Raw genomic sequence first — 55563 nt, 5'->3', positions numbered from 1 at the left:
ATGGAACGTCCAGTGTAAAGCAGTTCTGCGGCTCGGCCCTGACCGATAATACGAGGCAGCATGGCACATGCCCCCATATCACAACCTGCAAGACCGACACGGGTGAACAGGAATGCCGTTTTGGCCTCGGATGTTGCAAGGCGTAAATCAGAAGCCATGGCGATGATTGCTCCAGCACCCACGCAAACGCCGTCGATGGCAGAGATGATAGGTTTGCCGCAATGGATCATCGATTTAACCAGATCCCCAGTCATGCGGGTAAAGGCTAAAAGTTCTTTCATGTCCATATTGACCAAGGGGCCAATAATGTCGTGAACGTCGCCGCCCGAACAAAAGTTTCCACCATTTGAAGCGAAAACTACAGCGTCTACATCTTCGGCATAAACCATTTGCCGGAAAGTATCGCGCAGCTCCGCGTAGCTCTCAAAGGTGAGGGGGTTTTTGCGTTTTGGGCGATGGAGATTGATAATGGCGACACGGCCATCCATGCGCCATGCGAAATGTTCAGGCTTAAGATCGCTCATTGTGACGGGTTTCAATGTTCGTCCTCCCGCACTTTGGATAGAATTTCGATGAAGTGAGCGATTTCGCTTTCATCGATTTCTTTTAGATGTTCATTGAGCCAACGCTCATGCTCGGCGGCCATTTCAGCAAATTTTTGAATGCCTGATGGTGTAAGGCGCACGAGCGTTGCGCGTTTGTCGCCCTTGACCTGGACACGCATCACAAAATTCTCTTGCACCAGCCGATCTATGATGCCGGTTACATTGCCGTTGGAAACCATCAATTGCTTGGAGAGTTGGCTCATGCGCAATCCGTCGCGTGTGCGGTCAAGCATTGCCATCACATCAAAGCGGGGCAATGTTGAATGAAATCCAAGCCGCAGTTCCTCGCGCAATTCATTTTCAATGAACCGCGTGGTTTTAAGCATTTGCAACCAAAGGCGTAAACGCTGCTTGCTCACGAGCTGGTCTTCAAGTTTTTCATTTGCCACGCTCATATTTCGCCCCCTGAAATTGAAATGGCTTGTCCATTGATACCTTCGGAGCCGTTGCCGCAAAGCCAAAGGGCTGCGGCGCTGACTTCTGCAGGTTCGATTAAACGTCCCTGTGGATTGTTCTTCGCGATCGTAGCACGCGCTTCATCTTCGCTCATGCCTGTTTTTTCGACGATGGTGGCAACCGAGCGGTCAGTCATTTCGGTGTTAAGAAATCCGGGGCAAAGTGCGTTGACCGTTATGCCTTTTTTCGCAACTTCAAGGGCCAAGCTCTTGGTGAGGCCGATGACACCATGTTTTGCTGCTGAATAGGGCGCGACATAGGAATAGCCGCACAAGCCTGCGGTTGAAGCCACTGAAATGAGGCGGCCCCATTCCTTGCCATTCATGTTGATCAGTCCCTCTTTGAGGGTGAGAAATACACCTGTCAAATTGACAGCGATCATTCTATTCCAACTGTCTAAATCGGTTTTAACGAGCGGTGCGCTTTCGGCGGCTCCCGCATTTGCAATCACGATGTCCATCGCACCGATTTGGTCGAACATGGACTTTACCGATGTTTCGTCTGTTACGTCTGCGGTAACCGCTGAAATTTGATGATGGTTGGAGGCTACTTTTTCGAGCGAATTTGTCGTGCGGCCTGAGATGAAAACGCGCGCGCCCTGTTTGGCAAAAGCCAGCGCCATATCTGCGCCAACGCCTGTGCCACCACCGGTAATCAGAACTGATTTATCGCTCAAACTCATACTTTGATCCCAATGCCCTCTGCTCGCTCAGCCAATCGCATCATTTGGTCACGGCCCGGGTGGTATGGGGCTGGCCAATTGCTGGCATTGTCGCCCAGCGCCGCCGCCGCATGTAATGTCCAGTATGGATTGGCAAGGTGGGGTCGTGCAAGGCAAACTAGATCTGCGCGTCCAGCCATTAGGATAGAGTTGACATGATCAGGCTCATAAACGTTGCCCACCGCCATGGTTTTTAAGCCGGTATCGTTGCGGATACGGTCCGAAAACGGGGTTTGGAACATGCGCCCATAAACGGGTTGCGCGTCGATTGAAGTTTGCCCGGCTGAAACGTCAATAATGTCGATGCCGGTTTTAGCGAATAGTTTGGCGATTTCGACCGCTTCTTCTGGAGTAACGCCGTCCTCGCCAACCCAATCGTTGGCGGAAATACGCACTGACATTGGCTTGTCTTTTGGCCAAGCCGCGCGCATGGCGTTCGCAACTTCGAGCGGGTAGCGCATGCGGTTTTCTAGGCTGCTGCCATATTCGTCCGTGCGGTTATTCGATGTTGGGGAGATGAAAGAAGAAATCAGATAGCCGTGGGCCGCGTGCAGTTCGATCATGTCAAAACCTGCCCGGTCTGCCATTTCAACAGAGGCAACAAACTGGTCTTTGACCATATCCATGTCTGCGCGGTCCATGGCTTTGGGCATGGCATTGTTTTCAGACCAAGGAATGGCGGATGCTGACATAAGCGGCCAATTATTGTCTTTAAGCGGCGCGTCCATTTCCTCCCAGCCAACTTGGGTCGACCCTTTGCGGCCCGAATGGCCGATTTGGCAGCAGATCTTCGCGTCAGTTTCTTGATGCACAAAGTCAGTTATCCGTTGCCACGCGGCCTCATGTTCGGGTGCATAAAGGCCGGGGCAACCCGGCGTGATGCGACCTTCGGGCGACACGCAGGTCATTTCCACATAAATAAGTCCCGCGCCGCCTTTGGCTCTTTCTGCATAGTGCGCAAAGTGCCAATCTGTGGGGCAGCCTCCTTCGGCCTTATATTGGGCCATTGGAGAAACGACGACGCGGTTTTTTAGGTCCATTTCACGCAGTTTGAACGGAGCAAACATTGGCGCGCGATGGGAATGCGGAGCGCCAGCTTGGGCCTGAAACCAAGTTTCAGCCGACTTTACCCACTCTGGATCACGCAAGCGCAGATTTTCGTGGCTGATGCGCTGTGACCTTGTGAGTAGTGAGTAGTTGAATTGCACGGGGTCTAAATCCAGATAGCGCTCGACTTGTTCGAACCATTCCAAAGAATTGCGCGCAGCAGATTGAAGGCGCAAGACATCCAAGCGGCGTTCGTCTTGATAGCGATCAAATGCGGCTTCCATGTTTGGTTCTGTGTGCAACAGGTTGGCCAAAGCGATGGCGCTATCAAAGGCGAGGCGTGAGCCGGAGCCGATGGAGAAGTGGGCGGTTGCGGATGCGTCGCCCAACAGGACCACATTTTCATGGTGCCATTTTTCGCACAGGACCCGTGGGAAGTTCATAAACACAGCGGAGCCACGCAAATGATCTGCGTTGGACATTAATTTGTGTCCATCAAGATGGTCAGCAAATAGCTCTTCACATTTCTCGATTATTTGTTGCTTTGACATATGTTCAAAGCCGATTTTGTCCCAGGTGTCTTGCTGGCATTCAACAATTACCGTGGCGGTCTCATCGTCAAATTGATAAGCATGAACCCAGACCCAGCCATGTTCAGTTTTCTCAAAAATGAAGGTGAACGCGTCATCAAATTTTTGGTGTGTGCCAAGCCAAATGAATTTGCATTCTCTCACGTCGATATTGGGTTTGAAATGCTCAGCATAATGCTGGCGCACGGGCGAGTTTATGCCATCGCATGCAACGACTAAATCGTAATCTTTTTGGTATTTCTCAACATTTTCGACATTGGTCTCGAATTGCAAATTAACGCCGAGTTCTCGCGCACGTTCCTGCAAGATGAGCAGCATTTTCATGCGACCGATACCTGCGAACCCGTGGCCAGAAGACACAGTTCTGTGTCCATCATGCACGACGGCAATATCGTCCCAATAGGCAAAACTTTCGCCGATTTTTTCTGCAGATTTGGGGTCGTTTGTGCGCAAATTGTCTAAGGCATCGTCGGAAAGTACAACGCCCCAACCAAACGTATCGTCCGCTTTGTTGCGTTCAAATACTGTTATGTCCGCTTCGGGCTGGCGAAGTTTCATTGAAATGGCAAAATAAAGGCCAGCTGGACCGCCGCCAAGACACGCAATCTTCATTAATTCCTCCCGAAAAATTTCAACCATGATTGCATTCAGATAAATATATTTCAAGCTCAAAATTTTATGCTTGAAGTATTTTTCTAATCATGCCTGAATGTGGGTGAAGATGGGGCTGTAAATTTCTCTACCTTGCTTGCAAATAGGTTGGGATTGGGCAACCAATAAGGAATGATGGACTTGATGGAATTGCCGCAAATCAACGACTGGGACGATGCTTATGCCAACGGCGCTTATATCGAAGGTGCCGAGGCGTATCCCGCGCGGTGGGCGGTGTCGGCTCAGGCATTTCGTGACCAGCTTTTGGGTGAAGGTCGAGCCCAGTTGGATGTTGAATATGGTTCTGCCGAGCGGGAAAAGTTTGACTTATTTTTGCCAACACAAAAGCCCAAAGGTCTAGCGGTTTTTGTGCATGGTGGCTATTGGATGGCATTTGATAAATCCTCTTGGTCGCACTTGGCACAAGGCGGTTTAGATAATGGGTGGGCCGTTGCCATGCCCAGTTATACTCTTGCGCCAGAAGCGCATTTGACGCGTATGTCGATGCAGATCGCAAGCGCTACTACAAATGCGGCGGCTAAAGTTGATGGGCCGATCAGGTTATCGGGACATTCAGCAGGTGGGCATCTGGTTACCCGCCAGATTTGTGCGCAATCGCCATTGGCCGCCAACATTCAGGAGCGGATTGAAAAGGTGGTTTCAATTTCGGGGTTACATGATTTGCGACCGCTCATGAAAACACAAATGAATGAAAAGCTGGTGCTTGATGAAGATGAGGCCATTGCAGAAAGTGCCGCTTTGCAACGCCCAATGGCAGGTGCAGACTTGATATGCTGGGTGGGTGCGAATGAGCGTCCTGAGTTTTTGCGGCAAAACAAATTACTCGCAAGCATTTGGGCTGGATTTGACGTCAGTACGGCGTGGCACGAAGCGGGGCAAAAACATCATTTCAATGTCATCGAAGATTTGACTGATGCGCGGTCTGATTTGACGCGCCATTTTGCGCCTTAACGGCTTATTGCTGGATATTTTAATATTGAAATATATTGGAATTCATGCAGACTAAAAGGGGATGAGATAGGGAAATAGGGGCTTTGATAAGGTCGGCGACGCAATGTTTACAGGTTTGCGACGGACTGATTTTGATAACCATCAAACAGCGATCCCTCATTCTAATCTCGTTCTTTGAACAATTGCTCTTCTTGAGCAATTCTAATGGGAGGAAACAATGAAACAATTGAAAAGCTTGACTGCAAGTGCGCTGGCTTTGTCGCTGGCAGCGACAAGTATGGCTTATGCAGGCGGTGCCAAAATCGGGATGATCACGACATTGTCCGGCGGCGGTTCTGGCCTTGGTATTGATGTACGCGACGGCTTTATGTTGGCGATCAACCAGTCTGACAACAAGGAAGTTGAAATCGTTATTGAAGATGATGCGCGCAAGCCAGAACTGGCGGTGCAAATTTCAGACAAAATGATCCAAAGCGAAAAAGTGGATATTTTAACTGGCATTATCTGGTCAAATTTGGCCATGGCAGTTGTGCCGTCAGCAACGGCGCAGGGCAAGTTCTATCTTTCGCCAAATGCGGGTCCATCTCCGCTGGCGGGTAAAGGTTGTCACCCAAACTATTTCAACGTTGCGTGGCAAAACGATAATTTGCATGAAGCCATGGGTGCTTATGCAAATGAAGAAGGGTTTAAAAACTCTTATATCTTGGCACCGAATTACCCAGCAGGCAAAGACGCTCTAACCGGCTATAAACGTTTTTATAAGGGCGAGTTGTCTGGCGAAGTTTATTCCAAGCTTGGTGCAACGGACTATGCTGCTGAAATCGCACAAATCCGCGCTTCTGGCGCCGATAGCGTGTACTTCTTCTTGCCCGGCGGCATGGGTATTGCGTTCATGAAGCAATATGCAGCGTCTGGTGTTGATATTCCAGTAATGGGCCCAGCATTCTCGTTTGATCAAGGTATTTTGGGCGCGGTTGGCGATGCAGCACTTGGTGTACGCAACTCTTCGCAGTGGTCAAAAGACATAGACAATGAGGCGAATGTTGAGTTTGTGGCTAGCTTCCAAGAAGCGTATGGCCGTTTGCCATCACTTTATGCAAGCCAAGGGTTCGATACTGCAAACCTTATTCTTTCAGCGCTAAAAAGTGCTGATGTAAGTGATCAGGATGCATTCCGTGCGGCGCTTAAAGCTGCGGAATTTAGCTCTGTGCGTGGTGATTTCAAGTTCGGCAATAATCATCACCCCATTCAGGACATTTATGTTCGTGAAGTGGTCAGGGAAGGCGACATTTTGACAAATAAAATTCTGGGTGTTGGTCTTGAAGATCACCAGGACGCCTATGCGGCTGAGTGCAGCATGTAACTTTCGTTGTGCGGGGCTTTTTGCCCCGCACACACTTATTTCAAAGGCCGAAAAGAAATCTTCATGACAAGTGTGCTGTTTTTTGAGCAACTGTTGAACGGGCTGCAATTTGGTGTAACGCTGTTTTTAATGGCGGCCGGATTAACACTTGTGTTCGGCGTGATGGGGCTGATCAACCTTGCCCATGGCTCACTATATATGGTTGGTGCTTTTGCGTGCGCTTCGGTTGCCGCTGCGACAGGTTCGTTTTGGCTTGGCCTTATCGCCTCGATTGTTGCAGCCGCGTTTGCCGGCGCGATTATTGAGATGACCATTATTCGCCGACTTTACGACAGGGACCATCTTGATCAAGTGCTTGCGACATTTGCGCTGATCCTGATTTTTTCTGAAGGATGCCGATTTATATTTGGCTCGTTTCCATTGTTCTTGGATGTACCAGCTATATTGGCAGGTCCCATTATGCTGCCGGGCGGTTTGCCTTACCCGATTTATCGCCTTTCAATCATCGTCGTTGGCGGTTTGGTGGCGCTCGGGCTTTATCTGCTGATTGCAAAAACACGTCTTGGTATTCGCATTCGCGCTGGGGAATCTGATCGCGAAATGATCGCAGCGCTGGGGGTGGATATACGCACTCTTTATACAATTGTATTTGCATTGGGCGCCGGGCTTGCTGGCTTTGCCGGAGCGTTGGTTGGGGCATTGCAATCAGTGCAAGTGGGTATGGGCGAACCCGTTCTCATCTTGGCGTTTGTTGTGATCGTTATTGGCGGTATCGGGTCGATTAAGGGCGCACTGATCGCTTCAATTTTGGTCGGAATTGTTGATACAGTTGGCCGTATATCATTGCCTTCTTTGTTCAGCATTTTTATGGACCCGAGCGCTGCAAGTTCGGTTGGCTCGTCACTTTCGTCCATGCTGATTTATGTGCTTATGGCCGTCGTTTTGATTTTCAAGCCTGAGGGGTTGGTATCAAACAATGGCTAATCTCACACGCGAAATGCTGGTCAATATTGCGCTTACAATTGGGATGCTGGCATTCCCTTTTATTGCGATTGCTATAGATGAGCCATTTTACATAACTCTGGCGACCCGGGTTGCTATTTTAGGGCTAGCTGGTGTCGGCTTGAACTTTGCATTAGGCACTGGTGGGTTGGTTTCGTTTGGTCATGCTGCGTTTTTCGGTATTGGAGGATATGCGGCTGGCATTTTAGCCAGTCATGCCCTTAATTATACGCCGCTGATGGAAAGTCCCTTTTTGATTGAGGGGACAAATCAAATGTTGATCATTTGGGTTGTCGCGATCATCTTTTCTGGGATGGCGGCCTATTTGATTGGGCTTTTAAGCCTGCGCACGTCTGGTGTTTATTTCATCATGATCACCTTGGCGTTCGCGCAAATGTTTTACTATTTTGCGATTTCTTGGCCTGCTTATGGGGGAGAGGATGGACTTTCCATCTATGTGCGAAACGCATTTCCTGGTGTGAATACTCTTGATCCACAAAGCTTTTATTTCATCTGCTTGGGTTTACTTTTGGGCGGAATTTGGCTTTCGGCGGTACTTAAGAACTCAAGGTTTGGCGCAGCTTTACAGTCTGCTCGCCAGAATGAAGAACGGCTGGCTGCCGTTGGTGTCCGGCCCTTCAATATTAAACTCACAGCCTTTGTTATTTCAGGCATGATGACCGGGTTGGCTGGTGCATTGTTTGCCGATCTTAATCGGTTTGTTTCACCCTCGATGATGTCGTGGCACATGTCCGGTGAGATCATGATTTTGGTCATTCTTGGTGGCGTTGGCCGCCTTTATGGGCCGTTGGCTGGCGCCATTATTTACATCTTGTTTGAATTTATCTTTGGCGGGATGACGGAGCATTGGCAGTTCTTCTTAGGGTTGGTGTTGTTGGGCGTTGTACTGTTCGCACGCGGCGGCATCATCGGCCTCATCGCGGGAAGGGCACGTCATGACTAAAATTGAGACTGGCCTGGTGCTTGAGATCAAAGACCTTAACAAGAGTTTTGGTGCGCTAAAGGCCACGGACGGCGTATCCTTGACCTTGAATTCGGGAGAAATCCACGCGCTGATTGGCCCGAACGGCGCTGGCAAATCAACGTTGATAAAGCAAATTTGCGGGGGCCTTGCTTCGGATAGCGGGAGCGTTGTTTTTTGCGGTCAGGATATGGCGGGTTTGGACGTTGCCGAGCGCGCCCAGTTGGGGCTTGGTCGTACGTTCCAAATTTCATCCGTGATTTTGGAATTTTCAGCGCTGCGCAATGTCATGTTGGCCGTGCAGGCCAACGAAGGCACGAGCTATCGGTTTTTCAAGAGTGTTCGAAAAGACCAGATTTTGGTTGGCCGGGCGATGTCGATCCTTCGCCAAGTTGAGTTGGATGGACGAGAAAATGTAAGCGCTGCGGAATTGTCGCATGGTGAGCGTCGCCAGTTGGAAATCGCGCTTGCGCTGGCATTAGAACCCAAAGCGTTTTTGTTGGATGAACCAATGGCGGGTTTGGGACCCGACGGGAGCAAAAGGCTCATTGCGTTCTTGGACGAGTTGCGCCATGAAGCCCCGATCCTATTGATTGAACACGATATGGATGCGGTGTTTGCGTTGGCAGACCGGATTTCTGTTTTGGTTTACGGGCGCATTGTTGCCAGTGGTTCGGTGGAAGAAGTTCGCAATGATCCTCATGTGCGGGAAGCCTATTTGGGGGAAACCGCATGAGTGAGCTTTTGAGGATCGAAAATATTGAGGTTTTTTACGGCCCGTCTCAAGCATTGTTTGGGGTTGATCTGAAAATGGGTGAAGGCGAAGTTGTGGCTCTTATGGGCCGCAATGGAATGGGTAAAACCACCACCATTCGAACCCTTTGTCGAATGTCACAGCAAAAGCGCGGTGACATATTTTTTGCCGGGCACAACATTGCCAAATTGCCATCCCACAAAGTCGCGCAACTAGGTGTTGGATTGGTGCCTGAAGGGCGGCGCTGTTTCCCCAATTTGACGGTTGAAGAGAACCTAGTCGCCGCAGCACGGGGCGATGTTTGGACGTTGGAAAAAGTCTATGCGCTATTTCCGCGATTGGAGGAGCGGCATGTTCAGCTGGCAAACACGCTTTCGGGTGGTGAACAGCAGATGTTGGCAGTCGGACGTGCATTGATGACCAACCCCAAATTGTTGGTGTTGGACGAAGCGACAGAAGGGTTGGCACCTGTTATCCGAACAGAAATTTGGAGCGCGGTCAAAGAGCTGAAGGCTGCGGGTCAATCGATCTTGATCGTTGATAAAACCTTATCCGAACTGCTGCCTTTGGTGGATAAATGTGTGATCCTGGAGCGAGGCCGAACGGCCTGGACGGGAACGCCTGATGCGCTGACTGACGAGTTGGCTGATCGGTATTTGGGGATTTAATATATGGCAACGTACATCTATGAGCAGCGCGTAATGTTTCAGCATTGCGACCCGGCGCAGATCGTTTTTTACCCGCGCTATTTCGAGATGGTGAACGCGACCATTGAAACGTGGTTCGAAAAGGTTGCGCTATATTCATATGTTGAAATGTTCAACAATGCGGATAGTGGTGTGCCGACAGCTGCGATTGAAGCACGTTTTCATGCGCCAAGTCGTTTGGGTGATTTGCTTCATTGGCATTTGAGTGTGACCAAGCTTGGCAATTCAAGCATTTCATTTGAAATTGAAGCCAAAGCGGCTGATGAACGGCGCGTGAGCGTTTCAACGACCCTTGTGCATATCGATGCACAAACAGGAAAATCGTCCCCGTGGCCGACCAAGGCGCGGGCAAACATTACAAAATTCATGGAAGATCAATGATGGCGAACATAATTCTACACCCTAAGGGCTGGAAACCAGCCAAAGGCTATGCGAACGGCGTGATTGGTGAAGGACGCACGGTTTATGTGGGCGGACAAATTGGTTGGAATGGCGATCAAGTTTTTGAAACAGACGAGTTTATCGAACAGATGCAGCAAGCCCTGCGCAATATCGTAGATGTTGTGGCGGAGGCAGGTGGAGAGCCTAAAGACATCGTTCGGCTGACTTGGTTTGTTACCGACAAAAGGGAATATGTGGCCAAGCAATCCGAGATTGGCGCTGCATACCGTGAAGTCATGGGTTACAACTTCCCAGCGATGACCATGGTGGTGGTTGCGGATTTGATTGAAGACAAAGCAAAAATCGAGATTGAAGCGACTGCGGTTTTGCCAAACTGATATTTTAAAGTTGGCGCTTGCTTTTGAATAAGGTTTGGTTGGGCGTTTCGCCAAATGCTTCGCGATAATCTTGCGAGAACCGGCCTAGATGTTGAAAACCTAATTCGCCAGCCAAGCGGGTAATGGTTTGGTTAGGTGTGGCTGCCATCAATATATGGCGCGCCCAGCGCAAACGCTCCAAGCGTAACATCTGCATGGGTGTGACTGAAAATTGGCTTTTGAAGCCATATTGCAAGGCACGGGGGGAGGCACCCGCGGCTTTTGATATGTCTTCAAGGGTCAGCTCTTCCTTGAAATTGGCTTTGATAAAATCCATTGCCCTGGAGATTTGTGCAGAAGCGACATTGTGCGGCGCGGCATCGAAAAAGCACTGAATGTTGCTTGGCAATGCCTCAAGCAATTCATGGATCATTTCACTTTTGCCGATTGGGTTTTCACCCTGTTCTGCTGCGCGAAACATGTCGCGGATTTTTTGGCGCCAGATTTTGAGTTGGCTAGATTTCATGCGGATGGCGGGTTCGAACCGGATTGGAGCCGTAAGGTGACGGCCTAGATATGTCTGTGCTTCATGTTTCATGCGGCGGGCATCAATTTGCAAAAGCAGCATTTCGCAGTCTGCATGCCAGACCATTTTGGTTTTTAGGTCGGGGTTAAGAATGGTTGCAAACTCCGTTGTGCTTTCAACCATTTGATTGCCGTTGGTGATTTCGGCTGTGCCGGACAATGGGATTTGGATGAGATAGAATTTTTCAAGTTCACCGGGCTCAATTTCCACCTTGCCGCCATAGCGCATGTAATTAAAGCTCATGTCGTCTGCCGCGAAATGATTGTGCACCACATCAAGCGGTGTTCCCAACCCCTCAAGGTCCAGCCGGTGGGCGCAATATTTCTGCGCAACCTGTTCGCGCGCGCAATCCAAATCGTCAGATCGGAACAATCTGTGATTGGCGAGTGGCTCGCGAATAGAGTTTTTGAGCAGCGCGGTGTGATCGCGTGCATTTTGCGTTTTCTGGATAGACACCTCCCCGTATCTGACCTTTAGTTTAGACATAAAATAAAAAATGATGCAATCGGCACATAGGAGGGGACAATGGCAAACCGGAAAAAGGTTGCGGTAATTGGGGCAGGGGTGAGTGGTCTTGTCACCGCAAAAACGTTTAAAGAAAAAGGGCACGACGTAACGTTGATCGAGCGCAGTCACGATTTGGGCGGGGTGTGGGAATTATCGCGTTCATATCCTGATGTGCAGACCCAAAGCCCAAAAGACTTATATCGCTATACGGACAAGGCGATGCCAAAGGACTATCCTGAATGGCCAAAAGGGCCGCAGGTGCATGCCTATTTGAACGACTATGCTGCTGACCACAATCTACGGGACTTAATCCGTTTCAACACAGGTGTAAGCGGCATGGCGCGTCGTGCTGATGGGGCCGCTGGGTGGACACTTTCAATTGTTGATGGTGATGGCAGACAAACATATGAAGATTTTGATTTTGTCTCTGTTTGTACTGGGCAGTTCAGCGAAAAGAACATTTTGACCCATCCGGGCCAAGAGGCGTTCGAGGCGCAAGGCGGACAGGTGATGCATTCGTCTGAATATACGGACCCGGATATTGTGAAAGGCAAAGACGTTACGGTTTTGGGATTCTCAAAATCAGCAACTGATATTGCCGTAAATGCTGTGAAATTCGGTGCGAAGTCCGTCAATATTGTTTATTTGAAGTCCGTTTGGCGCATACCCTATTTTATTGGTGGGCTGATCAACTTTAAAAACATTCTATACATCCGCAAGCAGGAACAAATGTTTCCTAGCTGGGGGCTAAATCCGATGCAAAAGTTTGCGCATGTAATTGCCAAACCTTTTGTATGGGCCAACTGGCGTGGGCTAGAAGCGTTGCTGACGATGCAGCTAAAGCTGAACAAAACCGGACTTAGACCCAAGATCAAAATTGAAGACGAGATCAATTGTTCAGTGCCAATCGTAACCCCGGGTCTGTTCGACATGATCGCCGACGGGCGAATAAAGGCCATCAAAGGCACTTTCAAAGAATATGAGGGTGATCAGGTTGCGTTGTCTGGCGGCGAACGTGTGAAAACCGATTTGGCCATTTTGGCTGTCGGATGGAAGCTCGGCGTGCCTATTTTGCCGCAAAAATTTAAGGAAAAACTGGTCGAAGAGGACGGGCAATATAGGCTTTACCGGATTATTGCCAACCCTGACCTGCCAGATATGGGCTTTGTCGGGTTCAACTCCTCTTTTTGTACGGTGTTATGTGCCGAATTGGCGGCGAATTGGTTGGTGCGCTATGCGGATGGCAAATTGGCCAAGCAGCCGACAGCGTCACAGATGAACCAAAACATTGAGATGATGCTCAATTGGAAACGGCACATAAAACCATCAGCCAAAGTGTATGGTGGCTTGTGTGTCGCCCCTTATCACTTCAAGCATTTTGATGAATTGCTGGATGATATGGGCGCGAAGATAAAGCATCGCAATCCAATTGCAGAAAACTTAGCGCCGCCCAACGCTGATGCTTATCGGGAGTTTTTGAATTCGACCCCGGACTATCAAGTCAGTTGATCGACGTAACACTTAGCCGTCGCGCATGTGTTGCGACGGCAGCCCTAACAAAATGGAGGAAACTATGACAATGACACCCGGCATTACCGCGCACGGTGAAGGAATGTCAGATCTAAAGTGGAATATTCTAGGTCAGACTTACACCCCAAAATTACACAGTGAAAACACATTTATTTGGCACGCTTTACTGCCAGCAGATAGTTTTGTTCCGCCTCATATCCACCCCACACAGGATGAGTGGATTACATTGTTGGACGGTGAGTTGGAACTGGCATTTGGTGATCAAGTCCTGACGGCGCGGGCTGGGGACACAGTACGTATGCCTATGGGGATTGCCCACGGGATTACGAATAAGTCCGGCAAGGATGCGAACTGCTTTTTTGGTGTCGCCCCCAGCCGAAAACTTTTCGATCTGTTCAATGCGTTGCATGATTTAGGTGATCCAGATGAAGTGGTGCGCTTGTCAGCTTTGCACGAAGTGAATTTTCTGCCGCCTCCGGCAGGTTAGGCCTGAAGAATAAACGATCAGTTGGGCGGGGGATTTGTATCCTCCGCCCAAATTTTTTAGCCAAGCAACAGGCTTGGCAACCACAATACAATGCCTGGGAAGGCGATGAGCACGGCGATGGTGATGGCATCGGCCACAAAGAACGGTGACGCGCCACGGAATACATCTTGCACCGAAATATCTGAGCGAACCCCAGCCACAACAAAGCAGTTGAGCCCAATGGGCGGGGTGATCAAACAGAGTTCCGCCATTTTCACGACGATAATGCCGAACCAAATGGCACAACCCCATCCACTCATGCCGAACGCGCTTTCCGCTGCTGTAACGTCTATACCGCCGTTAAGGGCCATGACCGCTGGAAACACCACGGGCAAGGTGAGGAGCAACATGCCGATAGCATCCATGAACATGCCCAGCACGGCATAAGCCATCAGGATGCAGATGAGCGTGATCATTGGGTTTTGCTCGAGCGTAGTGATCCAATCGGAAAATGCACCGGGCAGATCAGCAAAGCCCAAGAACCGAACAAAGATCAAAACACCCCAAATGATGGTGAAAATCATCACCGCCAATTTGCCGGTTTCCATCAACGCATCTTTGAATTGTGGCCAACGCATACCGTGGATCAAAGCCATGACGAAAATCACAAAAGCCCCGATTGCACCGCCTTCAGTTGGTGTGCCCCATGCGTCACCGCCGAACGGATTGTAGATGAAGCAAATGATGATGATCACAACAAAGAAAATCGGGAAGGCAGGCGGCAAAGACTTAAAGCGTTCGCCCCAAGTATACCCCCGCACCGGTGGACCCAAATTCTTATTGAAGGTCGCCATCAAAACAACCAGTCCGCCATATATGAGAGCAGACACAGCGCCGGGTAAGAAACCAGCCAGCAACAATGCACCCACATCTTGTTCCACAATAATGGCGTAAATCACCAAAATCGCAGACGGAGGAATAAGAGACGCCAACGTGCCGCCAGCGGCCACAACGCCTGCTGCAAAGCGTTTGTCATAACCGATCTTGAGCATTTCAGGGATGGCGATCCGCGCGAAAACAGCTGAAGTCGCAACGGATGCACCAGACACGGCCGCAAAGCCAGCAGTAGCGAAAACTGTCGCGACGCCCATGCCGCCGGGTAACCACCCCACCCATCGTTTGGCAGCCTCAAAAAGAGCCTTGGTCAAACCTGCATAATAGGCGAGATAGCCGATCAGGATGAAGGTTGGTATGAGTGACAGGGCTTGGGAAGACACTTTTGAATGAGGGACTTGGCCTGCGGTTTTAGTGGCAACTTCGATGGCCCAAAAGAACTGGTTCGGATCGTAACCCTTTTTGGACCAAAATATCCAAATCAAACCGGTTAGGCCTGCTAAAGCGGCAGCAAATGCAACGCGCACGCCGATCAAGACCATGATGAGCAATAGGCCGGTGACGACAAGGCCAATATCAATTGAACTCATTTGATATCCTCCTCTTCATCAAAGCCTGTTACGTGCATGGCTTCGTTTGCTGCCTGTGTGGCGGCGTCTTCAATCAAAGGTACTGCAACGGGTTCCAATGTGCCGGTGCGCAGGGCGCGGCCAAATCCCCAAAGTTGCAATGAAAGCCGGATCGAGAGCACGAAAAACGCGACGGGTGCGAGCAATTTTGCGGGCCAAAGCGGAATGCCGATATCCATTGAACTATCGCGGCTCCACATGGGCGCGGCGAAATCAAATGAACGCGCGAAGTGGGCCCATGCTCCCCACATCAGTAGCAACATCAATGTCAGCATTACAAATGTGGACACGAACTCGGCGGTCCACAATGGGCGGCCCTTAAGTCTGCCGACAAAAATATCCATGCGAATATGCCCGCCAATACGTTGGGTATATGCGACGCCGATAAAGGCGATGAGCGGCATCGCCTGCTCAATCCAATCAACATATCCGGGCAATGGGCGATTGAAGAAATTGCGACCGCCTACCGACACCACCGCCATCAACATCAATGAAAAGACTGCTAGGCCGCCGATGAAGGCGAGCACACCTTCGATTTTGAAAAGCTCACGATCAAAGCGTGAAAGCCAGCTATCGTCAGTTAAAACAGATGAAGCACCTGCCATTTTGTTTCCCCCCAAATTGAAACAAATGTTTCAAATTAGCTTAGATAAAAGTCACCCGGCGTCACGCTTTTCAATTGGCGTGGCCGGGTGAATTCATTTCAAATGTCTATTTAGCGAGTGTTGAAAGCACCAAGTCGAGCAATTCTTGCGCAGGCAAACCTTTTGCAGAATTGTCTTCTACCCAAGACTTCGCGATGCCACCAGCAGCAGAACGGAAAGCTGCAAGCTCTTCGTCTGAATAGGTCACGCGTTCAATACCGCGCTCGTCAAGTGCTGGGCCCCAAGCGTCCATTGTTGCGCCATTATAGTTGGCAACATAATGGGCCAAGGCTTCCGGGATTGAGCTCATCAATGCATCTTTATGCGCATCTGAAAGGCTGTTTAGCGCGTCAGTGTTTGCAACAACTGGGCAGTTTACGGTGCCTGGATTTAGGTTTGTTGTCCACCATTTGCCACTCTCGATTGTGCCAAATGACATATGGGCATGTGGGGCGAACGAAACCGCCTTCACCACACCTGAATCAAGCGCTTGGCGAACTTCTGTTGCCGACATGGAGTTTGGTACTGCGTTGACAGATTCCATAGCGCGGCCAATACCGCCGGTTGCGCGCACGGTCATGCCAGAGAAATCAGCAACCGTGCGTGGTGCTTCGCCCACGCCGATGAAGTTATATTGTGGCAACGGAGAAGGCATCAACAATGTTGCGTTCCAACGGCCAAGATCTTTTTGCGCTGCTGGGTGATTGTAAACCGCCATGGAAACAGCAATTTCTTGCTCTAGTGAAGATACACCAAGGAATGGCAATTCAAGAACGGTGATTGAAGGGTTTTTGTCTGCGTGATAGCCAGCGCAGAATTGTGCCATTTCAAACGCACCGATTGAAATCCCGTCAAGGTTTTCGCGGTTTTTGGATAGGCCGCCATAGGATAGATTTAGCGTAAAATCGCCGCCGGTTTTTGCAGAAACCAATTCGGCCAATTTTTCAACATGCTCGGTAAATGCGCGACGCTTACCCCAAACCGAAACGTTCCATTCAACAGCCATTGCTTCTGCGGCAAAGCCAAAAGTGAGTGTGGTCGCAATTGCGACCTTCACGATGTTATTCATAATTTCCTCCCAAAAGAATCCTCAACCCAGTCAATTTGACCGTGTTGAAAGCATCCTAGTGGGTTGCCATATTTTGCCTATGAGGAAAATTGCGCATGAGATTGCTTAGTGCCTTGCGGAAATCCGCAGGGTAAAATCAGTCCAACAGATCAGATTTGTTGAGGTTGAGTTTGACAATTTTTTCGTTGAGTGTCCGGCGGCCAATGCCCAGCGCTTCGGCAACCGCGTCCATTTTGCCTTTATGGTTGCGAATGGCTTTGGCGATTAGGGTGCGTTCAAATGCTGCAACGGCCTCGCGCAATGTTTCGGGGACGTCCCCCATATCGTTTTGAACACGCAGGGCTTCCGAAACGGAGCCCGCGCCACGGCGTGAAGCCAGCACCAACCGTTCGGCGACATTTCGGAGTTCACGCACATTGCCGGGCCATTCGTGGGTGATGAGGATTGCCATATCTTCTGTCGTTACTTCTGGGATTTGTGTTTCATACAGCTCTGCGTAATTTTGGAGGAAGTGTTCAAAAAGCAGCGGAATATCATCTTTGCGCGAGCGTAATGTTGGCAGATCGATCACCACATTGTTCAGTCGAAAATAGAGGTCGGAGCGGAAACGGCCATCGTTGATGGCTTGATCTAACGGCTCGTTGGATGCGGAGACAATCCGGACATTCACCGTGATTGGCTTGTCGGCACCGACCGGCAAAATCTCGCGCAATTCAATGGCACGCAACAGCTTTGCTTGTACGTCCAATGTGCAAGTGCCTATTTCGTCCAGGAACAATGTACCTCCCTCAGCTTGGCGAAATAGACCTTGTGATTGTCCCGCTTCACCAAAAACGCGTTTTTCAAAACCTTCGGCTTCAATTGTCGCGCAATTGATGGCAAGGAAGGGGCCGTTTGCGCGGTCTGACAAGTTATGTAGTGCGCGGGCCACCAGTTCTTTGCCGGTTCCTGTTTCCCCAAGGATGAGGGCTGCAGCATCCGCTGAACTGAAATCCAGAACGCTTTCGCGCACGGATTGCAGCATTTCAGATTTACCCAACAGCACACGATCTAAGCCGGATAAGGTGGCCAATTGTTTGCGCAAACGTTCTGCGTCTTTGGACAATCGGTTCTTTTCTGCGGCATTGCGTAAAACGGTCAATAGTCGTTGCGGGTCAAACGGCTTTTCCAAAAAACTATAAGCGCCGTCACGCATGGCTTGTACGGCAGTTGGAATATCGCCATGGGCGGAAATCAAAACAATGGGCAATTGCGCAACGTTTGATTTTTCGCTCAATAGATCCAGACCAGAGCTATTGGGCATGCGCACGTCTGAAAGGATGACATCTGGCAAAAAGGCCGCGACCTTGTTTTCAATCATGCTCGTTTCAGCCAATGCTTCAACTTCCCATCCAGCGGCGCTTAAGAGATAAATAAGAGACTGCCGCATTTCCTTATCGTCATCGATCACGATTACCCGGTGGTTCAGATTTTTGGTTGAGTTTGGCAATTTCTAGTCCTTGACTAAAGGGAGCTCAATGGTGAATTCAGCGCCTGTTTCATGGTCCATAGTGCTTAAATGGCCGCGATGCTCGCGCACGATAGCGGCAGAAATCGCAAGCCCCAATCCCATGCCTTCGCCGGATGGCTTGTTGGTGTGGAAAGGCTCTTGCAATTGCTCGATGGTTTGGCCGTTCAAACCGTGTCCAGTATCGCGCACATTGATGTTTAAACGATCTTGGTCGGCGCTTACTGAAATTTGCAGTTTTCTAGTGGTACTGTCTTTCATGGCGGCGAGTGCATTGCGAATGAGGTTTACCAGCACTTGTTCAAGCCGCTGCCGGTTGCCTTCAATAAGCGGCAGGCTTTGGGGAATGGATAAGTTCACATTGATTTTTTGAGACAAGAGATCATGCTGGGTCAATTCCAATGCGCCATCAACCAGATCGTTGATCGCGATTTGCTCAGTTCTGGCATCTCCGGGGAGTGAAAAGAATTTTAGTTCTTTGGTGATGTTTTCCATTCGCTTGACCACTCCGGTCAAGTGGTCGATCAACCCGCCCGGTTTATAGCCATTTCCAATTTGCTCGGCGGCCAGATAATTGCGCATGGCGGAAATCGGCTGGCCAAGTTCGTGGGTGACAGAGGCGGCAAGCTGTCCGAGTGCGGCAAGTTTGCTGGTGCGTGCAAGTTCACTTTGGGTTTGCTCCAAACGCATCTCGGTGGCTTTGCGTTCTTCAATTTCGACGCGCAGCTTTTGGCGGTCATCATGGGAGGCGCTGAGTGCCCGTCGCAGTTGATTGGATCGAATGGTGACAAAGGCAATGCCCATCATCGCGATAACAATGGTGGCCAAGATAATGACGAACCAAGTACGTTCAAAAATGCCGGACGTTGACTTGATATACCACAGGGTCCAACCACGCCTTTGCACGCTGATATTGGCATAAAGGTAATTTGTGCCGTTGAGTTGAACTTCGTTGTTGGCGCCAAGTTTCCAATCGAGCGGTTTGAGCTCCTGCTTGCCGAATTGTTGCATCTTATTGATCTCAAGCATTTGCACTTCGCTTAAGCGTGTTGTCGCCCGGTAGCGCCATTCGTTGGATGTCGCAAAGACTGTAATGCCTGAATTATTGGTTACCAAAATGTCGTCGCCTGATGCGGCCCATGCGCCGGTAAGTTCACTCAAAGCGACCTTTAGGGCAACGACCCCGATGGCGTTTCCTTGGTCATCACGAACAGTGTTACTGACAAAAAAGCCGGGTGTAAACGTGGTGGCACCGATGGCGAAAAATTCACCTCTCACGCCAGACATTGCGTCCTTAAAATAGGGACGGAAGCCATAATTTTTGCCTAGAAAATTGACGTCCTCAGCATAGTTGGACGCGGCGATTGTCCAGCCATTTTGATCCATGACATAAATGGCTTCGGCTTTGGAGCGTTTTGCAAAATCCTCTAGCCGCGAGTTCACCCCTTTTAGGCCACCGCCCGATAAAGCGCGCACAATTGCGGGATCTTGCGCGACGATAAAAGGCAAATGCTCCAGCCGCTCCAAGGCGCTGACCAATGTAGAATGATAGAGCTTCGCTCGACCTTCTGCGCGTTCTAACTCGACGGTTTTAAAAACAGACAGTGAGGCAAAAAACAGTGAGAAGAACCCAACTATAACAAGCGCTGCCAATCCAATGGCATAGGCAATCGACTTTTTTGATTTTCTAGAGAAAAGTGCATTTTGTGACATGCTGCAACCATGCGCCTCTAATCCGGTTTGTCAATTTTGGGCGATTATATTATTAAACTGGATAGAAGATCATTATCCGTAATGTCTTGAAATCCGAAGTCGCCTTCGATCAGCTTTTCCTTCAAAGACTCAAAGTTTTTGGCATCTTTTGTCTCAATGCCCATCAAGACCGTGCCGAAGTTGCGCGCTGATTTTTTGAGATACTCAAAGCGAGCGATGTCATCATCTGGTCCGAGCATATTCAAAAAGTCTTTAAGAGCACCGGGGCGCTGCGGCATACGCAGAATGAAGTATTTCTTCAAGCCGGAGTATTTCAGGGCCTTTTCTTTAACCTCTGGCAGTCTTTCAAAATCGAAATTGCCCCCCGATGTCACGCAGACGACATTTTTACCCGCCAACGTTTCTTTGGGTAGGGAAGAAAGAATATCAATGGACAATGCGCCTGCAGGCTCAAGCACCATGCCTTCGATGTTCAGCATTTCGATCATGGTTGCACATAAACGATTTTCTGGCACCAAATGCACGATATCTTGTGGCAGGTGCTTCAGCATTTCAAAGTTCAAAGCGCCGATTTGAGCCACTGCCGCGCCATCTACAAAATTGTCGATATGTTCTAGTTTTACGCGTTTATTTTCTTTCAAGCTGGATTTAAGGCTGGGTGCCCCTTCGGGCTCGACCAGCAAAATTTGTGTGTTTGGAGATGCTTGTGCAAGATATTTGGATACACCAGCGGCCAATCCGCCACCGCCTACCGGCATGATGATGAGATCAATTTTTTTACCCTGCAATTGGGTCATCAATTCGTGGGCAATGGTCGCCTGGCCCTCAACAATATCAGCATGATCAAATGGGGGCACCATAAGGGCTCTCTTTTGCTCAGCAAATTCCAATGCTGCTGCATAACACTGATCGAAAATGTCGCCGATCAACACGATTTCAATGTTCGCGCCACCAAAGGCTCGGGTCTTATCGATCTTTTGCTGTGGGGTCGTGACAGGCATGAAAATGGTGCCACGCACGCCAAAATGAGCACAACAATAAGCAAATCCTTGTGCGTGATTTCCGGCGGATGCGCATACAAAACCTTCACTAGGTTCTCCGGCTTCCTCTATCGCTTTAGAGATAAAGTTGTATGCACCACGTAGTTTGTAGGACCGAACGGGCGTTAAATCTTCTCGTTTGAGATAAATCTTCGCACCAAATTTTTGCGACAAATAGGTGTTTTTTTGGCACGGGGTTGTGTGGATTATTTGCGCCATATTTTTATGTGCTGCAGCAACCTGCGCGGTGAATTTGGTCACTTTAGCCTCTTTATGCCGGGTGATGTTGGTGAACGAGATTTATCACTACACCCGATTGAATAATATGACAAATCTTGCGGATGTCCGTTGGTCGCAGCAACCCAGTATGCAGATTAGGAAGGTGCGGTATGACTAAAGGCGTACTTGTCGGCACACCAACTCCGCGCAATGCTTGCAAGAGATAGGCAAGAGGGCGGACCCGCAGTGGAAAATGGACAAGGTGCTGATAACACCGACCAAACAGAGTTTGCAGCTATTCAGTTTTTTGATCATGAACAGCGTGGACAAATTCAAGAAGAAATCCATGCTCGCCTAATCCCGCCATTGCAGGCGCCGTTGCGTGCTCGGCGGATCGTTTTTTTGATCGGACGGCAATCGGATCAAATGGACTATGCAGGTAAGCAACTGCGCAATTGGTGTAATCAGGAATACGGATTTGGGCCAGACCGGAATTGGCGTCAATACTCATTCTCATCCGGTGAATATGAAGTGACGTGGGAAGCACATACTGAATTTGTTACGCTAACATGGTATGGGCCAGTGAACGATCAGCGTGCCAGGCCCATGGGAATTGGCCTTGAGGTTTTGAAGCAATTTGCCATCATTGCGGCTTCTCGAATTGATGTTGTTGAGCAGCTAGAAATATCGCCTGCAGCGTTGCTCGGGTTTGAACCGAAAAGTTTATGTCTAACCCGTGTGGGGTCGGGCAACGCTCAGATCGGGACCGATTTTCAAACTGAAATTCACGGGTTCACCCGGTTTGAAATCGCTGTAGATGGATTGAGCTCTATAAAAACGGGGATTTTGGTTCGGCGTCTATTGGAAATTGACACCTACCGCACGATGGCGCTGCTCGGCTTGCCAGACGCCCGTATTCAATCAAGGATTATTGAAACGCTTGAAACTGAACTGAGCGCACTAAATGAGAAGATTGGCAGCGTTTCGTCTATTGAGGACAGCAAGCATATTCTCAGTAATCTGCATTCATTATCAGTTCGGGCCGGACAAAGTTTGGATGCGACCGCCTATCGGTTTGCCGCGAGCAGTGCTTATGGGGACGTGTTGCAAATTCGTCTTGACCGGATTGAGGAAGAACAGAGCGAAAAACACACAACCATCTCCCGTTATCTTTCAAATAGGGTTGACCCTGCATTGGCCACATGTCGATCGATTGAAAAACGTCAAAGATCACTGAACAACAAGATTGCACGGTCAATTCAGTTGCTTGATGCGCGGATCAATGTGGATATTCAATCGCAAAGCCGGGAAGTTTTGACGTCAATATCGCGAACAGCCAAAAGCCAATATCGCTTGCAATCAACCGTTGAAGGTCTGTCGACAATCGCCATTTCTTATTATGCACTTGGCATATTAGGATATGTCTTGGTTGGGTTTTCTGAGTATTTACCTCTTTCCAAATCGATGGCATTGGCGTTGCTGGCGCCATTTGTTTTGTTGGCGAGTTGGTCAGGGATTAGAGCAATCAAGAATAGGCACAATTCAGATTAGCAGATATCTGTTGCATCAGTAGCGGCTAAAAAGGGAGCCCTTAAACAGTTTGCTCAAGTCGATTGTGATGGTCGTTTTTATGCCCGAAGCCATTTGTGCATACCGTTGATGAGTTGGTGATGGCCCTTGATGCTTTTGGGCACATCTTCTTCTGCTTCCAGGACGTGACCCAGCCCGTCCATGATACAAAGTGTTGCGCCATTATCTGCATAGTTTTTCAAAAGCTTGGCGTCATAATATTTGTCCTTGGTGCCGATGGCGACAAATGAGTTTTTCGCCTGTTGATTGATGCTCTGATCAACAATGGGCGTTGCAAGGGAAGGGGTCAGCCATGCCAAATGCTCTGGCATAATGTCGGTTTGTTGCAAGAGATTGGCCATGATGATCGTTCCAAGGGATTTGCCGACAAACATCAGTTCATCATGGTTTGCAATGCTTGCGACCGCATGGCCGATGGAGGCGGCATCGTCTGCTAAGATCGACATGATTTCACTGATATCGAGGTCTCTGAAACCGTCTAATTTGTCGTACGCATAGTTGACCCGTGCAGATTGATAACCAAGGTCAAATAGCAGTTTTTCTGTGAAGTAAAATATCGGGTTTTCAATGCGATATCCCAAGCCGGGCAGGAGTAGGGCGACTTTGCCGCTGTCCTTGTTTTCTTCGCTCAGCGTGATGTTGAATTCGTGGTTCTGACGTCCGTTGATTGGAATTTGCATGGTCTAATCTCATCTTGGGTATCCGAAATTCTATGCTAGCGGCCAGTTTATGCAAAGTGCTTTGCCAAAGAGGGATGAACTTTACTTCAATTCGGGTGAAGTTGGGCGAGCAGTGTTGTTTGAGGTTTGCTTTTGATTTTGCATTTTTTTGGCATCAAAACGGGGGAGCTGTGTGCGGGCATGGGCTGTTTTTTCCCATGAAAACGGTTTTGTGGCGAGTTGTATTGCTGCGCGCAGGGTCGCAAAACTCGTTAAAAGCCAATAGAATGGTAAAAATATCTGCCAGCCAAACAGGTGCAATTGGCGGGTGTGCCAGAGACCTAAAAATGCGGTACACATTGCGCTTAGATAGCCTGAAATCAGCACCAACATATGCATGTTGAGTTGGAAATATTGATTGGCAATGACACCTTTTTGGGTGAACAGATCATAGAGGAATTGGGCGACAAATAGGCCGTGCAGGGGTGCAGAAAAAATCAATCCGCCAACATAAATGTAAAAGATGAGCGCGTTACGCCAACCCATTTGGGCGACCATGGCTTTGTAATCTTGGCTGTGAACCAACAGGGTTTGCATCCAACCTTTCATCCATCGGGTGCGTTGTTTGACCCAAGGCCAAAGGCTGATGGGTGCTTCTTCTCTTGTATAGCTGGGTAAGACCGCTGACTTGAGTTTCCATCGTGAAAGGCGAATGCCCAAATCGGCATCCTCAGTTACATTAAAACTATCCCAAGCCCCAATTCTTTTGAGGGTTTCAGTGCGAAAATGGTTGGATGTACCGCCCAATGGCATGGGCATATTGAAATAGGCGAGTGCTGGCATAATCAGCCCAAATTGGGCTGCATATTCGGTTGCAAACAAAGCGGTTAGTGCGTTTTCGTTGGCGTTGTCGATGACCAGTTCCGCTTGTAAGCATTCGAGTTGAGCGTTTTTTGCAAAAACGGTTGCCGCAATTCTGAGTTGATTGGGTTCAGGGATATCTTCGGCATCAAATATGACAACATGTTCTCCACGCACGAACGGCAATGCGAAATTGACGGCTTTTGGTTTCGTTCTGGGTTCGCTATCGGGCACTGGAATGAGTTCGAATTGAATATCATCGGTGAATGCCTGAACAGCGGCAATTGTTTCTTTTGAGGTTGCTTCAACCACAAATTTGACGTCGAGCTTTTCGGGTGGGTAATTTAGCTTTTTAATTGCTTTTACGAGCTGTTCGACAAGTATGGCCTCATCCCTTAGGGGAATGAGGATGCTATAAATGGGCAATTGATCATCAGCGACTAAGTTTTGCACGGGTATGCGAGGAACGGTTCTTCCATTGAGTGCGCAACTTAGACGGAACGCCGCTGGAACCAAAAACAAAACCGTAAGCGCAAATGTGGCGATGGGCTGAAACCAACCCCACGGGAAGAATACGCTCAGGGCAACCCCGAAAACAATTGCAAGAAAACTATATCGAACCCATTTGGACAAGCCCAAATGCGCGCTGGCAAACGGCCAAACCTTGGCTAATCTAGTTATTGCACTATCGTAAATGGGTGTGCTTTGCAGATGCGTTAGCGTGTTTAGCAGCGTTTTGGGGGCGACCACACATAGCTTCTCGCGCAGTTCAGGTTTGTAACTTATTCTTTTCGCCAGCTCGACAAAGCGCCAAAAATCGGGTGCTACAAAAAGCACCTCACGGTCTAATAGATGTCCGCGCAAACTGCGGGCATTTTTTAATTGTTCAACATGATCCACAAAAATATTGGTGCAGCGATCAGCTTGAATTTCTTGGGTATAGGCGAGGCCCAGTACCTTGGCGGCGCGGCGGTAAATCTCACTTTCAGTAAGACTAAATTCAACGGCGCAATATCGAAAAGGCTCGACGCCTGCCTTGGCGGCTTGTCTTAGGACAAAAAGTGCAGCCCAATCACTTTGGAAATATTCCTTGAATACGCGGCGTAAAATCGCTGCGCCTAAAGGCTCATTGAGAGGTTCGTTCAACTCTTGCACAAAACTAGATCACTAAAAAATTGCATTAATAAATTTATGAAAGATAATGTGGCCAAGTTTAATCGACGAGTCAAAGACCGAAAATTGAATATGATGCTGAAATTGAAATATCCGCTTGGTCTGTGCGCATTGAGTGTATTGCTGTTTGCCGCTCTCGCCTCACTTGCAAACGCGCAAAGCTTGCCTAAACATGTTGACCCTTCAGCATTTGAAGATGTGTTGGACCTTTCGTTGGTGCCTTCGATCCGGTTTTTGACAACATCTGATTTCCCACCGTTCAATTATCGTGGGGCCGACGGTGAAGTTGTTGGGTTCAATGTCGAATTGGCTGAGGCGTTGTGCAAGGAAATTGGCGCTGAATGTACATTGCAGAGTTGGCCGTGGGATCAAGTGGGCAACGCCCTGGTCGATGGGCAGGGCGACGCGATTATTGCAGGACTTGGAGTGAGTGAAGTAAACGCTGCGAAGTTCGAATTTTCAAAAACATATTTGGCACTGCCTGGCAGGTTTGTCGTTAAAGCTGGGACCCAGGACGAAGTTGGTTTCGACCCGCATCAACTTAAGGGCGCTATAGGGGTGCAGCGCGGTTCAGCACATCATGCGTTTTTGAAAAAGCACTTTAGCAGCCAGACCATTTTGCCGTTGGCGGGCGAATTTGAGGTGCTCGACGGATTGCGTATTGGCACGATTGACATCGCTTTTGTTGATGGCATGCGTGCATCATTTTGGCTCAACCAAAATCAATGCTGTGTGTTCATCGGCGGCCCCTATTTCAGCGTTGAAGATTTTGGGGCGGGGCTTGCCATCGCGGTAAATCCGAATGCGGTAAATGTTAGGCGCGCGATTGATATTGGGCTGACGCGTTTATCCAAGTCAGGAAAACTGGACGAGCTTTATCTCAAATGGTTTCCGGTTGGGTTTTACTGATCACTTTGTGATTTTGCTTCGATAGGTTTTTTGTCGGATGTTTTGATGTTCCTAAAGGGAAATATCATAGACCAGACAAATTGTTGTGGGCCGTCATTTTGGTGCTCTTTAAGGCCGATAATCATTTTATCGTGGCCAAGAGCTGGTTGATCAATATAGGTGCCAAATATACGGTCCCAAATACTCAGGGCAAACCCATAATTTGAGTTGGTTTCACCCTCTTCTATTGAATGATGCACGCGGTGCATGTCGGGTGTGACTAGGAATGGGCGAACAACCCGGTCCAACCAAAGGGGAAGTTTGAGATTTGCGTGGTTGAACAGGGCCGTGCCGTTCACTACGCCTTCAAAAATCACAACCAAAACGGCAGGTGCGCCGATGATGATGACGGCAGCGGCTTTGATAAATATGGATAGGACGATTTCCAGCGGATGAAACCGAATGGCGCTGGATGCGTCCAGGTCATGATCCGAATGATGTACGCGATGTAAACGCCACAGAACTGGTATTTTGTGCGTTGCCCAATGTTGGCCCCAGATGACAAAGTCTAAAATGATGAAGGCCAAAACCCACTCGAGCCAGATCGGCCAGCCGAGCCAGTTGAAAACGCCAACACCCCATTGTTTTGCATAAATCGCCGCAAGAAGTGCCGTAATTGGTGCGGCCAGTGTGGTTAGGACCAGCATGACAATTGCAATGGTGGCATAACTTGAAAGAAGAATGCCAAAATTGGTCACCCAGCGTCGAATGCGCGAATGGCGCCGTGCGCGGCGGGGCATTAAAGCTTCCAAAATCACCATTGTTGCTAAGATGAGGACGAAGCTGCCGAAACGCCATGCCCCTTCATTAAAGCCTAATTCTTCCATCAGTGAACTTTCCATCTTGAAGTTCACCTATAGCATTGAAACTGGCGTGCGCCACTCACCTGATGTGCAACAATTTGTGAGTTGGCGGGTGAGGGCGCACTTTTCAATTATTTAGAGCGTTCGGATGTTAAGAGGCTTCTGCCTTATACGCATCAAAATCAACAGTCTCGGTCGAGAATGCGCGCATCATCTGGCCAATGCCGAATACAATTATGAGTTGAAAGTATGCGCTCAGGAATAGTGGCTCGAACATATCCAAACGAAACTGGTTGACTAGCTCCATTGTGATTAAAAACAGGCTCATGCCGATACTCGAAAAGAGATGAATTTGCACGATTGTGCGAATGCGTCTCATTTGATCTGCATGCGATTGATGTGGGTCTAGCTTTTTTCCATTGATGGATAAAAACACCACAACGGCGAACACAACATTCATAGCGCTTATCCCAAATACAGTAACATATTGGTTCCATTTCCAGGGATTTATATTGCTATGGATGATAATGTAAATTGCGAGCGCACTGACAAAAAGTGCGATGGTTAGTGCAACTAGGACGGGTGAAGCGAAGTTAAAAAATCTACGCGGGACTAGCTCAGCAGTGCGCTTTTTGTTGCTGAATGCTGCGCGGACATGTTTGTACCAATTGTAGGTCGATAATTCGATATAAATGTATGGAACCATTTGGAGGACTGTGAAAAATAGTACGAAAATAAGATGTTGGTTCTCCTTTATCTGATGTGGCGCATAACCGGTTATCGGCATGGCCGTCAAAAGAGAAACACCCAAAAGGCCAATCCCGAAGGCTACAAATCGGTATCGATTTAGAACCTTCCTGAGCATTGTTTCGGGGTTTGCGTAAAAGTCATTTTCATACAGCTTTGGGTACTGCGCAGGGGGACACGTATCAAGAATATGGATGCTTCGGTTCAGCAGTTTTTGAGGGTAGTAGAACGAGATCAAAACAACCTGACCTAAAAGGACGATGTAAAATACAATATCTAACCACATATCAGTCTCCGTTACGTTTGGTTGTGTTGTTTTGATTGTCCATGCTTGCTTTGAAAGCGATGCGGATCTCTGAATCGGTCACGCCCGCGCTTCTTAGTGTTTTAACAGCTTCTTCAAGAACGTGGTTGGCCCATGGGCTTAAATCCGCAGAGCTGTTCGCCTTTGCATCGGGGTGTACAAACGTTCCTCGATAACCTTTGGTGACGATGACATTGTCGCGCTCAAGCAGTTTGTAAGCTTTGGCTACCGTTTTGTTGTTCACGTCCAAATCATTGGCTAATTGGCGAATGGATGGCAAAGCATCGCCAGCAATTATGGCTTCATCCATCACCGCCTGTTTGATCTGCGAGATCAATTGAGCGAACAATGGTTCTGTCTTTTCAATATCAATAACAACTTTCATAAAGCGTATATGTGGTATATGTACCCTTATGTCAAGTGGTACATTGAATTTGTGGGGATAGCGGTCTTCTGTTGAACCTGTTTTGTCCTAAGCTTTGCCATTCTAGGTTTCGCGGTTAAATGTGTAACTGAAACCAACAACGCAGCGTAAGAAGCACAACTGGCATGTACGATCCAAAAGGAAACAGCAAAGAGAAAACAGCCCAGTCGGTGCAGTTTGTGGAAGCTGAGCCACCAAGTCATTTGCGGGGAATAGTACATCGGTTTTTGGAGTTAAAAACTGATGGGGAACTTTTAGATGACTATCGATTTCATGCATTGCCAGATGCTTGTACTTACATCGTCTTCGACCAATTGAATGTGAATGTCGCGGGACTAACAAAACTGCGTGCTTCGTCCGAAGAGCTTAATTTAGGCAAGGTGTTTCACTATGCCAATATTCGATTTTTGCCCGGCGTTTGGCAGAGTGCCCGTGAACAGGCTTCTTACGGCATGGTGGGGAAACCATATGACGGCGACCTTCCACTGCTTGAGATAAACCAAGAGCTTGCTGACGCTGACTTTGCCGCGAAGCAATTGGTTTTGGTCGGGTTGGTGGAAAAGTTAATTGAGCAAAAGCTAGTTGTCGCGAACCCGGTCACGGAAAAGATTTTTCAGCATCTTGATGATATTTATTCGGTCGCAGACATGGCAGAGGTTTCAGGCATGTCCGCTCGTCAGCTGCAGCGTACCCTAAAACGAACAACAGGGTTCACGCCGCATGATTTTTTAAAGGTGCTGCGCTTGCAGCAAGCTTTGATCGGCGATCCGTCATTGTCATATGCTGACCAGTCGCACTTCATACATTCATTTCGCAAAGCAACGGGTTACACGCCAGGAAAATATTCTCATAAGTTTGATGTCTGATATCTACAATACACACCAAATGCGACTTGCTAGGTATTTGTCATAATCAAAACCAATAGGAGTTGGATATGACACAAATGAACGCAGTTGGATGGTTCGACATCTATGTAAACGATCTGGATCGCGCAGTGGCATTTTATGAAACTGTTTTGGGCCGCACGCTTGAGCCGATGGGCGACCCGACGGGTGAAACACAAATGATGAGTTTTCCTGCTGACATGAGCTCATACGGTGCCGCCGGCGCTTTGACAAAGTCAGAACATGCCAGCCCGGGCATGGGCGGCACAGTTGTCTATTTTTCTGCTCAAGATTGTGCGGTAGAAGAAGCGCGGGTTGCCGGCGCGGGTGGTAAGGTCATTAGACCAAAATTCTCAATCGGTGAATTTGGCTGGGTTGTATTGTGCCAAGACACTGAAGGCAACTTGTTTGGGCTTAATTCTTTGAAGTGACTTCTTGTTTGTTTGGGCTAGCTAAGTGGTCCAAATTTTAGCAGAAAGTGTAAAAACATGGGCATGCCCAACGGCTGCCCATGTTGCGTTTTAAACCGTGCGGTGACGTGCTTGAGCGCCAAGTTCAATGGCAGCTGATGTCAGTTTGTTGATTTTCAGACGCGCGCGCAGCAATTCCAAAATGCGGATTTCTTCGGGGCGAATGTCAAGATCTGCCGCTGCGATTTCGACGGCAACTGCATACGCCGTGTCGCGCAGTTTTGCGGGCACTGTTTCTGCGATGATGTCCAACACATTGTTCATGCCATTATCATCGTCCAAAATATCTGCGCATTGGCCGCAAACAAATGTCAGTGCGTCTTGGGAAAATTCTTTAAAGATTGGCAAGTTGCGAACAACAGATCCAATGCGCCCCAATTCTTCGTCTGACATGCGACGGTCGGCTGCTGATACAACAACCATAATGTAAACTAGTGCTTCTTGAGGCGAAAGTGACATGAGAGCCCTCATTTGGTTCGAATTTTCTGGCCAAAAACTAGGGGTGTTCATGACCAATTACAAGGCATCGAGTGAACTATTTGAACTGGCGGCGTCCCATTGTGCTTTGACAAGGTTGCCCATAGAGCATTGACGATGTTGCTAAGGTGTGCGAAATCGCCACAAGCGCTGGTCTAAAGTCGTTTTAGTGCTGGTGCGGTCATATCACACACTTCATTTTCCAACCAAAGGGCAGCCAAATGGCAAACACCCCAACGATCTTTGACGCTGAGTTTTTCGCAAACGCCGCAAATGCGCGTGCATGGCCATTTGAAGAAGCGAAGAAGATTGTCAAACGGTTGGAAAAATCGCCCAAGGACGAGGTGCTGTTTCAAACAGGGTACGGGCCGTCTGGCTTGCCGCATATCGGCACGTTTGGTGAGGTTGCGCGTACATCCATGGTGCGTATGGCATTTCGATTGCTAACCGAAGACAAAATTCCGACGAAGATCATTTGCTTTTCGGATGATATGGACGGGTTTCGTAAAGTACCTGCCAACGTGCCAAATCGCGAGCATTTGGAACAATATATTGGTATGCCTTTGACCAAGGTGCCGGATCCGTTTTCGGATGAATATCCAAGTTTCGCACATCACAATAATGCGCGCTTGCAGAAGTTCTTGGATGACTTTGGCTTTGAATATGAATTCGTGAGTTCAACAGATTATTATACGTCTGGTGTTTTAGACAAAGCGCTGCTGCGCATGCTCGAAGTTTATGACGATGTCATGAAAGTCATTTTGCCAACATTGGGCGAAGAGCGACAAAAAACATACTCGCCATTTCTGCCAATTTGCCCACGTACTGGCAAAGTTCTGCAAGTGCCGATGATTGCACGGGATGTGGATGCTGGCACCGTGACTTATCTGGACCCGGAAACCGACGAAGAAGTAACTGTATCCGTGACGGGCGGTGCTGTGAAATGTCAGTGGAAAGCCGACTGGGCACTGCGTTGGTATGCGCTTGGCATTGATTACGAGATGTCGGGTAAAGACCTTATCGACAGCGTTCGCCTGTCGTCGCGTATTGTGCGCGTTCTGGGTGGAACACCACCAGAGAGTTTGAGCTATGAATTGTTCTTGGATGAAACGGGTCAAAAGATTTCAAAATCTAAAGGCAATGGTTTGTCGATGGAAGATTGGCTGACTTACGCTTCGCCGGAGAGTTTGGCGCTGTTCATGTTCCAAAAACCAAAGACTGCCAAAAAGCTTTATTTTGACGTCATCCCGAAAGCCGTTGATGAGTTCTATGCGTTTTCTCGCGCGGCGGAAAAGCAAACGTCAGCCGAATTGTTAGAAAACCCAGCAACCCATATCCGTGGGGAGCTTCCACTTGCCTATGATTTGCCGATCAGTTTTGCGTTGTTGCTTAATTTGGTATCTGCTGCAAACGCAGAAGACAGTGGCGTGCTTTGGGGCTTTATTTCTCGTTATGCGCCGGACGCAACGCCGGAAACGCATCCTGAACTAGATCGATTGGTTGGTTACGCCATTCGCTATTTTGCGGATTTTGTGAAGCCAACAAAGAAGTTCCGCGCGGCAACCGAGCAGGAAGCGGCTGCCATGAGCGAACTCGCATCACGCTTGGATGAAATCAGCGATGGCACCGACGCGGATGCGATCCAGACTTTTGTGTTTGAGATCGGTAAAAAGCACGAATTTGACCCGTTGCGAAACTGGTTCAAGGCGCTTTATCAGGTGTTGCTGGGTCAGGACCAAGGGCCAAGATTTGGGTCTTTCATCGCCCTTTATGGGGTGGAAGAAACCAAAAAGCTGATCAAAGAGGCGCTGAATGGCAAGTTTGTCTAAGACCACAGCGATGAATTATAAAAGACCCTGCGTCTGAGAAGACGTGGGGTTTTTGCTACCAGATTTTATTGGCTGGCCCACAAGATACGGGCGATCCAGTCGATTTCTTTAGCCGAAAGGCTGCGGGGCGGATGCTCAGGGTTCAGCGAATGTAGCTCAACAGTGTTTGCGGTCTGGCGATGTAGAATTTTGGCCATCACTTCGCCATCTAATGTGCGCACAACAACTCGATCACCTCGACGAATTTGCTCGTCCGGTGAAACGATAATCACATCGCCATCCCGATAAAGCGGCAACATGCTTTCGCCGCTTACTTCCAATGCATATGTGCTGGAGTTTGGGCCAACAGGAATACTTACCTCGTCCCAGCCTTGCCCGGCAGGAAATCCACCACTGTCAAAAAAACCACCAGCACCAGCTTGGGCAAACCCTAGAAGTGGTACGGCTGCTTTGTGGGCATCAGCTTGTTCATAAACGCCACCTCCGGCTAAAAATTGATCCATGCTTTCATTGACGGAACCCAGTGTTTTGGCAATGCTTTCAGTTGAAGGCCAACGTTCTCGCCCATCTTTTGAAACACGTTTGGATGGATTAAACGCTGTTGGATCAAGCCCCGCAAGTCGGGCAAGGCCAGACACAGAGAGGCCCCGACGCTGTGCCAGCGTATCAATGGCAGACCAAATTGCGCGATGGGTAATCATATGTGTTCCATATCATACACAGGAATAGTTTCTGGCCAAAAGGACAAAAATCCTACTAATCGTTGTTAACTTTCCTTAACACGAATGTAAAGCAACAAAGCCAAAATTGGCCGCTTTTCCTTGCACATTTATGCAAATAGCCCTAAGCCCCAAGCAATTATTGGGTAAAATTGTGGTTGATCATGAAGATTTACAAAGTTTGTTCTTTAACGCATTGGCAAGCCGCCAAAGCGAATGGCGTTTTCACCGGCGAATCAATTGATATCACGGATGGGTATATCCATTTTTCGACTTCTGATCAACTTGCCAAGACTTTGAGTTTGCACTTTGCTGGTCAAACCGATCTGGTGTTGCTTAGCGTTGAAACAGATAAGATCGGAACGGATGTAAAGTGGGAAAAGTCACGAGGTGGCTCCCTGTTCCCGCATCTTTACGCTGATTTGTCACTTGATGCGATTGTTGCAGAGCATGAATTGAAAACTGACGCAGATGGCGTGTTTGTGTTGCCGGAGGGGCTATAATGGTATTTTCCCATATTTCGCGGCTACTAAGCCAACCCATGGTGCAAAACCTTAGCCGGGAGGCGTTGCTTAAGCTTGACCCAGAAATAGCCCACCGATTGACGATCAACGCGATAAAGCTTGGTGCTGTAGCACCAGAAGAGTTGGCGGATCCAAGTTTCTTTGAAACAGAAATTGCTGGCCTAACGCTTAAAAACCCAATTGGCATGGCGGCTGGTTTTGATAAAAACGCAGAAGTGCCAAACCAACTTTGCGATATCGGTTTTGGCTTTGCTGAAGTGGGAACGCTTACCCCACGGGCACAAGAGGGTAATGCCAAGCCCCGGCTGTTTCGTGTGCCAGAGAAGCAAGGCGTGATCAACCGCATGGGGTTCAATAATGAGGGCCATGCAGCGGCCTATGACCGGCTAACAAATAAGAAGCAAGTAGGTTCAACAATTGGTGTAAATGTTGGTGCTAACAAAGACAGTTCAGACTTTGTTGCTGACTATGTTGAAGGTGTGCGCCTTTTTGCGCCTGTCGCTGATTATCTTACAGTGAATATTTCTTCACCGAACACGCCTGGTTTACGTGACTTGCAGTCCGGTGAGGCGCTTAAACGGTTGTTGGGCGAAGCGCTACACGCCCGCGCGCAAGCATCGGTTCGGGTACCGGTCTTTTTAAAGCTTGCGCCTGATCTTGATGAAAAACAGATGGATGAGATTGTTGGGGTTATCAAAAGCGTTGACCTTGATGGGTTGATCATTTCCAACACCACATTAGGCCGCGAACAAATCGCGGGTTCTGAGCATGTGGATGAGGCAGGGGGTTTGAGTGGTAAGCCACTGTTTAATTTCTCAACCCAAAGGTTGGCCCAAATGCGAATGCGTGTTGGCAATGATATGCCCATCATCGGCGTTGGGGGTGTCCACAATGCCAAATCAGCGATTGCCAAATTTGCAGCCGGGGCAAACGCAATACAGCTCTATAGCGCGCTGGTTTTTGGCGGCATGGAAATGTTGCGTGATATCAAAGATGGGATGGCGCAAAAAGTGAGGCAGGACCGTTTGAAGAACGTGTCTGAATTAACATCAACGGATGTTGAAGGCTGGGCGACCGGCAAAGCGCATATTTAGCGTCAAGTGAGTGTCGAATAAAAAAGGCCGCCTTGTTCAATGACAAGGCGGCCTTTTTGTTGAGCCATAGCTATCAATATCGCGGATTAAGTTAGTGGCGCGATTTGTATTTCAACACGACGGTTCGCCGCTTTGCCAGCTTCTGTTGAGTTGGATGCGATTGGGCGAGTTTCGCCATATCCGGTAACATAGACCCGTCTTGGGTCAACGCCGACACCTGAAACATAGTTGGCGACTGACAGTGCCCGACGGTTCGACAAGTCCATATTGTACTGACTAGAACCGGAAGAATCTGTGTGACCATAAATGTCCACGAGCGTTTTCGGATAGCGCTGCAAAACAGTCGCAACCGATGTTAGCACTCTGTGGAACTGAGGTTGTACTTGGTCTTGATTTACGCCAAACGTGATGTTGGATGGCATGTTAAGCACAATATTGTCGCCCTGACGAGTAACTGTAACCCCAGAATCTGCAAGCCCTGCGCGCAGTTCTTCTTCCTGCTTGTCCATGTAAATGCCAACGCCAGCACCGGTGAGGGCACCAAGACCCGCGCCGATAAGAGCCGAGCTACGTGCGTCTTTGTTTGCTACGCCCGCATAAACTAGACCGGCAAGTGCGCCAGCTGCAGCGCCTGCAGCGCCACCTTTAACGGAGTTACGTAGATTTCCGCTGTCATTGTTAAGCCAAGTGGGGCTACACCCACTAAGAACCATTGCGGTCATTGCCGCGATCAAGATTGGTTTTTTCATTGTTCGTCCCTTTGCCGCCGAAATTTGGTGCAATAATACATGACTTTGCGGCCAGAAAAAGATCAATAATTTGTTGGGAAGCTTAATATTTTCATGTCCTTGGGGAGAAGGGACGTTCTGTTTGGTAGTTTTGCTTGACAAGATTTGCTCCCCCGCATTATATCGCGCACGAACAATCCAATCGTTATAGCGATTTGGTTGACCAAGCTTTGGTTCAAATGGATCATTGCACCCCGTGGCGGGGTAGCTCAGCTGGTTAGAGCAGCGGAATCATAATCCGCGTGTCGGGGGTTCAAGTCCCTCTCCCGCTACCAATAATCTCATATACATTGCAGGTTGTTAGGTGCGAGCGCGCCTTTGCGTGTTTGCGCGTGGATTGCCTTGGGTGGCGTTTGGGTTTTTTGTAGGTGAGGTTGGATGCAAATAGGTGGCACTAATTGAGAGTTGGCTCTCATCTTCAAGCATTTGGATAATTAATTTGCTTTTTTGCTGATAGGCGCATTCTGGACTTCGAGTAGCGTTACAACTATGTTCTTAATAGTTATAATTTTTGAGTTGTTTATGAGAAATTTTATTCTACAGGCGGTAAGTGAAGAAGACCACCTTACACCAGCACAAGATGTCCTAAGATTGCCAGACTTGGAAGTCGCGATTATCAGCACGGCATTTATGACAGCTGCCGGCTTATCGCTACTTGAAGATTCACTGAGCCGCATTGCTCCTCGCACACGTATTTTTGTTGGTATTCGGAATGGTGTAACCACAGTTCAATCTATCCAGAAGGCGTTGGATATAGGTTGTGAAACTTACATGATCGATACTGGTACTAGGCAGCGCATTTTTCACCCAAAACTCTATTACGCCCGCTCGTCCGTTCAAGCAAATTTGCTACTTGGAAGTGCAAACCTGACCATGGGAGGCTTGCGAACGAATATCGAAGCTAGCGTGTTACAAGAGATGGACCCGAAAGTAGATGGAGCGTTTATCGATGAGTTAGAAAATAAGTTGGCGGCAATGATTGTGGATTACCCTGAGAATGTTATCCGCGCCTTGGACGCTGCCCAGCTTGCTGACTTGCAACGAGCAGGTCGCTTGATCGACGAGCAAAAAAAACGTCTACCTGAGTTTGTCGGAAGCTCCTCTGACCGCGCGCTAGATAATGTGCCTACAATGGACTTACATACGGCGCCTGTGCGCGTGTCGCGTCCAGCAGCACCTCCGGTGATCCAAACTGTCGAAGTGATACGCGAGAGAGCAGAACAAGTTTGGGAAAGCAACGGTTTGACACGCCGTCATTTGAATATTCCTACTGGTGCTAACACCAACCCCACCGGCTCGATGTTGTTGGGAGTAGGGGGCTGGCAAGGCATCGACCAGCGACATTACTTTCGCGATAATGTGTTCGAGGCGTTGGTCTGGACCGCAGACCCATTGCCTGCAAGATCTCATCTTGAAAGGGCCGAGGCAAAAATATGTTTGATCATAAAAGGTGTGAATTACGGCGAACACTGGCTGCAACTGTCTCATAATACAAGAACGGACACAGTCGCTTACGTACAGCGCAATAGCATGACGAGCCTTCACTGGGGTGATTCTCGAGGGCTAGTCGCGCATGAGGATTTACTTGGTAGGGTAATGAAGCTATATCGCGAGACAGAAGTCCCATCCCGTTTTACGCTAGAAATAGATTAGGCGGGCAGTCGGTGCCGTCTGTCGCGTAAACTGCTCCACGACGCAAGTAAGTCCATCTGTTCTGCCTTTGAAAGAGCGTTCAATACATGCTCAGACTGAACTTCAAGTGTGTCTGCTACTGTGCCCCCGCGAACCATCCTATCAAGTCGTTCAATGTCTGGCACTATACCTTCCGGCTTTGGAAGCAACAGTTTTTCAATTTCTGATGGCACTAGTTCCAGCACGCCGCCGCCGTAGTGCCGTCCTTCCAATTCCGCACTGAGGGCTGTAAGGCTGTTGAAGAAACCGTAAACTAAACTCTGTGCTGTGCCACGTAGCGCTCGGATGCGATAGGCGGTATCGGTTGTATAGGCCCCTATGCGGTTATGGATCAGTCGTGGTGTATCGTGACTTCGCTTTAACATCCCAACTTCCGTGGCATGAACAGAAGGTACTGTGTACCAAGGTTTGCGTATGCGACACTTGTATCGTTTATGAAAGTTTTCGTTTTCGCCAGACTGTATGTATTCGCGTCCTTCCACACTGTCCTCAACTGAGCTGTCCAGCCATAGGAAGTTGGTCGGTTTGCCAGAGGCAGCGTTGCGCGTGTGCTGCTCGCCATCGTATATTACGCCCGGGCAATGGTCGCTTCTACCGAACATCGGATGCGCCCACTTTTGCAGCCCATATCGTTGAACAACATCGTCGGTGACAAGGAAAAACTTGTTTGCACCAGTGACAATGCCGACATCTACCTTTGCAGCCTCATTGAAGCGACAGAAGTCGTTGCTTGCCTCAACTTTATCCAAGATTTCCAGTGTTGCTGGTGGAACGAGCGCACGCGTCCACTTGCCTTGTACGGTCCTGCCATTAATTGCTTGAGGCGTGTTGAACATCACTTCTGGGTCTTTATTCAAGAATGCTCGGCCGGCAACACGCTGAATACCAAGTCCTTCGCCGTGTGATGTTGGGGTTTTCTTTTTTTCTGCCATGAGCAACACTGCTCCTTGCAGTGTGCCTTCAAACCAAATTTCTTGCGGGTCGACAATCACTATACGTCGGCATTGCTCGCCAAGATAGGTGCGCAATGACTGTGCGTGCATGACGTGGACTATTTCTGACGGTACGACCATGGCGAGCCGCCCACCGGGACGTAATAGATCAAGAGACGCCAGTACGAATGGCACCCACGCATTTGTGTGCTTAGTAAACTTGCAATCTAGTCTATTGAAGATTTGTTCTGCGTTTTGTTGAAACTTGGCAGGTAAATACTGGTAACGAATGAATGGAGGATTGCCAAGAATTGCATCAAACTGAGCTCCTTTTGCTTCTAAAGCCCAGCCAAGAAAGTCCTCTTGATGCACCGTGCAATCTGTTAGGCCTGATTGAAGAGCACGAGAATTGGCTTTTTGGGCTTCCTCTGGAGACAATTCAAATGCGGTTACTGTTGCCGACCGGTGTTGCGTTGCAATTGCAGAAAGGAATGCACCATCGCCGCAACTTGGCTCAAGTATACGTGAGCCTGCATTTGGCGATACCCAACGTGCCAAAAACCGGGCTAAATCGTCAGGAGTATAATAGCCACCGCGCAGCTTCTGCTCGGTTTCAAACTCCATAAAATTCATGACTTGACCTCGTTAAAAGCTGAGCAGCGCAAGAATTGCACCTATATGCATGGTGTATAAATTTACCAGTGTTATTGGTTTAGCGTGGCGGATGAATCTGTGGCAAGCAATTTCTCGAACACTCATTTTCAGCTTGAGGTGATTTGCATCTTTATCACCCCTAACACAGCTTCCTCACCATCACTTCCCTTTACCCATTGCCACGGTGTGCGTGGCTTGTGTGCAGCCAGTGCTGGAAACTTCTTTTTGTCGCGTGCTGCTGTACGTAGCTTTTCACGTGCTTCGCGGGGGTCGATTTTCAGTTCTTCGCAGATTTGCTTGAGTGTGATGATTTCAGTCATGATCGTCTCCATGTTTTGACAACCAATCGATAAAACAGTCCATCTCGCCTTGTCAGGGACAAACTCTATTTGGAAGTGGAGATAGCTGAAAGCGCGTTGGCGAACATTGTGTTGGGTTCAATGCCAAGTGCTTCGGCTAGCGCTACAAACTCGACTAAATCAATTCTGCGCTCGTTGCCCTCGATCTTTGCTACATAAGACTGTGGTTTACCTAATCTGTCGGCAACATCTTGCTGTGTCAGCCCAGCACTCTTACGCGTGGCGAGCAGCATGGAGGTCAGCCGTTTGTATTGGTCTGAATGAATTGATCTGGGCACACACATTCCTGTCGTTGTGTGCGACAAATAATCCGATTTTGGAATTATCCCATTTTAGGTTATTGTAAAGTTGTTTTTTGAGTTATTGCCATGGACAACACCATCAACTTGCTTTTCACCTTTCTGATATTGATCGCAGCCATTGGGCTGTTCGAGTTGTACGCATATTTCGTAGCGCCGTATCTATTGCCACAGGAAACGATTGATCTGATCATCGAAGACCTAATCGAACAACATGGTGATAAAGCGCTGGATGCTGCGATAGCGCGTGAAGATTGGGCACAGCAAGACACTGATACATTCGAGCAGGGTAAGTGGCGCAGGATCAGACGTGAGCTAATGAAGCGTCTGTAATCAAGCCAAGCCCTACACGGCCATTCGCCTGCGCGGCAGCGTTACAATGAGCCAGTGGTGCCATTTAGTCCAAAATGTGAGTGGTCATTGCACCAAAATTCGCGTTGGTGCTCGTGGTTCAGTTTTCTGCGTGTAGTCAGCATGAATTAGGTGTTCGATAGGTAACCAACACGAATGTCACCAAAAAGAGCGCCTAATCACCCGCGAACTATCCCACATGCCACCCAATAAGAGTAACCACAGGTGATGGTGAAGATGGAGACATTGATTGGATTGGCTAAATTCAAACGATGGCGAGTCTGAAAGTGTGATGATTAGTCAGCGTGTCAATCCAACGTGCAAGTCAATGCCAAGATTTTGAGCATGTGGTCACACGGGCATTCTCAAATAAATATGCAAACAATTCGACTTGGTGTGCGATAGTTGAACGAATAAACACTCTGCTACAGTGACTTTTTGAACTTTTCCTTGAATGCTGCAACTTCGTGGATGAATACGCTCAAGTCATCAATCCAGTTATTGCTGCAGAAGGGGCCGAAGATGAACATGTCTTGACCGCGCTCATTTATAAACTGTTTTTTGGAAACTGAGCAGAATTCTATAAAGGCCGCACGTGTCATGCCCTTTTTGCTCCCACCAACTTTGCCAGAATGAGCAATATACAACTGTCCTCGATCGTCCTTAAGAAATGCGCCTGATGGACCTTTCCCTTGGCCGCTGTGCGGAGGGTTGATTTCTAACGTAATCGAATGTTGGGACACTTCAGCAGGGTTGGAGATTCCAAAACAAATCCAGTGGCGACACTCGTTTGGTTTCTTGGGAGGTGAACGTAAGGGAAGGCACCACACGTTGGCGTTTTGGAACCAGTATACGTTTTTGATGACGTGACCACCAGGCCAACCAACATGGGTGTCTGGGTGAAGTCTCCCCTGACGAACGACAGCCTGCCTGAATTCTTCAAAGGCCTGTTCAGTCTCTTGATAATCTGAAATCAAATACATTTTTCAACAGAAACTGGAAATTCTAAAGTCTCTCACTATTAGTTAATTGCGGCGTAAACGCAAGTTGGTGGTCTAGTGGAAGAAAATGCCATGTGGCAATTGGCACAGGGGGAGGGACGTTTTTTTAAGACGGACACCGTTATTCGCGTTCAAGCGCTCAAATGCATTTCTGAGGTTTTGAGCGCTCAGCTTCCAGTGGCCACAGGTGGGGTATATGAGTAAATGCTACTCACGTGCGCACACACGCGTATACATACCTTAAAATAGTATACTATGACATTATATAATAGTATCAATGAGTTAACCCCTCTAGTAGATTTTACCCATATGATCAGCGAAATTGAAAATTTATTCGATAAACCAATGAGTTAAATGCCCTAGTAGGCTCGCAGTTTGCGTGACACTCACTAGACGGGTTAAGTGTTTGAATATTCAACACAAATTCTTCATATCCTGATCATGGTACAAATTGCAACAACGCCAAGAACGTCAAGGACGCCATGTATTGTTGTGGCGATGTTGAATAATAAGTGCGCCAACGCTAACAATGACGATGTTGACGATCTTGGCGCACTTAATCCCCATCTGTGGTTATTTTTCCTCAGGCAAGCTTTGATACCAACCGTCCTTAGTCTTTTTCGCTTTAATGCCAAGACTTCGTCGCGCTCGTTCCAGCGTTTTTGGTGAAATATCGCGCGCTGCAGCTTCCTTCTCGACGGCTGATGACCGTTCAGGGCCATTTTTGAGGAAAACACGAAGGAATTGTACAGCTTCGTCCAGCGCTGACATTTGAGTGCCACTGTTTGGATCGATCAAGTCATCAATTGTGATGTCTGAAGGACCAAGCCAATTAAGCTGCGCCATTTCGCCTTCTTCTTCAGCGTACAGCTCGTATGTTTGCGTTTTACCCCTAGGTGCAATGTTATGCTTGATGTGGACAACCAACTTCGTGTCGCAATCGTTGGGATGTTCACACACAAGAAAAGCTGAACGTGCGGCTCCAATTACATCCATTGATCCACCACCACGGTAAATTGCCTTGTCATGCTTTGCCTTCGTTAAATGACGAACAATCAACACTGCTGTTTCACCAGCCTCAGCTATATCCTTCAAAAACGATAGTAGCTGGCGAATGACGTTAGGCTTGTACATGTCTTGACCACTTGGGACGTAAGCAAACAGTGGGTCCAGGATGAGCAATTCTGGTGGTTTACGTCTAACTTCGCGCATAAGGGCTTTGAGGCCCTTTTCATCAAGCGACAGAAAGTCGCCCTGCACGCGGATTTGCTCTGCGTCACCGCCCATTGCATCAATGCGAGGGCGTATCGTGTATGCTGCGTCATCTTCAGCACTCAAGTAAAGCACTCGCCCCTTGTCGACCTTTTGACCATCTGGGAGTTCGCCACCAATCGAGATTTGTGCTGCCAAATGCATTGCTAAGAACGATTTGCCAATGCCGGGGTCACCTTCCATGATTGTGATCATGCTGAACGGTATGAATGGCTCCCACAACCATTCAACTTCTTTGGCTTCAATGCTATCAAGATCAACAAATAGTTCTTTTTTCTTGCTACTCATGATTTTGACTCCAGCTTCGAGATCACACGGCCAATTTCATCGTTGAGCTTGCTCAGATTTTTGCCATGTTTGTCGATGAAATACGGGCTATCCCAAATCACGCATGCGATTTCATCATTTGACGCGCCAGCTTCATAAAGCCCAGCGATCATGTGAAACACTTGAGCTGAACGATTGCGCTCTTTGACGGTGCGATTGCCAATCAAGTAGCGAACCTTTGCGTGCAAATTGGCACGGTAGCGCTTTAGGACGTTTCTTGGGTTGTGTTTTTCAGGATCAACGTCAACAATTATTGCTCCGTTGGGTAAATCATATATTGGCGACTGGAGAGGCAAAGGTCGCGACTCAATTTCGGTCCAATCGCACGATATTGTTCGAACAAACGGCTCATCATATTGGGGCTTATGGTTGATAGAACCTATCAAACGCAACATTTTGGTTGCTGACCAACCATTTTTGTCGCCACCATGATGGTATGCCAAAGCTTTTGAATATTGCTCGGCCTCGCCAACTGCCAACGTTTGATCCAATGACCACAAACCTTGAGTGCGATCTGGGGACGTTTCCCAAACAAGTGACGGCAATGGATCGAATTCTTCAGGATCACCGTCATCAATATCGCACCAACTAAATCGTGTGGGTAATGCGAATTGTCTTTTGCGCCATGGCTTAGAAAATGGATTGGGACAGAAATACTGATCATAATCGTAACGCGAATGTTTGGTGAGGAGTTTTGTGACCTCATTGAGCGCACCACCTGCTTCGACAGCGTGTTCGACCCATTTTCCGGTTGTTACTTCTTTAAACGCAAGGAAGGTGTAAACGGGATCGCTAATGTCTTCGCAAAAGTCCCAGACATCTTGCAAGAAGCCATATTGGCTACGAAGAACATGTTCGTCATCTTCATAATCCTGAAAAATGCGGGCCGTGTTTTGGGGATGCTTTGTGGATTTGTGTTGCTTATTATTTGTCATATCGATTTCTTTCGTTATGGCCAACCACGGAGCAGAGCTTCGCCATGCACGCAAATGCGTGTGTTTGTGATTGGCCTAATTGTTAGAAGGTTGAGGCTAATGCGGCCCCGTGCTAAAAATCAGCGTAGTGAGTGCGTGAGCGCTCTTCGGCACGATCTGCTAGCCAAGCATCAAGCTCAGATTTGAGCCATGCTACGCTCGTGCCAGCCATGCGAATGCGTCTTGGAAAACGTCCATTCTGCTCCCAACGGAGCAAAGTGCTGTTGCTGACTTTGATGCCAAACCCTTTCAGGTCTGATCTGTTTGCAAGGGCCTGTTGGCCGCTTTGTAATTTCATTTGTCTTTCCTTTATTCAGTTAGATTTGAATGAAGGAGCGCTCCTGTATTCTAAGTGTTAACAGCCATAGGATGTCGTAAGTTGATGGAGATTACGAGCAAAGCCTGAAGCTAACTCAGCTTGAATTTAGCTAGCCCTTAGACACCTGTAATCTAACAGCTTTCACGATTAAGTTGATTTGTTCTTTGTGCTTCAAGACTTCGCCACATGCTATGTGAAGTGCCAAATCAACTGTCGCTGTACCGCGTTTTGTAAAATCGTCGCCAAGATTGTAATCAAACATTTTGTAGAGTGCCAAAACGACTTCGTACTGGATTTGCTGCTTGTTCGTTATGCGGTGATATAGCTGCTGATCCAATTCAACATATACATCGTCAGCTTGATCAAGAAGCTTTTCCAAGGCAGGAACTAGGTGCTCACTATCGATCAATTTGTCTAATTCAGGTGTCATGGCCGTACGCATCTCATGTGCGTCCACTGTAAGTGCTTTAAGCAAGGTCTGAGCAGGATTGATGGTATTGTTTTTGAACCACTGGATTTGCTTTGACAGATCCTTAGTAGAAGGGGCGCCATTTAGTTTGGATGGGACTGATCTGGCGATAGGTCTGTATGTCGAGCATAACTCATCCAGATCGGACTGGAGTTGGTTGTCCACTTCAATGTGCAGCGCACCTTCTAGCTCGCCAATTGCTTTTTTGCGGAAGGTATTGCACTGGTCATCGTCTCGATTTTGTTCGCCCATAATTCTAATGCTTCAAGTTTTTCATCTAAGTATAGGTGACGGTTATACACCGCTGCGACGCCAGAGACGATACCCGATTTGTGATTTAGAATGGCTTCAATGATATGAGGCGCAACACGCAACTCTGCCATGCCTGTGGCCATTGTGCGTCGTAGATCGTGAAAGCGCCAATCAGGTGCATCTAGGCCAACATGTTCGTCAAGGCGGCGTTTTAGACGACCAAAGCCAGAAATGGGTGAGGTGCCAGTTGTGGTGAATACAAAATCACTGTTCATAAAACGTGGGATCGAGTTCAGAATGTCTAACGCAAGTTTAGGTAAAGGCACGAAATGGGCAGTGCCGTTTTTTGCACGGGACGAGGGTAGGGTCCACAATCCCTTGTCGAGGTCTAACTCAGACCAACGCATGCCAGCCACTTCGCCTCGACGTTGACCTAATAGCGTTAGGATGTGGACAAATTGGGTGAAAGGATAACCTTCTTCAATTGCACCATTCCAGCAACCACATACCTCATCATCATTCAGTACACGTTCGCGCGGCACTTCCTTCGTGGGTGGTTTCATACTGGCGATAGGTGAAACATCGATATAGCCACGATCAACAGCCCAGTTCATCAGCTTCTTGATAGCAGCCAATGCGCGATTGGCACGGGTAGGTGTGCCACTAGCAACAATACGATCCAACACCTCGTGCACATCACGACGATTGATCTGATCGATTGGGTGTGAATTCAAAACACTGAACTTGCACAGAACTGACTGGGTGCCTTTCCAATCCTTATTGCGTGGCTTGGCATACAGTTCAATGAACTGCTCAATCACTTCCTGAAGCGTTGGCACAGAGCGCTCAAGCGAGCCAGTACCGTCCTTATCGAACTCACTGAGGGATATGTCGCGCAATACGCCTTGGGCCTTCTGACGTGCTTCTGCGAGCGACATCATAGGATATTCACCCAGCTTAATGCGACGTGATCGACCATCAATGCGCTTATTGAGGTAAAACACCTTCTTACCAACGCAAGACACTCTGACCATGAACCCGGATATGTGACTATCGCGTACTTCATACCGTTTGCTTTCAGCAGTCGGTAGCGCATCAATTGATTTTGTGGTTAGCTTCATTCTCATGCCAACCAAATTAAGACCAAAACATCCGCGTGTCAGGGTATGGTTTGGGGCGAGTTGGTTGGTTTGACGTTAGCTACTTGCCGGTTGAATATGAGTTAGTTGCGGCTATGCGAGGCACCACGCTTGCCCCTCGTGCGCAGATTAAGTCCATGAAAGTGATTGCAAATATGTTGCTGTTCAATTGTCAGTCATCTGCGGTACCTCAACAGGGAGTTTTTGTTTGTCGGCATTTCTGCCAAATACGAAAACCGCCACCAGACCTATTACTCCGCCAGAGCCTATTAGTCCGCCACTAATTTCAGCTCCGGAGATCGCGGTATATGAACCAGCAGCAAGAGCAAACAGGCCAATTAGCAGTCCGAACATTTGCCCACGCTTCAAAACATTTTCGAAAATCCTTAGACGCGCTATATCATATTCACGAGCGGCAATGCCCGCTTTTCTAGCATGATCAGCTTCGTGTTCAATTATGTCCATTTGCCACTTAAGAAATCCAGGGTAAATGGACTCATATTCCCTAGCAATGTCAGGGGGCGGGAGAAAATTTATGTTTCTTACTTCGCTAGACATTTTTGCTGCCCTCCAGCGTATTCAAAAAACTAATGCTTGCATTCCGTATTTCCGGTGATGAAGAGAAGACAAGCAGTTCTACAAGTCTGATAAAATTTTCAAGTTGATTTGTTTGAAAGCATGAAAGTGCTTCTAGGGACGCTAGTACAACCATCGAACTGTCATCGGTAAGGAGGTCTTCAACTACTCCGCGAGATTTTTCGAGATCTAGATATCCGTACATCGCGATAAAGTCGGCGACCCTTTTTCGAACATATTCACTTTCGTCCGTTTTCATTTCGAGTGCGCGATCGAACATCTGCAAATTTTCGATTTCAGCCTCAATCATAGCGTAAAGCGCATATGATCTAAATCGATGGTCAAGGTCATAGGTCATTTTTAGAAGTGGATCTTTAGCTGCCTCGCCCATTTGACCTAGCATTCGTAAGAGTTGTGATCTCACTTTTTCGTCTGGATGATCAAGCAATACTAAAATTTGCTTTATTTTCTCATCGTCAGGGTTCGTGAAACATCTAAGAATACTGTCTCTTACCGATATATCGTGGTCTTTCAGCATTATTGATATAGTGCCAGCACCTACAGCGCCAAGTTTTGAAAACTCACGAGCAGAGCTAAGACGTTTCGACACGTCAAATGATAACGTGTCGCTGTAGAGTGTTTCTGATTTCTTATTCCCAACATCGTAGATTAGACCTGAGTGTGCCAAACGTTGCTCCAAGGTTAAAATTCTCTCTTGGAGGTCGGACTTGTAGCTAGATTTTCTATCCAGAAAATATACATCATAAGGAAAAACAGACAGAGTAGAGCCAATACCACTAACAAATGCTCGGCAATTTGCAATTGACAAATTTCTAATAACTTTTTCTATCAATTCTATCAATTCTATCAAAATGTGTGCTGTCCGAGATTTGATTGCCAGATTTGTGGTTAGTTTAGGCCAATCGGGTTCAATAATGCAACTGCGATAGATCGCGGTAGTTTCTCCTTCCTTGGCGCGCTCTTGGTTGGGTTGCGCTGGGCGTCAGATGAAAAAGGAATTGGTGTATATTTTGAAGAAAATCAGAAACGATTATTTTAGCATCGACCTCATGGAAACCAATGGCGAGGCATGGACAGATTATAGGAAGCACTAAGTGGAGTAGATCCATAAATGTCTTTTACGGATGAATAATCTTGTGTATTCGCCTTCGTTAGTCATTTTTCAGGTTTATTCGTAGAATGTTGTCCTCGTAGTTGAATGGAGACCAACTCGTTACGAGCAACTTTCGTGTGAACCAAGGCGAAATGGTAAAATCTGTAGGCGACGAGACAAGCTCAGTGTTGCTAGTTGTTACCCTCATAAGGAACACTGTATGCGAACAGTGCGTAGATTCATTTACTTTACAATCTGCGGGTACCCACCACCTTGTAAATGTCTCAGCGCTCGATGTGATTGGCCCCCATTCAAGAATGCCATTATCGACAATCTCACCATGGAAACGGCTACGAAAACCTAACGATTTCACCACCGAGTTTTCATAGTAGTGATGCAATGTTTCAAAAGGAAAACCCTGTGCGGAAAGCAAGGAAACCCAATCAGACGATTGATTTGGCCCAAAATTCACAACTTTTCTTATCGTAGGAATGCCTTTTGGACTTCTCCAATCACCTCTAAGAATAACCTGTGCGACTTCCCTTTCAGAATCTGTGCCACAGTCTAACTCTGTGGCTGTACAATCTAGATAGTTGAATGCTTGTGCGAAGATAAACCCTAAACGTTGATCGGGACGTTTGCGACTGTCGGCTAATGACTGTTTGCAAGCTACGTCATCTTCGACAGTATTGACGTAGAAGCGCAGTCTTGGTGTAAATGAGTTTACATTGAGATTGCCGCCCGAGGCATAGTAGACTTTTTTATCGTCTGTTGAATGAACTCCAATAGCCCCAAATGGGGTGCTGCAGAAAAACTCATTTTTGTCGTTAAAAGTTGATATGCCCTCACCAGAATTGACTTGGTTTGCAGCTGCAGGAAGGGAAAATGCAAAACCTGCGAGCAACACCGAAATTGCAAGTGTTTTAATCACGGCCATCACTCCAAGTTGTGGCAAACAGTAACAATACGGTCCAGAGGATCAAAATGGTTGGAAGCACTTTGTCCGGTGACCACGCCGGATTAAAGCGATAAATCGCTATGTTTCCAGCCCATATCAAAAAAGTAATTGGTGACGAAACTAATTGAATTTTGGATCTCACGCCTGCAAACCTCTGCAACAACAATGGCGACAAGCAGGCGAGAACAAATGCTGATAACAACGAGAGATAAATATTCACTGAATTATTGTCGGTCCCCAATAGTGTATTGATAGCCAAAAAAGCCGCTGTAACTTCAGTAGGGATTAGCCGAAACAGCTTGTCGAGATAGCTTTCGATCGAGTTGTCACTGTTGGCTTCTGAAATATCTCTTGACATTTAGTTTTCCTCAATAGGACTATTTTCTGAAATAGCTCGTTGTTTGCCGCCGATAGACCGACACAATTCACTAGAAGTTTTTTCGTCATTTGCGACAAGTTAAAACTGAACGTCAGCAATCCTTGTCATGCGGGTTTGTTTATTGATTTATTTACTTATTGCCCCAATGCCCAATCCTTCAAAAAGTATCGTGCTCCGTGAACACGGCCCTTTCCAGCGGCTATGCATCCCTTTCTGCTCAATACATCTTCATAGAATTTGGAATTGCTACCTGAAGCGATTGCTTCTGCGATAACATGCAACCTAAGCTTTTCGTTGTTTTTTGCATTTGGGTTGGCGGAAAAAGCATCAGCCATAAGCTTGGCTTTTTTTTTGTCAATGCCACCGTTTTGAACGGCGGTGTCGAAAAACAATGCGGCGTCTGATTCAGTCTGTCGTCCATATTTTTCAAGATCCTTTTGAGCTCTTGCCCAATAGACATTGTGTGCTACTTCATCCTGTATTACGCGAACTTCAGATTGGTTCCCCAGCTCGTCAAAAGCATCTTCCCAATCTGTGTGGATCATATACTTCTGTGGTAGTTTGGAGAGCGAGTTACCCCACTTCTTTTTGTCGACTGCTTTTGCATCAATGATATCTAACAGTTCACTGGATTTCGAAGCGCCAATTGTAAATTCTAGTAGCCCCGGATGACGTTGTTCGACCGTTCTTATTACTTTGCCAAAATTTCCGTGTTTCAGTGTGAAGCCCACTACTCCCCATGTTAAATATGCATTATCCCAATTGCCACGAGCAATTGTATAACCGTGGCCCTCAAACGCGGCTGTTATCGCTAGACAACGTCTGAACAAGGATGGAACTTGCTTTTGTGTTGTAGCGGTCCATGTGAGTTCGTCTACCATCCCTGTAGGTTCAAGACCGTTGGTTGTTTGCCAAAATTTGAGGGCGCTTTCCGTTTGGTTGCCAAAAACACCGTCAATACTAATTGGCAGAGACACAATTGCAGCAATTGCGCGCTGTAGCTCAATTACATGGCCCCCTCTGACGTTTCGATAACCTGCTCGTCGTCGAATTAAAATGCGCATATGTTTTCCCCCGCAATGTGTCTAATCGGATGATACCAATTGTGGAAATAGGTTAACTCCAGTTAGATTAAGGATCGCCCAGCCAACTACTTTGAACGTCGTATCAAGAACTTTTTGAGCAAGAGCGAAAGTCATGTATTTAGTGAAGTGAAGCGTCGAAGAGAATGCCAGTTCCTGCATATGCATAATGCGGTCCGCTTGATCGGGCTTAATACTGCCGCTTGCCAGAGATGACTGCGTTTGAATCACCGCTTGGGATAGCGATCTAACATACCCGGTCACTAAATTTGAATTGGTCTCCCACCACTTTTTGCCAAGTGCAGAAAGCTCGCTGGTGAGTACATTAACCAGTTCATTTATGTTGTTAGGTTTGAAATTTTTCAGATCGACCATTGTGTCCTCCGCTAGAGTATCATTTGGTTGCCCGGATTGCGTGCAATGCAATGTCGCAGCCGACTTGCACAGTCTGTGTTGTTCCTGAGTTTGGCACAATGCCATCCAGTTTGTGTTCTTTTGCTAATAGTTTGATTAGCGAAATGCAGTTCTCAATTATCGTGTTGAGAGAAGCTTGCGCTCCCGAAGTCTGACTTGCTGTTTCGGCATTTGTATGGGCTAATTTGGCAACTGTGAACTTACCGATTATGCTGGAATAGCCATCAATCTGGTCATTGTAGGAACTGGTTTCCTTAAACGCACCGAGTTCTGCTTTTGAAAGCAAAACAGCGAGTTCTTCATATCCAGATGTTGATTTAGAGTCTGCCTCTTGGAGATACCTCGGCGCAAAGGCTGAGCAACCGTACAAAGTCAAAGGCAACAAAATAAAAATTAGAGTGCGTGCAAACATTATAAACCACAGCAAAAAATTTAAGCAAAAACAAAGTCAGTTTAACCAAAAGTTAATGGAGTGTTGCATGTCTTCTGTATTTTGGCAATCTTTGCCTAAGGCTGCATTCGACAAGCCGTTTGCGACTGCTGGGTCTAAATTGGGATGCGTAAGCGCTGATCTTGAATGAAGTGGATTGTCGAGGTTTGAAATTGAATGAGCTGCTATTCCTAAATAGCTTCAATCGGTTGATGCAGCGAATTGAGTAGGTGAGGGGCTATCTGCTCCACATCCTAGCCCGCATCATAATCCGCGTGTCGGGGGTTCAAGTCCCTCTCCCGCTACCAAAATTTCTTATAAATTGCAGGTTGTTAGGTGCGAGAAGGTCTTTGCGTATTTGTGGCGGCGCGCGATCTTCTGGAAACTTTTGCACTGCCTTCTGGAAACCAAAACAAAGTTTCTAACGCTTAATTGTGGCCGTTAGGCCTCCACGTGTACTCTTTGCTTTGGAATGCCAGAGAGCAGTTGGAATTGCAGCGCTTCTTTAATTGAGATTTTGGCAGCGACCTGAGGAATGTGGTCAAAGCCCCTTATTGCTCTGATTTGTGATAGTGGTATGGGATCTATTGGCGTGACATCTTTGAGTTTAATCGCGTAGCCTTTTGAACTCCCAGAAAAATACTCAAAGAACTTTTCATGGGATACAGCAGCGTCGCCGCTGTATTTGCTCCATAGGGTTGAGGGTAAATCACAGTCAATATCAGAGACCCTAGCAGTGGCTATAAGCGCACCTACGGGTAGCGTGGAATAGATCCATAATTTTGAACCAACCGGCATGGATAAGAAGCGACGGCGCAGCTCTACTGTCTTACGGCCCTCCGCAATGCTACTTGCGTATATTGATTGGATTGAAATAAGTGCGTTCTCATTCATCTTTTACAACCATCCCAATTCAAGTATCTTTTGCGTGTTCTTTGGTGTGACTACTGTGGCGCTTTGTAGATTGGAATTCCCAGTTGCCTGTATTTTCTTGAGCTCTGAATACAAAACTGGTCGTGGAAACCGTAACAATGAACTAAACGAAAAGAGCGTGACGTCGCTTCCGGCGGCAAATTGATCGACGCTTTCAACGACTGTATGTCTCATTTCAGCAGCCCCCACCTCGTCTTTCTTTGAATGCAAAACATCGTCAACTCGGGCGATTGCAACAATCGCCTGCCTGCCATTATTTCTACCCGACTCATAAAAGAACACTATTTGATTGGCTCTAAAAGAATTCTTACTTCGTCCGCTGCATACATAAGTCTTTTTTGCCAAATAAGCTCCGCCAAACTGCTCTAACATGTTTTGTTGATTTGAGGTGCCCAGAAGCTCGTCGGCAAAAGAGCGTTTGATCGGTTGTATTATTGTTGGTCGGTTTTTTGCCAAAATGAGTGCTGGGGACATTGTTTTTTCAAGCTCTTCGAACTCATCTGGTCGTTGATCGAACATTATGTTCAATTCTTCAAAACTCCCAGGGATTTCCAATATTCCATTTTGTCCTGTCAGCAGGCGGACAGCGCTTGATATCTTCTCATGATTTGCTGAAAAGAGTGGTGTTCCTAATGTGAGTTTTTTGAGGGTATCGTGTTCCGACACAACGAAGCCAAATCGCTGTGCACATTTGTAAGCGACTATTTGGCCCTGTGCAGCCGCAATCGAGAGTAAGTTTGGTCCCGACTGCGCGAAATGGTCGATGGTTTGGTTCATCAACACTTCTGCTGCCATTTCGGCTAGCGGATGTCGGTGATCGACGGCCAGTATCATTTGGTGGGCATCGCCAAGTGCTTGAGGTCGCCTAACTTTCATAACACCGATTGTTTCGTCGTTCTCTCCAGAGACCTTTAAAAGGTAAGGATTTATATGTGCCAAAGGCACATGGTGGCTTTCGTCCGCATAGTCATGCTGGATGTTCATCGCTTTGAAAAATTGCTGTGCTCGTTCCCATGTTTCATTTGAGATGCGGAAATCCTTACCCACAGTTGACGTGCTGCCCATATCAAGCGGCATCTCGGAAAGTGCATCATTGAGCTCGTCGAGGGCAGCAACCTCGAGGCCCCATTTTTCTCGAATGAGCGGTCGATTGTTTAGCAGAACACCATCACTTGTTATGAACGCAAACGCGTTGCCCATAATACACTCTGCAAGATGAATACTGTCACTTAAGGCCTGATCCGACCCTGCTTGTGACGGTTTGTGTTTACGAAAAATTTCATTATGTATTTCTTCCGACAACTGTGAAGTGGTCTCGCCATCCGGAAGATTGATTGTTGGCAATTGTTTCGCCAATTCGAGTATGGGGTCAATTTCCTTTTCAGTTGAAAACCGGCCCAATTCTCTTAGGAACTCCGATGTTACGGCCATCCTAATGCGACCACTGAGCGCTGCGGAGAAAATTTTCGATGCCAACGCATGCTTTGTTCTCCGTGCTTTTGATATTTCCATCAATACGTTGATATCCAAAATCCACAGACGGAATGCAGCCGGAGCAGTGTCAATAATTCGAATTTTTCTGGGCTTATCCAATGATGTGAGTAGGTCGCGATTGTTGAGTAGTCTTTCACGAATTACGATTTCGCGGTTCCGTGACCGTCCGCCCCCCACAGTTCGCACAACTGCGAAACCATTGTTCTCGTAGAATGACTGGGCGGCCGCGATATCTTTCGCTGGTTTTGCAGAGACAGCACGGAAGTTCTGTAATTCAAGTTTGCTGATTGTTGCATTGAGAAGCACTTGAGCGATGCCTTGGCGCAAATGATTTGGGGAGATGGCGACCACTTGGATGCGACTGTTGGGAAAAACACCGCTGAAAATTAGGAAACCAACCGCAACTTCATCGTCACCGATGACCTTTGTTGCGCAAACCAGACGATCTCTCAAAATTGCTTCTTTTATGCTCGAAGCGGGCCAAAAACCGATTTCGTTCTTGTATTTGTCAGCTATTTGAATGATGTCGTCTTGAAATGTAAGCAAGGCACTACGTTGGTCGATAATTCTCATCTGTCGGGATCCGGCGATTTTAGATTAAAAAATGGTTTCAAATTGCATTTCAGAGACTAAACTATTTTTCCCAATACCAAAACTCTGCAATTTTGCGATTGAACCCCAAAGCTGATCCATCAATTGTTAGCGCAATTGATGGATCGGCCATCCGTCATTTGGAACAAAAACGCCTTCAAAACTGTTCAGCAATGAAGGCGTGTTTCAGTAGTTGATTGAGGCTTCGCGCTACACCAAAAATGAAGGTGAACGCGCATCTGAAAATTGGTTGCCAACAAACTTTTCGTGTTTCAAAGCGCGATTGATAAATGCCAAAGCGGCGCGCCAGCGGTTGGAAATGCTTTTCAACGATTGGGTGAAGCCGTCCAGTTTTGCCTGTGTCCGATGATCGGGCATAAATAGTGTTGTGAAGCCACGGCCAATGGCATCGGCGATTGCCACAATCGGTGAGATGAGAAAGGCAATAGCTGAGGAAATCAGGCTTCCAACGATGAATAGAATGCGTGATAGTTTCATTTCTTTTCCTTTAGGTTCTGCGCAAAGTTCAGTTCAAAATTGCTCTTAGTGACACACCCTGACCCAACCAATATTGAACAAGGCCGGTGGGTGTTGGTGACTTCACTTTTAGGCCATTTAGACGGTCAGCGCGCCGGAACAGTTCCGCCGCATATTCGGAGCAAATGAACTCGTCATTTTGCACCGTAAAGCCAAGGCCAGCACCTACGGCTTCAAGATATGAATAGCGCTTGCCAAGGTGCGAAAATGCAAAGCATTCCAAATCAATTGACCAATTGATATTGGTGGGCAACCAGTCAAATGATCCGGTGTTGGAAAGGGCGCGCAATTGAACGCCAACGCCTTCTTTAGCTTCCAGAACAAACAGGCGTTTGCGAAACCACCAAGCGACGCCAACATGGGTGTGTGCGCCGCCTGTTGTGTGGCGAATGAGCCAAGACCAAAACCCGTTTCCACGCCATGCGAGAAGGTCGCCGGTTTGGATTTTTGAACGGGCTTCGGCATAGTTCATGACTAGGGTCCGATATTGTTTCGAGTTGTAAGATCAGAACATTGCTGCAAGTGCTGTGACTTCAGCTGGACAAGCTGGCCAATTGGCGTCGTCTGTGATGTTCGCGTTCTCGTCATCAGCAAGAGTTGCGATGTTGGCGCGCATGGCTGCAACCCATTCAATGGCCATTTCTGTGCCCGACAGAATGACCTTTTCCGCATCGGTACGGTTGGGAGCAGTTTTGCCTGAAATCACGGCCGATGCGGTCGCCATATTCATTTGGCTTTCCGCGTTTGCAATTGCATAAATGCGGCGACATTCTTGCTTAATGTGGCCAACGCGCAGTTTGCCCACAGCTTCATCAATAACCGCTTGAGGCACACCTAGTCCCTTTAATTCTGCGGGCGACATCATTGTGTAGGTCGCGCCGCCATGTTCAATTTGGGCGATCTTTTCCATCGTGAAATCCTTAAATGTCAGTGAGGTTAGAAAGTAGCCACGGGATAGTGACCACACTGGTGCCAGCCGTGTTGGTGACGCCGGTGAATGTTCGACCCAAATGCGATTGGTCCGTCATAGTGTTTGAGACCCAATAAAGTGTCATGGGTGTACCCTCAAATCCTAGAAGCGAACAGAAGGGGCTAGCAGGAATGTCAATGTCGCAATAGCCTGTCCGTGTTCAGGGTATTTGAGACAACTGGCTGTCTGATTTAAGAGATGGTCTGGCTCATCTTTATTGTTAATATTATGCGGCTGCTTTGCGGTAATGCAAGCGCCGTTGTGTGATGGTCTTTTGTTTGATCCTTTCTCGTTTGTTTAAGATGGACTGTGCTCTGCCGAAGTAAACGTCGGCTGGTG

Annotated in this window: 60 protein-coding genes, 1 tRNA gene and 2 pseudogenes (1 of these 63 only partly in view); 20 read left to right on the top strand and 43 right to left on the bottom strand. The window is 47.8% G+C overall.

Features of this window, described 5'->3' with window-relative positions:
- The 4 genes in view from ACSHWX_RS12960 to ACSHWX_RS12945 are tightly spaced (at most 11 nt apart) and all read right to left on the bottom strand, a layout consistent with a single transcriptional unit that may run on beyond the window.
- Positions 1-524 carry the 5' portion of an enoyl-CoA hydratase family protein gene (locus ACSHWX_RS12960; protein ID WP_435668644.1) on the bottom strand. It extends 280 nt beyond the left edge of the window, so only the first 524 of its 804 coding nucleotides appear in the window; its start codon is at positions 522-524; the stop codon falls past the left edge of the window.
- Between the two features lie 11 nt (positions 525-535).
- Positions 536-1000, bottom strand: coding sequence for a MarR family winged helix-turn-helix transcriptional regulator (locus ACSHWX_RS12955; protein ID WP_435668643.1), 465 nt, complete (start codon positions 998-1000; stop codon positions 536-538).
- Positions 997-1743 (bottom strand): SDR family NAD(P)-dependent oxidoreductase, encoded by a 747-nt coding sequence (locus ACSHWX_RS12950; protein WP_435668642.1) that lies wholly within the window; start codon positions 1741-1743, stop codon positions 997-999. The genes ACSHWX_RS12955 and ACSHWX_RS12950 overlap by 4 nt, the downstream gene beginning before the upstream one ends.
- Positions 1740-4031, bottom strand: coding sequence for a bifunctional salicylyl-CoA 5-hydroxylase/oxidoreductase (locus ACSHWX_RS12945; protein ID WP_435668641.1), 2292 nt, complete (start codon positions 4029-4031; stop codon positions 1740-1742). Before ACSHWX_RS12945 ends, ACSHWX_RS12950 begins: the two co-directional genes overlap by 4 nt.
- A gap of 183 nt (positions 4032-4214) precedes the next feature.
- Between ACSHWX_RS12945 and ACSHWX_RS12940 the strand changes: the two genes are divergently transcribed.
- From ACSHWX_RS12940 to ACSHWX_RS12905, 8 genes are all read left to right on the top strand, one after another.
- The gene (locus tag ACSHWX_RS12940; RefSeq protein ID WP_435668640.1) at positions 4215-5042 is read left to right on the top strand and encodes an alpha/beta hydrolase; all 828 of its coding nucleotides are present in this window, start codon (positions 4215-4217) and stop codon (positions 5040-5042) included.
- Positions 5043-5259: 217 nt separating this feature from the next.
- Entirely contained in the window at positions 5260-6405 is a 1146-nt protein-coding gene (locus tag ACSHWX_RS12935) for an ABC transporter substrate-binding protein (RefSeq protein ID WP_435668639.1), read from the top strand.
- Between the two features lie 63 nt (positions 6406-6468).
- Positions 6469-7389, top strand: a complete 921-nt coding sequence (locus tag ACSHWX_RS12930) for a branched-chain amino acid ABC transporter permease (RefSeq protein WP_435668638.1) — start codon at positions 6469-6471, stop codon at positions 7387-7389.
- On the top strand, positions 7382-8371 hold the full coding sequence (locus tag ACSHWX_RS12925; protein ID WP_435668637.1) for a branched-chain amino acid ABC transporter permease: 990 nt from the start codon (positions 7382-7384) through the stop codon (positions 8369-8371). Before ACSHWX_RS12930 ends, ACSHWX_RS12925 begins: the two co-directional genes overlap by 8 nt.
- Positions 8364-9125, top strand: a complete 762-nt coding sequence (locus ACSHWX_RS12920) for an ABC transporter ATP-binding protein (RefSeq protein WP_435668636.1) — start codon at positions 8364-8366, stop codon at positions 9123-9125. The genes ACSHWX_RS12925 and ACSHWX_RS12920 overlap by 8 nt, the downstream gene beginning before the upstream one ends.
- Positions 9122-9811 carry an ABC transporter ATP-binding protein gene (locus tag ACSHWX_RS12915; protein ID WP_435668635.1) on the top strand — a complete coding sequence of 230 codons (690 nt, stop codon included), beginning with the start codon at positions 9122-9124 and terminating at the stop codon, positions 9809-9811. The genes ACSHWX_RS12920 and ACSHWX_RS12915 overlap by 4 nt, the downstream gene beginning before the upstream one ends.
- Positions 9812-9814: 3 nt before the next feature.
- Positions 9815-10231, top strand: coding sequence for an acyl-CoA thioesterase (locus ACSHWX_RS12910; RefSeq protein WP_435668634.1), 417 nt, complete (start codon positions 9815-9817; stop codon positions 10229-10231).
- Positions 10231-10629: a RidA family protein gene (locus ACSHWX_RS12905; RefSeq protein WP_435668633.1), complete on the top strand. Its 399-nt coding sequence runs from the start codon at positions 10231-10233 to the stop codon at positions 10627-10629. Before ACSHWX_RS12910 ends, ACSHWX_RS12905 begins: the two co-directional genes overlap by 1 nt.
- Before the next feature lie 4 nt (positions 10630-10633).
- Here the strand turns inward: ACSHWX_RS12905 and ACSHWX_RS12900 are convergent, their stop codons facing one another.
- Complete coding sequence (locus tag ACSHWX_RS12900; RefSeq protein ID WP_435668632.1) at positions 10634-11650, bottom strand: AraC family transcriptional regulator; 1017 nt, start codon at positions 11648-11650, stop codon at positions 10634-10636.
- A gap of 69 nt (positions 11651-11719) precedes the next feature.
- Here ACSHWX_RS12900 and ACSHWX_RS12895 point away from each other — a divergent pair, with 69 nt between their 5' ends.
- Together ACSHWX_RS12895 and ACSHWX_RS12890 are read left to right on the top strand one after the other, a co-directional pair.
- Positions 11720-13210, top strand: a complete 1491-nt coding sequence (locus tag ACSHWX_RS12895) for a flavin-containing monooxygenase (protein WP_435668631.1) — start codon at positions 11720-11722, stop codon at positions 13208-13210.
- Between the two features lie 64 nt (positions 13211-13274).
- Complete coding sequence (locus ACSHWX_RS12890) at positions 13275-13718, top strand: cupin domain-containing protein (RefSeq protein ID WP_435668630.1); 444 nt, start codon at positions 13275-13277, stop codon at positions 13716-13718.
- Positions 13719-13774: 56 nt separating this feature from the next.
- Here the strand turns inward: ACSHWX_RS12890 and ACSHWX_RS12885 are convergent, their stop codons facing one another.
- The 6 genes from ACSHWX_RS12885 to ilvA form a co-directional block, all read right to left on the bottom strand.
- The gene (locus ACSHWX_RS12885) at positions 13775-15181 is read right to left on the bottom strand and encodes a TRAP transporter large permease (RefSeq protein ID WP_435668629.1); all 1407 of its coding nucleotides are present in this window, start codon (positions 15179-15181) and stop codon (positions 13775-13777) included.
- Positions 15178-15825: a TRAP transporter small permease subunit gene (locus ACSHWX_RS12880; protein ID WP_435668628.1), complete on the bottom strand. Its 648-nt coding sequence runs from the start codon at positions 15823-15825 to the stop codon at positions 15178-15180. The genes ACSHWX_RS12885 and ACSHWX_RS12880 overlap by 4 nt, the downstream gene beginning before the upstream one ends.
- 106 nt (positions 15826-15931) lie before the next feature.
- Positions 15932-16933: a C4-dicarboxylate TRAP transporter substrate-binding protein gene (locus tag ACSHWX_RS12875; RefSeq protein ID WP_435668627.1), complete on the bottom strand. Its 1002-nt coding sequence runs from the start codon at positions 16931-16933 to the stop codon at positions 15932-15934.
- Positions 16934-17069: 136 nt separating this feature from the next.
- Entirely contained in the window at positions 17070-18422 is a 1353-nt protein-coding gene (locus ACSHWX_RS12870; protein WP_435668626.1) for a sigma-54-dependent transcriptional regulator, read from the bottom strand.
- A gap of 3 nt (positions 18423-18425) precedes the next feature.
- Positions 18426-20153: an ATP-binding protein gene (locus ACSHWX_RS12865; protein ID WP_435668625.1), complete on the bottom strand. Its 1728-nt coding sequence runs from the start codon at positions 20151-20153 to the stop codon at positions 18426-18428.
- Positions 20154-20197: 44 nt separating this feature from the next.
- Positions 20198-21454: a threonine ammonia-lyase IlvA gene (gene ilvA / locus ACSHWX_RS12860; RefSeq protein WP_435668624.1), complete on the bottom strand. Its 1257-nt coding sequence runs from the start codon at positions 21452-21454 to the stop codon at positions 20198-20200.
- Positions 21455-21658: 204 nt separating this feature from the next.
- Between ilvA and ACSHWX_RS12855 the strand changes: the two genes are divergently transcribed.
- Positions 21659-22963 (top strand): DUF3422 family protein, encoded by a 1305-nt coding sequence (locus ACSHWX_RS12855; protein ID WP_435668623.1) that lies wholly within the window; start codon positions 21659-21661, stop codon positions 22961-22963.
- A 77-nt stretch (positions 22964-23040) separates the two neighbouring features.
- Here the strand turns inward: ACSHWX_RS12855 and ACSHWX_RS12850 are convergent, their stop codons facing one another.
- Complete coding sequence (locus ACSHWX_RS12850) at positions 23041-23682, bottom strand: hypothetical protein (protein ID WP_435668622.1); 642 nt, start codon at positions 23680-23682, stop codon at positions 23041-23043.
- Positions 23683-23763: 81 nt separating this feature from the next.
- Positions 23764-25668 (bottom strand): glycosyltransferase, encoded by a 1905-nt coding sequence (locus ACSHWX_RS12845; protein WP_435668621.1) that lies wholly within the window; start codon positions 25666-25668, stop codon positions 23764-23766.
- A gap of 102 nt (positions 25669-25770) precedes the next feature.
- Between ACSHWX_RS12845 and ACSHWX_RS12840 the strand changes: the two genes are divergently transcribed.
- Positions 25771-26604: a transporter substrate-binding domain-containing protein gene (locus ACSHWX_RS12840; RefSeq protein ID WP_435668620.1), complete on the top strand. Its 834-nt coding sequence runs from the start codon at positions 25771-25773 to the stop codon at positions 26602-26604.
- Here ACSHWX_RS12840 and ACSHWX_RS12835 read toward each other — a convergent pair.
- From ACSHWX_RS12835 to ACSHWX_RS12825, 3 genes are all read right to left on the bottom strand, one after another.
- On the bottom strand, positions 26598-27485 hold the full coding sequence (locus ACSHWX_RS12835; RefSeq protein ID WP_435668619.1) for a sterol desaturase family protein: 888 nt from the start codon (positions 27483-27485) through the stop codon (positions 26598-26600). The genes ACSHWX_RS12840 and ACSHWX_RS12835 overlap by 7 nt on opposite strands.
- Positions 27486-27597: 112 nt before the next feature.
- Entirely contained in the window at positions 27598-28479 is an 882-nt protein-coding gene (locus ACSHWX_RS12830) for a hypothetical protein (protein ID WP_435668618.1), read from the bottom strand.
- 1 nt (position 28480) lies between these two features.
- Positions 28481-28882, bottom strand: a complete 402-nt coding sequence (locus tag ACSHWX_RS12825; RefSeq protein WP_435668617.1) for a GntR family transcriptional regulator — start codon at positions 28880-28882, stop codon at positions 28481-28483.
- Between the two features lie 164 nt (positions 28883-29046).
- On the opposite strand from ACSHWX_RS12825, the gene ACSHWX_RS12820 reads away from it, so the two are divergent.
- Positions 29047-29787: a helix-turn-helix domain-containing protein gene (locus ACSHWX_RS12820; RefSeq protein ID WP_435668616.1), complete on the top strand. Its 741-nt coding sequence runs from the start codon at positions 29047-29049 to the stop codon at positions 29785-29787.
- Between the two features lie 68 nt (positions 29788-29855).
- The gene (locus tag ACSHWX_RS12815; RefSeq protein WP_435668615.1) at positions 29856-30236 is read left to right on the top strand and encodes a VOC family protein; all 381 of its coding nucleotides are present in this window, start codon (positions 29856-29858) and stop codon (positions 30234-30236) included.
- A gap of 90 nt (positions 30237-30326) precedes the next feature.
- Here ACSHWX_RS12815 and ACSHWX_RS12810 read toward each other — a convergent pair whose 3' ends face one another.
- The gene (locus ACSHWX_RS12810) at positions 30327-30734 is read right to left on the bottom strand and encodes a tellurite resistance TerB family protein (protein ID WP_435668614.1); all 408 of its coding nucleotides are present in this window, start codon (positions 30732-30734) and stop codon (positions 30327-30329) included.
- 239 nt (positions 30735-30973) lie between these two features.
- Between ACSHWX_RS12810 and ACSHWX_RS12805 the strand changes: the two genes are divergently transcribed.
- Positions 30974-32581 carry a lysine--tRNA ligase gene (locus tag ACSHWX_RS12805; protein WP_435668613.1) on the top strand — a complete coding sequence of 536 codons (1608 nt, stop codon included), beginning with the start codon at positions 30974-30976 and terminating at the stop codon, positions 32579-32581.
- 65 nt (positions 32582-32646) lie between these two features.
- Here ACSHWX_RS12805 and ACSHWX_RS12800 read toward each other — a convergent pair whose 3' ends face one another.
- A complete protein-coding gene (locus ACSHWX_RS12800; protein ID WP_435668612.1) occupies positions 32647-33282 on the bottom strand; it encodes a S24 family peptidase in 636 nt (211 codons plus the stop codon).
- 182 nt (positions 33283-33464) lie between these two features.
- Between ACSHWX_RS12800 and ACSHWX_RS12795 the strand changes: the two genes are divergently transcribed.
- Together ACSHWX_RS12795 and ACSHWX_RS12790 are read left to right on the top strand one after the other, a co-directional pair.
- On the top strand, positions 33465-33803 hold the full coding sequence (locus tag ACSHWX_RS12795; protein ID WP_435668611.1) for a DUF952 domain-containing protein: 339 nt from the start codon (positions 33465-33467) through the stop codon (positions 33801-33803).
- On the top strand, positions 33803-34918 hold the full coding sequence (locus tag ACSHWX_RS12790; RefSeq protein WP_435668610.1) for a quinone-dependent dihydroorotate dehydrogenase: 1116 nt from the start codon (positions 33803-33805) through the stop codon (positions 34916-34918). Before ACSHWX_RS12795 ends, ACSHWX_RS12790 begins: the two co-directional genes overlap by 1 nt.
- 86 nt (positions 34919-35004) lie before the next feature.
- Here the strand turns inward: ACSHWX_RS12790 and ACSHWX_RS12785 are convergent, their stop codons facing one another.
- A complete protein-coding gene (locus tag ACSHWX_RS12785; RefSeq protein ID WP_435668609.1) occupies positions 35005-35667 on the bottom strand; it encodes an OmpA family protein in 663 nt (220 codons plus the stop codon).
- 237 nt (positions 35668-35904) lie between these two features.
- Between ACSHWX_RS12785 and ACSHWX_RS12780 the strand changes: the two genes are divergently transcribed.
- Both ACSHWX_RS12780 and ACSHWX_RS12775 read left to right on the top strand, forming a co-directional pair.
- Positions 35905-35981 (top strand) — tRNA-Met (locus ACSHWX_RS12780).
- A gap of 247 nt (positions 35982-36228) precedes the next feature.
- On the top strand, positions 36229-37359 hold the full coding sequence (locus tag ACSHWX_RS12775) for a hypothetical protein (RefSeq protein WP_435668608.1): 1131 nt from the start codon (positions 36229-36231) through the stop codon (positions 37357-37359).
- Here the strand turns inward: ACSHWX_RS12775 and ACSHWX_RS12770 are convergent.
- The 3 genes from ACSHWX_RS12770 to ACSHWX_RS12760 form a co-directional block, all read right to left on the bottom strand.
- Complete coding sequence (locus ACSHWX_RS12770; RefSeq protein WP_435668607.1) at positions 37356-38963, bottom strand: HsdM family class I SAM-dependent methyltransferase; 1608 nt, start codon at positions 38961-38963, stop codon at positions 37356-37358. The genes ACSHWX_RS12775 and ACSHWX_RS12770 overlap by 4 nt on opposite strands.
- 128 nt (positions 38964-39091) lie before the next feature.
- Positions 39092-39304, bottom strand: coding sequence for a hypothetical protein (locus tag ACSHWX_RS12765; protein WP_435668606.1), 213 nt, complete (start codon positions 39302-39304; stop codon positions 39092-39094).
- A gap of 65 nt (positions 39305-39369) precedes the next feature.
- Positions 39370-39621 (bottom strand): helix-turn-helix domain-containing protein, encoded by a 252-nt coding sequence (locus tag ACSHWX_RS12760; RefSeq protein ID WP_435668605.1) that lies wholly within the window; start codon positions 39619-39621, stop codon positions 39370-39372.
- 90 nt (positions 39622-39711) lie between these two features.
- On the opposite strand from ACSHWX_RS12760, the gene ACSHWX_RS12755 reads away from it, so the two are divergent.
- On the top strand, positions 39712-39975 hold the full coding sequence (locus ACSHWX_RS12755) for a hypothetical protein (protein WP_435668604.1): 264 nt from the start codon (positions 39712-39714) through the stop codon (positions 39973-39975).
- A 443-nt stretch (positions 39976-40418) separates the two neighbouring features.
- Here the strand turns inward: ACSHWX_RS12755 and ACSHWX_RS12750 are convergent, their stop codons facing one another.
- The 21 genes and pseudogenes from ACSHWX_RS12750 to ACSHWX_RS12650 all read right to left on the bottom strand — a co-directional run bounded on the left by ACSHWX_RS12750 (position 40419) and on the right by ACSHWX_RS12650 (position 55309).
- Positions 40419-40976 (bottom strand): hypothetical protein, encoded by a 558-nt coding sequence (locus ACSHWX_RS12750; RefSeq protein WP_435668603.1) that lies wholly within the window; start codon positions 40974-40976, stop codon positions 40419-40421.
- Between the two features lie 591 nt (positions 40977-41567).
- Entirely contained in the window at positions 41568-42554 is a 987-nt protein-coding gene (locus tag ACSHWX_RS12745; RefSeq protein WP_435668602.1) for an AAA family ATPase, read from the bottom strand.
- On the bottom strand, positions 42551-43528 hold the full coding sequence (locus tag ACSHWX_RS12740) for a hypothetical protein (RefSeq protein WP_435668601.1): 978 nt from the start codon (positions 43526-43528) through the stop codon (positions 42551-42553). The genes ACSHWX_RS12745 and ACSHWX_RS12740 overlap by 4 nt, the downstream gene beginning before the upstream one ends.
- Before the next feature lie 112 nt (positions 43529-43640).
- The gene (locus tag ACSHWX_RS12735) at positions 43641-43865 is read right to left on the bottom strand and encodes a helix-turn-helix transcriptional regulator (RefSeq protein WP_435668600.1); all 225 of its coding nucleotides are present in this window, start codon (positions 43863-43865) and stop codon (positions 43641-43643) included.
- Positions 43866-43995: 130 nt separating this feature from the next.
- A complete protein-coding gene (locus tag ACSHWX_RS12730; RefSeq protein ID WP_435668599.1) occupies positions 43996-44607 on the bottom strand; it encodes a hypothetical protein in 612 nt (203 codons plus the stop codon).
- A complete protein-coding gene (locus tag ACSHWX_RS12725; RefSeq protein WP_435668598.1) occupies positions 44541-45728 on the bottom strand; it encodes a tyrosine-type recombinase/integrase in 1188 nt (395 codons plus the stop codon). The genes ACSHWX_RS12730 and ACSHWX_RS12725 overlap by 67 nt, the downstream gene beginning before the upstream one ends.
- A gap of 183 nt (positions 45729-45911) precedes the next feature.
- Positions 45912-46304, bottom strand: a complete 393-nt coding sequence (locus ACSHWX_RS12720; RefSeq protein WP_435668597.1) for a hypothetical protein — start codon at positions 46302-46304, stop codon at positions 45912-45914.
- Positions 46297-47193 (bottom strand): HEAT repeat domain-containing protein, encoded by an 897-nt coding sequence (locus ACSHWX_RS12715; protein WP_435668596.1) that lies wholly within the window; start codon positions 47191-47193, stop codon positions 46297-46299. Before ACSHWX_RS12715 ends, ACSHWX_RS12720 begins: the two co-directional genes overlap by 8 nt.
- A 301-nt stretch (positions 47194-47494) precedes the next feature.
- Positions 47495-48367: a hypothetical protein gene (locus ACSHWX_RS12710; RefSeq protein ID WP_435668595.1), complete on the bottom strand. Its 873-nt coding sequence runs from the start codon at positions 48365-48367 to the stop codon at positions 47495-47497.
- Positions 48360-48752 (bottom strand): hypothetical protein, encoded by a 393-nt coding sequence (locus tag ACSHWX_RS12705; RefSeq protein ID WP_435668594.1) that lies wholly within the window; start codon positions 48750-48752, stop codon positions 48360-48362. Before ACSHWX_RS12705 ends, ACSHWX_RS12710 begins: the two co-directional genes overlap by 8 nt.
- A 155-nt stretch (positions 48753-48907) precedes the next feature.
- On the bottom strand, positions 48908-49504 hold the full coding sequence (locus ACSHWX_RS12700) for a hypothetical protein (protein WP_435668656.1): 597 nt from the start codon (positions 49502-49504) through the stop codon (positions 48908-48910).
- Between the two features lie 135 nt (positions 49505-49639).
- Positions 49640-49837, bottom strand: a pseudogene (locus tag ACSHWX_RS12695) (peptidoglycan-binding domain-containing protein); the annotation flags it as partial.
- A gap of 21 nt (positions 49838-49858) precedes the next feature.
- Entirely contained in the window at positions 49859-50230 is a 372-nt protein-coding gene (locus tag ACSHWX_RS12690; RefSeq protein WP_435668593.1) for a hypothetical protein, read from the bottom strand.
- A 19-nt stretch (positions 50231-50249) separates the two neighbouring features.
- Positions 50250-50681 carry a hypothetical protein gene (locus tag ACSHWX_RS12685; protein WP_435668592.1) on the bottom strand — a complete coding sequence of 144 codons (432 nt, stop codon included), beginning with the start codon at positions 50679-50681 and terminating at the stop codon, positions 50250-50252.
- A 459-nt stretch (positions 50682-51140) separates the two neighbouring features.
- The gene (locus ACSHWX_RS12680) at positions 51141-51593 is read right to left on the bottom strand and encodes an ASCH domain-containing protein (protein WP_435668591.1); all 453 of its coding nucleotides are present in this window, start codon (positions 51591-51593) and stop codon (positions 51141-51143) included.
- 3 nt (positions 51594-51596) lie between these two features.
- Positions 51597-52976, bottom strand: a complete 1380-nt coding sequence (locus tag ACSHWX_RS12675; RefSeq protein WP_435668655.1) for a hypothetical protein — start codon at positions 52974-52976, stop codon at positions 51597-51599.
- Between the two features lie 351 nt (positions 52977-53327).
- A pseudogene (locus ACSHWX_RS12670) lies at positions 53328-53699 on the bottom strand (GNAT family N-acetyltransferase); the annotation flags it as partial.
- Positions 53700-53927: 228 nt separating this feature from the next.
- Positions 53928-54215: a hypothetical protein gene (locus ACSHWX_RS12665; protein WP_435668590.1), complete on the bottom strand. Its 288-nt coding sequence runs from the start codon at positions 54213-54215 to the stop codon at positions 53928-53930.
- A gap of 28 nt (positions 54216-54243) precedes the next feature.
- Positions 54244-54726, bottom strand: a complete 483-nt coding sequence (locus ACSHWX_RS12660) for a hypothetical protein (protein WP_435668589.1) — start codon at positions 54724-54726, stop codon at positions 54244-54246.
- 33 nt (positions 54727-54759) lie between these two features.
- The gene (locus tag ACSHWX_RS12655) at positions 54760-55164 is read right to left on the bottom strand and encodes a hypothetical protein (RefSeq protein ID WP_435668588.1); all 405 of its coding nucleotides are present in this window, start codon (positions 55162-55164) and stop codon (positions 54760-54762) included.
- 10 nt (positions 55165-55174) lie between these two features.
- Positions 55175-55309 (bottom strand): hypothetical protein, encoded by a 135-nt coding sequence (locus ACSHWX_RS12650; protein WP_435668587.1) that lies wholly within the window; start codon positions 55307-55309, stop codon positions 55175-55177.
- Positions 55310-55563 lie beyond the last annotated feature (254 nt).

Origin of the sequence: Maritalea sp., assembly GCF_051251695.1 — a bacterium.
Lineage (GTDB): Bacteria > Pseudomonadota > Alphaproteobacteria > Rhizobiales > Devosiaceae > Maritalea.
The sequence above is the reverse complement of the archived record's forward strand: the minus strand, read 5'-3'. Positions and strand labels throughout refer to the sequence as shown.

What these genes read in the sequence shown, in the direction of transcription:
- ACSHWX_RS12955 (WP_435668643.1), bottom strand. Translation starts at nt 1,000, where the DNA reads ATGAGCGTGGCAAATGAAAAACTTGAAGACCAGCTCGTGAGCAAGCAG.
- ACSHWX_RS12915 (WP_435668635.1), top strand. Translation starts at nt 9,122, where the DNA reads ATGAGTGAGCTTTTGAGGATCGAAAATATTGAGGTTTTTTACGGCCCG.
- ACSHWX_RS12895 (WP_435668631.1), top strand. Translation starts at nt 11,720, where the DNA reads ATGGCAAACCGGAAAAAGGTTGCGGTAATTGGGGCAGGGGTGAGTGGT.
- ACSHWX_RS12720 (WP_435668597.1), bottom strand. Translation starts at nt 46,304, where the DNA reads ATGTCTAGCGAAGTAAGAAACATAAATTTTCTCCCGCCCCCTGACATT.
- ACSHWX_RS12875 (WP_435668627.1), bottom strand. Translation starts at nt 16,933, where the DNA reads ATGAATAACATCGTGAAGGTCGCAATTGCGACCACACTCACTTTTGGC.
- ACSHWX_RS12740 (WP_435668601.1), bottom strand. Translation starts at nt 43,528, where the DNA reads ATGACAAATAATAAGCAACACAAATCCACAAAGCATCCCCAAAACACG.
- ACSHWX_RS12890 (WP_435668630.1), top strand. Translation starts at nt 13,275, where the DNA reads ATGACAATGACACCCGGCATTACCGCGCACGGTGAAGGAATGTCAGAT.
- ACSHWX_RS12800 (WP_435668612.1), bottom strand. Translation starts at nt 33,282, where the DNA reads ATGATTACCCATCGCGCAATTTGGTCTGCCATTGATACGCTGGCACAG.
- ACSHWX_RS12765 (WP_435668606.1), bottom strand. Translation starts at nt 39,304, where the DNA reads ATGACTGAAATCATCACACTCAAGCAAATCTGCGAAGAACTGAAAATC.
- ACSHWX_RS12730 (WP_435668599.1), bottom strand. Translation starts at nt 44,607, where the DNA reads ATGGGCGAACAAAATCGAGACGATGACCAGTGCAATACCTTCCGCAAA.
- ACSHWX_RS12925 (WP_435668637.1), top strand. Translation starts at nt 7,382, where the DNA reads ATGGCTAATCTCACACGCGAAATGCTGGTCAATATTGCGCTTACAATT.
- ACSHWX_RS12805 (WP_435668613.1), top strand. Translation starts at nt 30,974, where the DNA reads ATGGCAAACACCCCAACGATCTTTGACGCTGAGTTTTTCGCAAACGCC.
- ACSHWX_RS12650 (WP_435668587.1), bottom strand. Translation starts at nt 55,309, where the DNA reads ATGACACTTTATTGGGTCTCAAACACTATGACGGACCAATCGCATTTG.
- ACSHWX_RS12815 (WP_435668615.1), top strand. Translation starts at nt 29,856, where the DNA reads ATGACACAAATGAACGCAGTTGGATGGTTCGACATCTATGTAAACGAT.
- ACSHWX_RS12880 (WP_435668628.1), bottom strand. Translation starts at nt 15,825, where the DNA reads ATGGCAGGTGCTTCATCTGTTTTAACTGACGATAGCTGGCTTTCACGC.
- ACSHWX_RS12940 (WP_435668640.1), top strand. Translation starts at nt 4,215, where the DNA reads ATGGAATTGCCGCAAATCAACGACTGGGACGATGCTTATGCCAACGGC.
- ACSHWX_RS12655 (WP_435668588.1), bottom strand. Translation starts at nt 55,164, where the DNA reads ATGGAAAAGATCGCCCAAATTGAACATGGCGGCGCGACCTACACAATG.
- ACSHWX_RS12930 (WP_435668638.1), top strand. Translation starts at nt 6,469, where the DNA reads ATGACAAGTGTGCTGTTTTTTGAGCAACTGTTGAACGGGCTGCAATTT.
- ACSHWX_RS12745 (WP_435668602.1), bottom strand. Translation starts at nt 42,554, where the DNA reads ATGAGTAGCAAGAAAAAAGAACTATTTGTTGATCTTGATAGCATTGAA.
- ACSHWX_RS12665 (WP_435668590.1), bottom strand. Translation starts at nt 54,215, where the DNA reads ATGAAACTATCACGCATTCTATTCATCGTTGGAAGCCTGATTTCCTCA.
- ACSHWX_RS12920 (WP_435668636.1), top strand. Translation starts at nt 8,364, where the DNA reads ATGACTAAAATTGAGACTGGCCTGGTGCTTGAGATCAAAGACCTTAAC.
- ACSHWX_RS12950 (WP_435668642.1), bottom strand. Translation starts at nt 1,743, where the DNA reads ATGAGTTTGAGCGATAAATCAGTTCTGATTACCGGTGGTGGCACAGGC.
- ACSHWX_RS12910 (WP_435668634.1), top strand. Translation starts at nt 9,815, where the DNA reads ATGGCAACGTACATCTATGAGCAGCGCGTAATGTTTCAGCATTGCGAC.
- ACSHWX_RS12850 (WP_435668622.1), bottom strand. Translation starts at nt 23,682, where the DNA reads ATGCAAATTCCAATCAACGGACGTCAGAACCACGAATTCAACATCACG.
- ACSHWX_RS12750 (WP_435668603.1), bottom strand. Translation starts at nt 40,976, where the DNA reads ATGTATTTGATTTCAGATTATCAAGAGACTGAACAGGCCTTTGAAGAA.
- ACSHWX_RS12885 (WP_435668629.1), bottom strand. Translation starts at nt 15,181, where the DNA reads ATGAGTTCAATTGATATTGGCCTTGTCGTCACCGGCCTATTGCTCATC.
- ACSHWX_RS12685 (WP_435668592.1), bottom strand. Translation starts at nt 50,681, where the DNA reads ATGTTTGCACGCACTCTAATTTTTATTTTGTTGCCTTTGACTTTGTAC.
- ACSHWX_RS12945 (WP_435668641.1), bottom strand. Translation starts at nt 4,031, where the DNA reads ATGAAGATTGCGTGTCTTGGCGGCGGTCCAGCTGGCCTTTATTTTGCC.
- ACSHWX_RS12865 (WP_435668625.1), bottom strand. Translation starts at nt 20,153, where the DNA reads ATGTCACAAAATGCACTTTTCTCTAGAAAATCAAAAAAGTCGATTGCC.
- ACSHWX_RS12840 (WP_435668620.1), top strand. Translation starts at nt 25,771, where the DNA reads ATGCTGAAATTGAAATATCCGCTTGGTCTGTGCGCATTGAGTGTATTG.
- ACSHWX_RS12705 (WP_435668594.1), bottom strand. Translation starts at nt 48,752, where the DNA reads ATGTCAAGAGATATTTCAGAAGCCAACAGTGACAACTCGATCGAAAGC.
- ACSHWX_RS12775 (WP_435668608.1), top strand. Translation starts at nt 36,229, where the DNA reads ATGAGAAATTTTATTCTACAGGCGGTAAGTGAAGAAGACCACCTTACA.
- ACSHWX_RS12790 (WP_435668610.1), top strand. Translation starts at nt 33,803, where the DNA reads ATGGTATTTTCCCATATTTCGCGGCTACTAAGCCAACCCATGGTGCAA.
- ACSHWX_RS12935 (WP_435668639.1), top strand. Translation starts at nt 5,260, where the DNA reads ATGAAACAATTGAAAAGCTTGACTGCAAGTGCGCTGGCTTTGTCGCTG.
- ACSHWX_RS12690 (WP_435668593.1), bottom strand. Translation starts at nt 50,230, where the DNA reads ATGGTCGATCTGAAAAATTTCAAACCTAACAACATAAATGAACTGGTT.
- ACSHWX_RS12795 (WP_435668611.1), top strand. Translation starts at nt 33,465, where the DNA reads ATGAAGATTTACAAAGTTTGTTCTTTAACGCATTGGCAAGCCGCCAAA.
- ACSHWX_RS12810 (WP_435668614.1), bottom strand. Translation starts at nt 30,734, where the DNA reads ATGTCACTTTCGCCTCAAGAAGCACTAGTTTACATTATGGTTGTTGTA.
- ACSHWX_RS12830 (WP_435668618.1), bottom strand. Translation starts at nt 28,479, where the DNA reads ATGTGGTTAGATATTGTATTTTACATCGTCCTTTTAGGTCAGGTTGTT.
- ACSHWX_RS12735 (WP_435668600.1), bottom strand. Translation starts at nt 43,865, where the DNA reads ATGAAATTACAAAGCGGCCAACAGGCCCTTGCAAACAGATCAGACCTG.
- ACSHWX_RS12660 (WP_435668589.1), bottom strand. Translation starts at nt 54,726, where the DNA reads ATGAACTATGCCGAAGCCCGTTCAAAAATCCAAACCGGCGACCTTCTC.
- ACSHWX_RS12825 (WP_435668617.1), bottom strand. Translation starts at nt 28,882, where the DNA reads ATGAAAGTTGTTATTGATATTGAAAAGACAGAACCATTGTTCGCTCAA.
- ACSHWX_RS12785 (WP_435668609.1), bottom strand. Translation starts at nt 35,667, where the DNA reads ATGAAAAAACCAATCTTGATCGCGGCAATGACCGCAATGGTTCTTAGT.
- ACSHWX_RS12755 (WP_435668604.1), top strand. Translation starts at nt 39,712, where the DNA reads ATGGACAACACCATCAACTTGCTTTTCACCTTTCTGATATTGATCGCA.
- ACSHWX_RS12835 (WP_435668619.1), bottom strand. Translation starts at nt 27,485, where the DNA reads ATGGAAAGTTCACTGATGGAAGAATTAGGCTTTAATGAAGGGGCATGG.
- ACSHWX_RS12725 (WP_435668598.1), bottom strand. Translation starts at nt 45,728, where the DNA reads ATGAAGCTAACCACAAAATCAATTGATGCGCTACCGACTGCTGAAAGC.
- ACSHWX_RS12770 (WP_435668607.1), bottom strand. Translation starts at nt 38,963, where the DNA reads ATGAATTTTATGGAGTTTGAAACCGAGCAGAAGCTGCGCGGTGGCTAT.
- ACSHWX_RS12905 (WP_435668633.1), top strand. Translation starts at nt 10,231, where the DNA reads ATGGCGAACATAATTCTACACCCTAAGGGCTGGAAACCAGCCAAAGGC.
- ACSHWX_RS12680 (WP_435668591.1), bottom strand. Translation starts at nt 51,593, where the DNA reads ATGAATGAGAACGCACTTATTTCAATCCAATCAATATACGCAAGTAGC.
- ACSHWX_RS12820 (WP_435668616.1), top strand. Translation starts at nt 29,047, where the DNA reads ATGTACGATCCAAAAGGAAACAGCAAAGAGAAAACAGCCCAGTCGGTG.